Source organism: Nonomuraea sp. NPDC051941 (genome assembly GCF_044593615.1).
In genome coordinates, this window is sequence record NZ_JBIUCF010000018.1 from 115,343 (window position 1) to 170,869 (window position 55,527).

Here is a 55,527-nt window from a genome sequence, read left to right on the forward strand (position 1 = left end):
CCAGCCGTACCTCATCGCGGAGGTGCTGGCCTCCAACATCGGCGGCGCCGCGACCCTCATCGGCGACCCGCCCAACATCATCATCGGCAGCCGGGCGGGGTTGACGTTCAACGACTTCCTCGTCCACATGGCGCCGATCGTGGTGGTCGTCTTCGCCGTGTTCGTGCTGCTCACGCGGGTGCTTTTCCGCGGGTCGTTCCACTATGACGCCGGGCACGCCGCGGCGGTGATGGCGCTGGACGAGCGGCGGGCCATCACCGACCCGCGGCTGCTGGCCCGCTGCCTGGTGGTGCTGGGCCTGGTGATCGCCGGGTTCGCGCTGCACGCGGTGGCTCACGTCGACCCGTCGATCGTGGCCCTCGTGGGGGCCGGGGTGATGCTGATGGTCTCGCGCACGGACGTCCACGAGGTGCTGCGCGAGGTCGAGTGGTCCACGCTGGTCTTCTTCATGGGCCTGTTCGTCATGGTCGCGGGCCTGGTCCACACAGGTGTCATCGGGGCGATCGGCACGTGGGCCCTGGGCGCGCTGGGCGACGACTACTTCGTCGCCGCGACGGCGCTGCTGTTCGGCTCGGGCGTGCTGGGCGCGTTCTTCGACAACATCCCGTACGTCGCCACGACCGCCCCGATCGTGGAGGGCGTGGTCGCGCAGATCCCCGACCCGAGCACCGGGCAGGCGCTGTGGTGGGCGTTCGCGCTGGGCGCGGACTTCGGCGGCAACGGCACGGCGGTGGCGGCCAGCGCGAACGTGGTGGCCCTCGGCATCGCGGCGCGTTCCGGACACAAGATCACCTTCTGGCAGTTCACTCGGTACGGCATCGTCGTGACCGTCATCAGCACGCTGATGGCCTGGGCGTACGTCTGGCTGCGCTACTTCGCCTGACCGGGGAGATCAGGGGAAAGTCAGGGGCGATCACCGATGAGCGCCCCTGACCCGAGGAGGCATCGTGGGCCTCATGAACCGCCTCACCCAGATCTCCTTCACCGCGGCCCCCGCCGCGCTGCTCGCCGGCAGTCTCCTCACGCGCCTCCCCGGCGCCGATGCCGTCGGCGGGCCGTGGTGGGCGGCCGCGCACGCGGTCCTGCTGGCCGGGTTCCTGATGTTCGGCGTCATGCTCCTGGGGCTGCGCCGCATGGCCGGGCCCGTGACGGGCGGGTGGCGGGCGGCGGCGGACGCCGCCACGGCGGTGGCGCTGCTCAGCACGGCCGCCAACGTCGTCGGTCTCGCCGTCGACCTCTACAACAGGTTCGAGAGCCCGCGCGTCGCGGCGTGGGAGCCGTTCGTCTACGGGGCCGCCTTCGCCGCCCTGGTCGCGCTGGCGTCCGTGCTCGCGGCGCTGCGGCGGGTCACGGTGCTGAGCGCGGCCGTCACGGCCACGGGCGTGGCGGTGCTGATCGGGGCATTGCTCGAACCGGCCCTGACGCCGGTCGGCATGGCGCTCATCTGGCTCGGCACGCTGCTGCTGAGCAGGGGCCCGGCCGAACCGGCGGGGCAGATCGGCTACCGGCTCCACTGAGCGATCGCCCGGGCTTCAAGTGGGTACGTCCATGAAGGTCCCGACTCCCGGCTTTCATGAAGGAGTGGTTCCCCATGCTCTATGTCTTCGGCTTCGAACGGATCGGCGTCGCGGTGAGCGACATCTACTTCGTCGACCCCGACCCGATCAGGGGACAGGAGGGCGCCGAGCGCGGCGTACGCCTGGAGCTGCGGAAGCTGCATCCCGGCGAGCTGAACGGGTCGATCTACTCGGCCCGGCCCATCACCGTCGAACGCCCCCTGTGGCGGGTGGACCTGCTGGAGTCGGTCAACAGCACGCCCGGCAGCTTCGACCGCACCCACCATCACCCCGGCATCGACGGGTGGGAACCGGGGAGGCGGGTGTTCGACAAGGAGCTCTCCGGCGAACCGCTGAAGTGGCTGAGTGGACGGCTGGCCGACCTGGAGGGCGTGCTCGACGAGGTCGGGGTGGACCGCGGCGAGGTGAGCCCGGCGGACGTGGCCGGCCTGCGGGAGCGTGCCGAGGAGATCGTCGAGACCGTCGCCCGCCTGCTCGACGGCGTCCACTCCGGCGCCCTCGCGACCCCGCCGGACGACGCGTCGGCCACCGGTGTCCGCGCCAGCTGGTTGTGACTCCTAGGGGGCCAGGCCGGCCGCGATGCCGTCCAGGACGAGGCCGAGCTTGCGGTTGAACCACACGGAGGCCGGCTCCGACAGCGCCCGCCGCATGGCGGGCGCCACCTCCGGGCCGACCGCCTCGGCCCAGGCGTCGGCCGAGCTGTCGCGGACCTTGGCCGTGCCGGCGGAGCTGCCCGCGGGCGCGTCCAGTTGCTGGCCCCTGCCGAAGACGTCGATCGCCAGGTCGAAGACGGTGTCGACGGCGAGGAACGCGTCCTCCACCGCGAAGCCGTAGCCGATCAGGCGCTGGACGGCCGCGCCAAAGCGGTGCATCACCTCGTCGGGGAAGCGCTTGAGCTTGAGGAATTCCTTGATCAGGCCGGGATGCGCCTCCAGCAGCGCCCACAGCGCCCCGGCCTGCGCCTCCAGGTCCGAGCGCCACTCGCCGGTCGGCTCCGGCCAGTCCGCCTTGCCGATCGCACGGTTGATGGCCACGATGACCAGCTCCTCGCGGTCGGCCACGTGGCGGTAGAGGGCCGAGTGGGCAACCCGGAGGCGGTCGGCCACGGTGGCCAGGGTCAGGTTGTCGAACCCGACGGCCAGCGCGGCGTCGGCGATGTCGGGCCGGGTGATGCGCGGCGGGCGGCCCCGCGGGCGGCCCAGCACGCGCCACTCCCGCGCCGTCGTCTCCTCACCCATCGAGCCCCCTACTGCCGTCGATCACGTCGCGCCGGCCGTCCACCGGTCAGGCGCGTACGAGGCGCCAGCCGCGGGCCCGCGCGCGTTCTTCCCAGAACGCAGCGTACCGGCCACCCGCGTCCAGCAACTCCTGGTGGGTGCCGCGCTCGGCGATCACGCCGCCCTCCAGCATGACGATCTGGTCGGCGGCGGCGATCGTGGTCAGCCGGTGCGCGATCACCAGCAGCGTCCGGTCGCGGGCGAGCGTGGCCAGCGCGTCCATCAGAGCGGACTCGTTCTCCGGGTCCAGCGCGGCGGTGGCCTCGTCCAGCAGCACGATCGGCGCGTCCTTGAGGATCGCGCGGGCGATGGACACCCGCTGGCGCTCGCCGCCGGAGAGGGTCGCCCCGGCCTCGCCGACCCTCGCCTGCCAGCCGCCGGGCAGCCGCGCGGCGATCTCCTCGACGCGCGCCAGCCGGCCCGCCTCGCGGACCTCCTCGTCCGTGGCGTCCGGCCGCCCCAGCCGGATGTTGTCCTCCAGCGTGCCCTCGAACAGGTACACGTCCTGGAACACGATCGACAGCTGGGCCATCAGGTCCTCGGGCGGGTAGTCGCGCACGTCGTTCCCGCAGACCCGGACCGACCCGGCGGAGGCGTCCCAGAAGCGGGCGATGAGACGGGTGAGCGTGGTCTTGCCGGACCCGGAGGGCCCGACCAGCGCGGTCACCGTGCGGGGCGCGACGGTGAAGCTCACGTCCCGCAGCAGCGGCCGCTCGTCGTAGGCGAAGCTCACCCCGTCCAGCTCGATCGACGGCTCACCGGCCCGCGCCGTCCCGCCGGACGGCAGCGGCGGCGTGGTCAGGACGTCGCGGATGCGCCGCAGCGCGCCGCGTGCCATGCGCAGCTCGCCGCCCACGTCGGCGGCGGCGAGCAGCGGTTCGGTGAACCGCACGGCCAGGACCAGCACCCCGACCAGCTCCGGCACGTCCACCACGCCGCCGAGCGCCAGCGAGCAGCCCACCAGCAGGATCGCGGTGAAGGCGAGCTGCACGGTCAGCGCGACCGTTCCGAGGCCGGGCAGCGTGGTCCGCAGCAGGCCCCGCAGCGCCGACCGCTGCCGCACCAGCGCGTCGTCGAGCAGGTCGTAGCCGTCCGCCGTGCGCCCGAACGCCCGCAGGGACGCCTGCTGCCGGGCGAACTCCACCACGCGGTCGGCCCCCTCGGCCCCCGCGTCGTCCATCGCGGTGTCGCTGCGCTGCACCAGGGTCTGCGTCCAGCGGAACGCCAGCCACAGGAACGGCGCCGTGACCAGGGCCGCCAGCCCCAGCCGCCAGTCGAACACGAACATGCACACCAGCACGGTCGCCGGCGCGGTCACCGAGGTCACCACGACCTGGAGCAGGTGGGCGGGCACGCTCATCACGTCCATGACGCCCTTGCCCGCGAGCTGCCCGAGCCGGCCCACCCGGTCGGCGCTGAACCAGCCGACCGGCAGCCCGGCCACGTGGTCGCCCATCCGGTGGTAGAGCGTGCGCAGGGCGGCCAGGCCGACCGCGTAGCCGTACTGCGACTGCTGGTAGGAGGCGACGGCGGTGGCCGCGACCACGGCGGCGAAGGCCGCGAGCCACGGTCCGGCCGCCTCGCCGGACAGCAGCGCGCGCAGCACCGGCACGAGCATCGCGAACGACGCGCCCTGCAGCACGCCGTACACGATCATCGCGAGCAGGCTGCGGCGCAGGCGCGCCCCGTGCTCGGGGCCGAGTACGGCGCCCAGTTCTCCGATCATGCCCGGGTCCAATCCCGATCGTCGTCGCGTACGTGGGCCGCCCACAGCCGGGTGTAGAGCCCGCCGGCCGCGCGGAGCTCGTCATGGGTGCCGCGCTCGACGATCCGGCCGCCGTCGAGCACCGCGATCTGGTCGGCGCCGGTGATCGTGCCCAGCCGGTGGGCGATGACCAGCAGCGTGCGCCCGGCCACCAGCGTGGACAGCGCGTCCTGGATGGCCGACTCCGACTCCGGGTCGGCGAACGCGGTGGCCTCGTCCAGCACCAGGATCGGCGCGTCGGCCAGCAGGGCGCGGGCGATCGACACGCGCTGCGCCTCGCCGCCCGACAGGTGGGCGTCCTCCCCGATCACCGAGTCGTAGCCGCGCGGCAGCTCCGTTATCCGGTCGTGGATCTGGGCCGCGCGGGCCATCCGCTCGACCTCCTCGCGCCCCGCATCGGGGCGGCCGAGCGCGATGTTGTCCGCGACGGACGCGCGCAGGAGCTGCACGTCCTGGAGGACGAAGCCGACGTGGTGGTACAGCTCGGCGGAGCCGATGTCGCGCACGTCCACGCCGCCCACCGTCACCTGGCCCGAGCCGGGGTCGTAGAAGCGGGGCAGCAGCTTGGCCAGCGTGGACTTGCCCGAGCCCGACGGCCCGACCAGCGCGGTCACGGTGCCGGGCGCCAGCGTCAGGTCCACCCCGCGCAGCACCGGCGTGCTCCCGTCGTACGAGAACGACACGTCGTGGAACTCCACCCGGCGGCCCTGCGGGCGGGTCGGCTCGGCGGGCTCGGGCAGCGGCGGCGTCGCCAGCAGCGCGGCCACCCGCCCGGCCGACTCGGCCGCGCGCCGCAGCCGCATCGAGCCCATGTCCAGGGTGAGGAACGGCGCCGTCAGCGCCACCCCGACCAGCACGAACGGCAGCACGTCCACCGGCGCCAGCCAGCCGTTCGCGGCGAACACGACGCCTCCCGCGGTGGCCACGAGCAGCATGGTCGGGGGCGAGATGAGCGCGTTCGAGACGCCGCTGAGCCTGAGCATGGGCCGCACCCAGGCGCCGAAGAACTCGGCGAAGTCGTCGGCGGCCTCGGCGAAGCGCCGGTAGGAGCGTCTGGCCTGCCCGAACGTCTTGATCACCGCGATCCCCTGCACGAACTCGACCACGGCCGCGCTGATCCTGGTGTTCGCCTCGCTCCAGCGCCGCATCTGCTCGTCGTAGCCGCGCATCATGACCGCGAACGCGACGGCGAACAGCGGCACGGGGATGAGCACGACGAGCGTGAGCCGCCAGTCGACGTACAGCAGGTAGGCGAGCGCGGCCAGCGGGGTCACCACGGCGGCGAGCAGGTCGAGCAGGGCATGCGCGACGAGGTGGTGCATCTCGCGCACGTCGTCCTGCAGGACCTTCTTGACCTGGCCCGAGTTGCGCTCGCCGAACCAGCCCAGCGGCACCCGCGACAGGTGCGCGGCCATCCGGCGGCGCAGGTGGAGCTGCAGGTCGGCGTCCGCGAAGTGGGTGATCGCCCCGGCCAGGCCGAACGACGTGAACCTGACCAGCAGCCCGGCCACCGCGATCCCGGCGATCAGCCAGACCCGGCCGGCCTCGGGGTCCGGGCTCAGCAGCACCCGGGCCAGCTCGGCCACGCACACGAACGGCACGAGCGCCGAGACGGCGTACACCACCTGGAGCACGGCGGCGGCGACCAGCCTCGGGCGGATGGGGGCGAGCAGCGCCAGTAATGCGGCGCGGTCGGGAGCGGGCCCGCCGTCCTCGGGCGGGGACGCCACGGGGGCCGCCGGTTCGGCGGTGATCGTCATGTGTGAGCCTCCGCGCTTCGAGGGTTTCCGCCTGGAACCGATTTTGTTACAGGCATTCTCGAATAGGCAAGGCTCACATAACTAAGGCCTCGGCGGACTGGGGGGCGTAGGGGTGGCCGGGCGGCGGTGCAGCAGGCCGAAGCGCGTCCACATGGCCTCCGCCGCCTCGATCGAGGTGCCCGTACGGGCCGGGTCCACGGCGGCGAGCTGGGTGACCAGGGCCTGGGCGACCGCCATGCCCGCCGTCAGCGACGGGAAGAACGCCTCCCCCTCCGCGGGCACCATGACCACCTCCTCGGCCGCCTCGGCCAGCGCGGGACTGGCCGCGTCCGTGAGGGCGAACACCCGCACCCCGCGCGAGCGGGCCACGTTCGCGGCCAGGACCGTGCTCTCGTACAGGCGCCAGAAGCTGATCGCCACCAGCACGTCCCCCACGCCGAGCGCGGCCACCGCGTTGGCCAGCTCCGCGTCGCCGTTGGTCACGGCCGTGACGGGATAGCCCGCCAGGCGGGCGTTGTGGGCCAGGGCCAGCCCGACGGCTGCGTAGCTGCCGTCGGCGACGATCACGGTACGGCCCGCCGCGGCGACGGCCTCGGCGATCGTGAGCAGGACGCCCTCGTCGAGGCGGCGGTTCAGCAGCGCGAGGCTGTCCAGGTCGCGCCGGAGCGAGCGGGAGCTGGGCGAGCCGGTGCCACGGTGCTCGGCGGCCACCTGGCCGGCGCTCAGCGAGGACAGGTAGCGCGCCCGCAGCTCCTGCTGGAGCGCCGGCCACCCGGCGAACCCGAGCGCCTGCGCCGTACGCGTCACGGTCGCCACGTTCACCCCCGTGACCTGCGCCAGCTCGGCCGCGGACTCGAACGACGCCCGCCGCGGCTGGGAGAGCAGGATCTCCAGCACCGCGGCCGCCTTGCCGCGCAGCCCGCGCGGGGGCACCCGGGTCCGCAACCACTCCTCGAAGCTGTCCGCGGCCTGCTCTGTCACCGTGTCCCTCTCCACTGCCATTCTGCAAAGACCATTGCATTTCGGATATTTCGCACTATATGTTGCTGCGCAATCAACCTGAAGGGGCCATGACCTCGGGAAGGTGTTGTTCAATGACCCTGTTGGCCCGTCTGGACCGGCTCCCTCTGAGCCGCCCTCACTACCTGCTCCTCCTCATCGGCGGCCTCGGCTACACCTTCGACGGCATGGACTCGGCCGTCGTGGCATTCTTGCTCCCCAGCGCGCAGGACGCCTGGGGCCTGTCCAACGGCCAGCTCGGCCTCATCGGGTCCGCGACGCCGTTCGGGTTCCTGTTCGGCGCGACCGTCGCGGGCCTGCTCGGCGACCGTATCGGCCGCAAGAAGGTCATGATGTACGCGCTCGCCTTCTACGCCGCCTTCTCCGTGGTCGCCGCGTTCGCCCCGAATTATGAGGTCTTCCTGGGCTCCCGGGTGCTGGCCGGGGCCGGCGCGGGCGCGGAGAGCGCGATCATCGCACCGTTCCTGTCGGAGTTCGTGCCGGCGAAGCGGCGCGGATGGTTCATCGGCGCGCTGGCCGGGTTCTTCTCGTTCGGGTTCGTGATGGCGGCGCTGATCGGCCGCTTCGTGGTGCCGACGATGGACGACGGCTGGCGGATCGCGCAGGTGATCACCGCGCTGCCGATCGTCATGCTGCTGTGGTGGCGCCGCTCGCTGCCGGAATCACCGCGCTTCCTGCTGCAGAACGGCCGCGTGGACGAGGCCGAGGCGGTGGTCGCCGACCTCGAACGCCGCGTCGAGCGGGCCACCGGACAGCCGCTCCCTCCGGTGCCCGAGTCGGCCGCCCAGCCGGCCACCACCAACACGGCCACCAAGACGGCCGGGGTCAACCTGCTCAGCGCGCTCCGGTTCCTGTGGAGCCCGGTCATGGCCAGGCGGACGGCTGTGACGTGGCTGATCTGGTTCGTGATCACGTTCTCGTACTACGGGTTCTTCTCGTGGATCCCCACCCTGCTCGTGCAGCGCGGCATCACGGTGACCAAGAGCTTCGAGTTCTCGATCATCATCTACCTGGCGCAGGTCCCCGGCTACTTCTCCGCGGCCTGGCTGTCGGAGCGGCTCGACCGCAAGAACACCATCGCGATCTACCTGTCCGGCTCGGCGGTCAGCGCGTTCTGGCTGTCGCAGATGGACACGCCCGCCACGATCACGCTCGCGGGCGCGGTGCTGTCGTTCTTCCTGAACGGCACGTACGCGGGCGTCTACTCGTACACGCCCGAGGTCTTCCCCACCTGGATCCGCGCCACCGGAACGGGCCTGTCGAGCGCGTTCGGGCGGGTCGGCAGCATCCTGGCCCCGACGATCATCGGGCTGTCGGCGGCGAGCCTCGGCTTCGGCGGCGTGTTCGGCCTGACGACGGCGGTGCTGGTGGTCGGGGTGGTGTGCGTGGTCGTGTTCGGCCTGGCCACGGCCGGGAGATCACTTGAGGAGCTGACGGAACCCGCCAAGGAGGCGAGCAAATGACCGGATTGAGCGAGCTTGAAGAGACCGTGCGGCGGGAGGTGGGAGTGCGGCTGTTCACGGTCCTGGCCTGGGTGCCGGAACGGCGTGCGCTGCGCCGCGTCCACACCAGCCATCCCGAGCAGTATCCGGTGGGCGGGGAGAAGACCGTGGAGGTCGCCCAGGGCTGGCTGGCGCGGTGCATCGAGGGCCGGGAGCCGTACTTCGGCAAGGACCGGGCCGCGGTACGGGAGATCTTCGCCGACCACGAGCTGATCGAGAGCCTGGGCTGCGGGACGATCATCAACGTCCCGGTGGTCGACCAGGGGGAGGTGCTCGGTGTGCTGAACATCCTCGACGCCGAGGGAAGCTACGACGAGGAGTCGGTGGCCGTGGCGCGCTCGCTCGCGCCGCTCGCCGTCCCGGCGCTTCGGTCGTCGGCAGCGCGCGGAGGTGCCGCATGAGCCTGCTGCTGCGTAACGCTCTGATCCTGGACGTGACGAGCGGCGAGTACGCCGAGGGCGACCTGCGCTGCGCGGACGGCCGGGTCGCCGAGACGGGACCCCGGCTGAGCGCGCCGGACGGCACGCGGGTGATCGACCTCGCCGGTGCGCACGTGGTGCCGGGGCTGATCGACGCGCACGTGCACGTCACCGCCTCCACCGCGAACCTCGGCACGCTCGGCTCCATGTCCCCCTCCTACGTCGCCGCGCACAGCGCCCAGATCATGGGCGGGATGCTCGACCGGGGCTTCACCACGGTGCGCGACGCGTCCGGCGCCGACTTCGGGCTGGCCGACGCGCAGGCGGAGGGGCTGATCCGGGGACCACGGCTGCTGTTCTGCGGCAAGGGGCTGAGCCAGACCGGCGGCCACGCCGACTTCCGCGGCCGGGGCGAGCACCAGCAGGACGACCACCCCTGCTGCGCCGGCGTCGGCCGCGTGGCCGACGGGGTCGACGCCGTCCGCGTCGCCGCCCGCGACGAGCTGCGCAAGGGCGCGCACCACATCAAGGTCATGGCCTCCGGCGGCGTGGCCTCCCCGACCGACCGCATCGACTCGACCCAGTACTCCATGGACGAACTGCGCGCGGTCGTCGAGGAGGCCGAGGCGGCCAACCGGTACGTCGCCGCGCACGCCTACACCGCCCGGGCCGTCAACCGGGCGCTCGAGGCCGGGGTGCGCTCGATCGAGCACGGGAACCTGATCGACGACACGAGCGTGGAGCTGTTCCGGCGGCACGACGCGTTCCTGGTGCCGACGCTGGTGACGTACTGGGCGCTCAAGGAGGAAGGGCTCACGTTCGGGCTACCCGAGCGGAGCTGGCGCAAGGTGGACGAGGTGCTCGAGGCCGGGCTGGTCGCGCTGGAGCGGGCCGCGCGGGGCGGGGTGCGGCTGGCGTACGGGACCGACCTGCTCGGCGGCATGCACCGGCACCAGAACCACGAGTTCCGGCTGCGGCGGGAGGTGCAGCAGCCGATCGACGTGCTGCGGGCCGCGACGACCGGGGCTGCGGAGCTGGTCGGTATGGCGGGCGAGGTCGGCACGCTGGCCGTGGGGGCGCACGCGGACCTGCTCGTGCTCGACGGCGATCCGCTGGCCGACATCGGCGTCCTCGCGGACCCCGCCCACTTCAGGCACGTCGTCCAGGCGGGCCGCGTCGTCTCCGGCTGAGTCGGGGCCGCTTCGGGGCGGGCGGCGTTGCATAGTGGCAGGGTGACCACGCTGACGCGCGCCGCTCTCGTGGTGGTCGCGGTGCTGCTCCTGCTGCTCGCCCTGCTGTGGGTGTTCCAGCGGCGGCTGATCTACCTGCCCGACAGCGCGCCCGTGCCGCCCGCCGCCGAGGTCGTCCCGGGCGCGCGGGACGTCACGTTCACGACCGGCGACGGGCTCCGGCTCGCGGCCTGGTACGTCCCCGGCACCCGCGGCGTGACCGTCCTGATCGCGGGCGGGAACGGGGGCAACCGGCGCGACCGCGCCCCCTTGGCCCGCGCGCTGTCGGAGCACGGGTTCGCGGTGCTCCTCATGGACTACCGCGGCTACGGCGGCAACCCCGGCACCCCGACGGAGGAGGGGCTGCGCCAGGACGCCCTGGCCGCCCGCGACCACCTCGGCGACACCCGCGTCATCTACTTCGGCGAGAGCCTGGGCGCGGCCGTGGTCACCCGGCTCGCCCTGGAGCGCCCGCCCGACGGCATGGTGCTGCGTTCGCCGTTCACCGACCTGGCCGCCGCCGGGCGGGCCAACTACCCGTTCCTGCCGGTCAGGACGCTGCTGCGGGACCGCTTCCCGGTCGCGGAGAGCATCCGGCGGGTGCGGGCGCCGGTCGTCGTCGTGTACGGCACCCGCGACACGATCGTGCCCCCGCGGCTCAGCAGGGCGGTCGCCGAGGCGGCGGGAGAGCGGGCCACGACCGTCGAGGTCGCCGGGGCGGGCCACAACGACCTGGTCATGCTGGCCGGCGACGAGGTCGTGGGCACCGTGGTCGACCTGGCCGGGCGAATAAATCAGTAGTTCCACACCCCCTCATCGTGTACGTTCAGGAACGGAAAGATTACGTACGGTAACAATAGGGGGCCCAGTGAGACTCGTTCGCGCCGCAGCGGCGGCACTCTCCCTGGTCATGACCACCACTCCCGTCGCCGCCGAGTCGGCCCCGTCCGCGCTGGTGCGCACCGACAAGGGCATGGTCAAAGGCGAGGTGCGCAAGGACCACCGGGCCTTCCGCGGCATCCCGTATGCCCAGCCGCCCACGGGCCCGCTCCGATGGCGGCCGCCGCAGCCGGCCAAGCCGTGGACGGACGTCCGCGACGCGACGGCCTTCGGCAGCCAGTGCGCGCAGCTCGCCGAGCCCTACGGCGGCAAGACGTCGTACGGCGAGGACTGCCTCTACCTCAACGTCACCGCGCCGCGCAGGGGCCGCGACCGGCCGGTCATGGTGTGGCTGCACGGCGGCGGCAACGCCGGCGGCAACCCCGCCTTCTACGACCTGACCAGGATGGCGACCCGGGGCGGCGTCGTGGTCGTGAGCGTCAACTACCGGCTCGGCGCGCTCGGCTGGCTGGCGCACCCCGCGCTGGAGACGGGCGAGCGCTACCAGAGCGGCAATTACGGGCTGCTCGACCAGCAGGCGGCGCTGCGCTGGGTGCGGCGCAACATCGCGGCGTTCGGCGGCGACCCCCGCAACGTGACGGTGTTCGGGGAGTCCGCCGGAGCCGCCGACATCTGCGCCGGCCTGGCCTCGCCCACCGCCGCCGGGCTGTTCGACAAGGCGATCGTGCAGAGCTTCAGCTGCTCTTCCCCCACCCGCACCGAGGAGCAGGCCGAGGCCGAGGGGGCCAGGTTCGCCGCGGCCGTGGGCTGTGCCGCGGGGGCCGCCGCCTGCCTGCGGGCGCTGCCGGTCAAGACGCTGCTGGAGGCGTTCCGGGGCCACAACCCGTACCCGGTCGCGGGCGGCGACCATGTGCTGCCGCTGCAGCCCCGCGCGGCGATCGAGAGCGGCCGGATCAACCGCGTGCCCGTCATGCACGGCAACACGCTCGACGAGATGCGCCTGTACGCCGGCCTGACCTACCCGAAGCCGATCACGCAGGCGCAATACGAGCAGTTCGTGCGCGCCACGTACGGGGCCAACGCCGGCCAGGTCCTGGCCCGCTATCCCGCCACCGGCCCCGACCTGCGGATCGGGCTGGCCACCATGCTGACCCACGGCACCGGCCCGCTCGCCACCTGCACGCACCAGGACGCCTTCGGCCTGCTCTCCCGGGCCGGGGTCGAGGTCTACGCCTACCAGTTCGCCGACCGCGCCGCGCCGCCGCTGATGGACGTGCCCGGTTTCGAGGAGGGCGCCGAGCACGCGACGGAGCTGGTCTACCTGTTCCCCGGCCTGCTCGGCCGGCTCAACGCCGAGCAGGAGAAGCTGTCGAACGCCATGATCGGCTACTGGACGTCGTTCGCCCGCGACGGCCACCCGAACGCCCCCTGGGTCCCGCGCTGGCCGCGCTTCAGCGGCTCCGGCGACGTGCTCAGCCTGGCTCCGGGGCGCGGCGGCATCCACCTGACCGACACTGCCGGCGCCAGCAATTGCGCCTTCTGGGGCTCTTTGCAGTCATGAGGGCTCATAATGCGGGTTGTCCCTGAAGATCCGCGAGCCCCCGAGGTGAGCCATGAAACCGCTCCGCGTCGTCGTGGCCGCCGTGGGGGTGGGGGCGCTTCTGGCCGGCGGCTTCCTGTTACTGCGCGGCGGCGAGACCCCGCCGCCGCGTGATCGCCTGACGGTCGCGCCCGTGGTCGTGCGTCCCAACGTGCTGGTGGACGCCCAGGGCGCGGTCCTGGAGGAGCTCACCGGCGACTGCTCGGCCGGCCGCTACCCGTACGTCTGCACTCAGGCGAAGGAGGAGCTCGACGAGGACCTGCTCCGCCGCGGCGGCCTGACCATCGTGACGGCGATCGACCAGCGCGTGCAGCGCGCCGCCCAGCAGGGCATCGACCGGTACGTGCGCCGCGAGGACGCGCCGGTCGCCGCCCAGGCCATGATCGTGCCGGGCACCGGCGAGATCAGGGCCCTGGCCGCCAGCCGGGCGCTCGGGCCCGGCAGCAATCTGCCCGGCGGCCGGTTCGGCTTCCAGCAGGGCACCACGGCGATGGTGTACACGCTGACGGCCGCGCTGGGGAGCGGCATGCGTTACGACGACGGATTCCCTTACCTCAGCCAGTATCGGGCGGCGAACTACCACGCGTTCAAGAACTGCAAAGGTCAGAACGTCGCCGAGCCGTCATTCTCGATCCTCAACAGGCAGCGCGACCACGGCGCGTTCACGACCCTGCGCTCGGGCACCCGGACCGCCGAGCACACGTTCTTCATCAAGCTGACGGAGAAGGTCGGCCTGTGCGAAAGCGTGCAGGCGGCCAACCGCCTCGGGCTCAAGCGGGCCGACGGCCTGCCATTCCAGGAATTCGAGACGTTCCCGTTGGGGATCAACGAGGTGGACCCGGTCTCGCTCGCCGGCTCGTACGCCACCCTCGCGGCGCACGGCAGGCGGTGCGAGCCGCGGCTGGTCACGGAGGTGCGCGGCGACTCGGGCGTCGTACGTTCCTTCCCGGCGCGGTGCCAGGAGGCGCTGGAGCCCGCGGTCGCCGACGCGGTGACCGGCGTGCTGGCGGAGGCGCTGGCCAAGGGCCCGCTCAAGGGGCTCGGCCGGGACGCGGCGGGCATGGAGGGCACCACTGACGAGTTCTCCAGCGCCTCGTACGCCGGCTACACCCCCGACCTGGCCTCCGCCGTTTCGCTCGGCGACCCGCGCGGCGCGCTCAAGCACAAGCTGTCGGACATCACCATCGGCGGCCGTCGCTACCGGCACGTCGAGGGCACGTCGATCCCCGGCCCGATCTGGAAGTCCTCGATGACGGAGGCGCTGGCCGGCAGCGCGGGGACGGCGTTCGCGAAGCCGGACCTGGCGCGCTTCGGCGGCTGCCGCGACCACTGCGCACCGTAAGCGCTCCGGCTCCCCCGATCAGGCGGGGTGGTCGAGGAGTGACTCCAGCTCGGCGACCGCGTGGGCGCGATGGATGTCGAGGGTCGTCACCGCCTCGTCGGCGGCGAGGCGGCGCAGGGCGTCGAGGGTGGCGCGGTGCTCCTTGACGACCCGCTCCCGGTTGCCCGCGTCGCCGTAGTACATCGACCGGTAGGCGTCCGTGGTGTCCCACAGGGTCCTGATCAGGCGGACCAGCCGGGGCATGCCCGCGCAGTCGAACAGCGTCATGTGGAACAGCCGGTTGGCCGTCGCCATGGCCAGCACGTCGCCCGCCGCGGCGGCCCGCTCGACCTCCTCCTGGGCCGACTCCAGCCGGGAGAGGTCGTCGTCCGTGAGCCGCTCGACGGCCCGCCGGACGGCCTCCTCCTCCAGCAGCTCACGGATGCGGTAGACCTCGCGCAGGTCGTCGAGGGAGAGCATGGCGACGCAGTAGCCCTTGTGCGCCTTGTAGGTGACCAGGCCCTCGCCTTCGAGCGTCTTGAGCGCCTCGCGCAGGGGGACGCGGCTGACCTGCAGCTCCTCGGCCAGCGCGTCCTGCCGGATGGGGGCGCCGGGGCGCAGGCGCCCGGTGGTGATGGCAAGGCGGAGCTCGCCCAGCACGAACTGCTGGGCCGTCGGCGGCCTGCGTCGTGCCTCGTCCGAACTCATCGCCCCAATATCTCACGAACCCATTCCTCGTCCTCCCCCAGCCGGGGCGGCCGGTGGCGGTAGGAGGGCGGGGTGGCGCTGAGCCGCAGGGGGTTCGCGACCTGGCCGACGCCGTCGAGCCGTACGGAGGGCTCCAGGCCGAGGTCGTCGGCCAGGGCGAAGGCGGCGGCCAGGTCGTTGATCGGGCCGCAGGGCACCCCGGCGGCGGTGAGCGTCTCGAACCACTCGTCGGCCGTACGGGCCGCCAGCGCCGCGTTGAGCTCGGCGACGAGCCCGATGCGACCGGCGACCCGGTCCGCGTTGGTGGCGTAGCGGGGATCCCCGGCGAGGTCCGGGCGGTCCAGCGCCCCGCAGAGGGCCTGGAACTGGCGGTCGTTGCCGGCCGCGATCACGATCGGGCGGTCGGCGGCCTCGAATACCTCGTACGGGACGATGCTGGGATGCCGGTTGCCCATCGCCTGGGGCACCACTCCGGCGGCGGCGTAGGCGGAGGCGTGGTTGGTGAGCGCCGACAGGAGGGACGACAGCAGCGAGACCTCGACGTGCTGCCCCTCGCCGGTGCTGTCGCGGTGGCGGAGCGCGGCCAGGATGCCCAGCCCGGCGTGCAGGCCGGTGATCACGTCCACCAGCGCCACGCCGGCCTTCGTCCCGGGCCCGCCGGGCTCGCCCGTGACGCTCATCAGCCCGCCCACCGCCTGCGCGATCAGGTCGTAGCCGGGCAGCCCGGCCCCGGGTCCCGACCCGAACCCGGTGATCGAGCAGTACACCAGCCCGGGGTTGAGCTCGCGCAGCGAGGGGTAGCCGAGCCCGAGCCGGTCCATCGTGCCGGGCCGGAAGTTCTCGACCACCACGTCCGCCCGGGCGGCCAGCGCCCGGGCGACCTCGACGTCCGCGCGCAGGTCGAGGGCGATCGAGCGCTTGTTGCGGTTGACGCCGAGGAAGTACGTGGCCTCGCCGTCGGGCGCGTACGGCGGTCCCCAGGCGCGGGTGTCGTCCCCCGCGCCCGGCCGCTCCACCTTGACCACCTCGGCGCCCAGATCGGCCAGCAGCATCGTGGCGTACGGCCCCGCCAGCACCCGGCTGAAGTCCGCCACCAAGAGCCCCGACAGCGCACCACTCACGCCGGCGCCCCCAGGTAGACGGTCATCGTGTGGGTGAAGAACTCGCGGGCCGCCCGCCCCTGCTCCTTGGGCCCGAACCCGCTCTGCTTGACCCCGCCGAACGGCACGTACGGGAAGGTCCCGGCCGACTCGGAGTTGATGTGCAGCACGCCGACGTCCAGCCGATCGACCGCCTGCAGGGCCACCCCCAGGTCCCTGGTGAAGATGGCCGCCGACAGGCCGTGGTCGCTGAGGTTGGCCAGCCCCAGCGCCTCCTCGGTCCCCGACGCCCGCACCACGCCCACCACGGGCCCGAACAGCTCGGTACGCCAGAAGTCCACCCCGGTCCCCGGCAGGTCGAGCACGGTCGGCGGTACGAACCAGCCCTCGCCGTCGTACGGGGAGGAGCCCGCCAGCGGCTTGGCCCCCTCGTCCACGGCCCGCGCCACCCCGGACGTCACCCGGTCCCGGGCGGCCGAGCTGACCAGCGGGCCCATCTCGACGCCGGGCGACAGGGGGTCGCCGACCACGAGGCGCGCGGCCCGTTCGGCCACCCGCTCCAGCAGTTCGTCCGCGACCGGGGAGGCCACGATGAGCCGCGAGGTGGCCGTGCACTTCTGGCCCGTGGAGCGGAACGCGCCGAGGCAGACCTGCTCGGCCGCGTGGTCGAGGTCGGCGTCGGCGAGCACGACGGAGGCGTTCTTGCCGCCCATCTCCGTCTGCACCGGCTTGCCCAGCTCGCCGCAGCGCGCGATCACGGCCCGCCCGACCGCCGTGGAACCGGTGAACGAGATCGCGTCCACGCCGGGGTGGTCCACGATGGCCGAGCCGGCCTCGGCCTCGCCGTACACGAGGTTGAGCACGCCGTCCGGCAGCCCCGCCGAGGTCAGCGCCTGCGCCAGCCGGTAGGCCAGCAGCGGCACCAGCGACGACGGCTTCCACACGACGGTGTTGCCGTAGCTGAGCGCGGGGGCGATCTTCCAGGCGGGGATGACGATCGGGAAGTTGAACGGCGTGATCAGCCCGGCCACGCCGATCGGCTTGCGGACCACGAGGACGTTCTCGCCGGGCCGCGGGGAGGCGAAGATCTCGCCGCTCTCCCGGTCGGCCTCGCCCGCGTAGTAGCGCAGGATCCGGGCCGAGCCCCGTACCTCGGCGACCGCCTCGGGCAGCGTCTTGCCCTCCTCGCGGGCCAGCTCGGCGCCCCACTCCTCGGCGGCGGCGTCCACCAGGTCGGCGGCGGCCACGAGCACCGCCGCGCGGGCGTGGTGGGGCGTCGCCGCCCACTCCGGCGCGGCCGCACGGGCCGCGGCGACGGCCCGCTCCACCTCGGCGGCGGAGGCGAAACGCCCCCGCGCGACCACTTCGCTGGGCCGGGCCGGGTTGGTGTCGGCGAACTCCTCGCCGTCGCCCTCGACCCAGCGGCCGCCGATGAGATTCAGAAGGTCCATGGTCAACGAACCCTAACTGTGCAATATTGGATTTTCAATATTGGATCCAAAATACGGAGGCCATCCGATGATCACCCCGACCGCGCTCTTCGCCATCGACACGCTGCTCACCGAGGAGGAGCGCGAGATCAGGAACACGGTCAGGCGCGTCTGCGACCGGGAGATCCGCCCGAACGTCGCGGAGTGGTTCGAGACCGGCGAGCTGCCGGCCCGCGAGCTGGCCCGCACGCTCGGCTCGCTGGGCGTGCTCGGCATGCACCTGGAGGGGTACGGCTGCGCGGGCATGGGCGCGGTCTCGTACGGGCTGGCCTGCCTGGAGCTGGAGGCGGCCGACTCCGGGCTGCGCAGCCTGGTCTCGGTGCAGGGCTCCCTCGCGATGTACGCCATCTGGAAGTACGGCAGCGAGGAGCAGAAGCAGGAGTGGCTGCCCGCGATGGCGGCCGGCGAGCGCATCGGCTGCTTCGGCCTGACCGAGCCCGACTTCGGCTCCGACCCGGCGGGCATGCGGACCACGGCCAAGCGCGAGGGCGGCGACTGGGTGCTGAACGGCACCAAGATGTGGATCACCAACGGCTCGGTCTCGGACGTGGCGGTGGTGTGGGCGCGTACGGACGAGGGCGTCAGGGGCTTCCTGGTCCCGGCGGGCACCCCGGGCTTCACCGTGAACGACGTCAAGCACAAGATCTCGCTGCGCGCGAGCGTGACGAGCGAGCTGGTGCTCGACGGGGTGCGCCTGCCGGACGCGGCCATGCTGCCCGGCGCGCGGGGCCTGTCGGGGCCGCTCGGCTGTTTGAACGAGGCGCGGTTCGGGATCGTGTTCGGGGCGATGGGGGCGGCGCTCGACTGCCTGGAGACGGCCATCGCGTACGCAGGTGACCGCGAGGTGTTCGCCAGGCCGCTGGCCTCGTTCCAGCTCACCCAGGAGAAGCTCGCCGACATGGCGCTGGAGCTGGGCAAGGGCCTGCTGCTCGCCGTGCACCTGGGCCGGCTGAAGGAGGCCGGGACGATCACCCCCGAGCAGGTGAGCGCCGGCAAGCTGAACAACGTGCGCGAGGCCCTGGAGATCGCCAGGAAGTGCCGCACGCTGCTCGGAGCGAGCGGCATCACCCTCGAATACCCGGTGATCAGGCACTCCGTGAACCTCGAGTCGGTGCTGACCTACGAGGGCACGTCCGAGATCCACTCCCTGGTCCTGGGCAAGGCGCTCACCGGGATCGCCGCGTTCCACTGATCAGAATGTCTGCCAGGTCGCCTCGGTGACCTGGCACGGCCCGCCCTGGTGCACCCGCAGCCGCGCGGCGACAAGGTCCAGCGCGATCGTCGCGACGGTCTCCCACCGCTGGTTGATCGGCATCGTCTGGTCCGGGTGGGCGCAGACGGGCGCGTCCTCGGGGCCGTGGCTGAGCATGGCCAGCGCCCGCTTGGTGTGGTCGTCGCTGCTCAGACCCTCGGTGTTGGCCCGCAGGTGCTGGAACCTGGCGTACGTGCTGGGCCGGTCGGTGGAATGCCGCTCGTCCTTGGCCAGCGCGGGGTCGAGGAAGTGGTTGCAGTGCTGCAGCACGCCGTCGGGCTCCGGCGGTATGACCGCGACGCCGGCCGGGGAGATCTCGATCGAGGCCGCGTCGGACGAGGTCACGGCCGTGATGACGGTCGAGGCGGAGACGGTGGCCGAGCGCGCGATGTCGGCGGCCTCCTCCACCGTGGTGGCCTCGTCCAGGATTTTGCGGGCGATCAGGTGGACGGGCACGCCGAGGTCGGCCGTGTCGGAGTCGTGGCGCAGGATGTTGAAGTGGATGCCGAGCCCGCCCGTGTTCACCCCGATCTTGGCCAGCGCCCCGGCCTCGGTGAATGTTCGCACGACGTGCCCCGGACGCGGCTCCAGCTCCCAGAGCATGGGCGCGTCGCGCAGGTGGTCGTGCCAGTCCCACGTCTGCACCGTGCGCGGCGCCTCCCCCGCCCCGGGCAGCACGACGGAGGTGGAGCACTCCCCCTCGCCGGTCGCGTCGATGGCGGCCAGGATCTCCGTGCGCGCGTTGACGACGGCGACCTGCCAGGGCTCCAGGCCGGCGCCGCGCGCGATCCCCGCGATCTCCTCCGCCAGGTGCGGCGCCCAGTCGGCGGTGCGCTCCAGGCTCAGCTCGCCCCACGTACGGACCTGCGTCGCGGTGGCGCCCGCGACGGTGAACAGGTCGGTGTAGCCGGAGAGGTTGGCACGGATCGCCTTGCTCCGCTGCGTGCCGAGTTCTTTGCCACGGGCTCGGGGGTCAATCTGCGTCGACGTGAAGCTGGGGAAAGTCATGAACCATCCATCAGGTCGGCGAGCCTGGGGTTCTCGGCCGCGAACGAGGCGCGGACGCGCGCGTACCGCTCGGCGTCGATGTCCTGGCTCAGTTTGAACATGCTCTTCTCGGTATGCACATGCACCCGAAAAGCCACTACCCCGGGCAAGAGCGCCGCGAACCTCTCCCTGGACGCCGGGGTCGGCTCCCAGGAGGGCGAGCGGAGCGACTCCAGCGCCGTGACGGTGCGCTCCACCACGTCGAGCGCGTCGTCGAGCAGTTCCACCCGTCCCGTCACGTGCACGGCCGCGTAGTCCCAGGTCGGGACGGCCGGGTCGGTCGCGTACACGGTGGGCGAGACGTACCCGTGCGCGCTGGAGAAGACCACGAGCACCTCGGGCGAGGACTCGAAGGAACGCCAGTGGGGGTTGGCGCGGGCCATGTGGCCGAGCAGCGCGCCGCCTTCGAGGACGCCGTCCTCGAGGATGACGGGGACGTGCGTGGCGACCGGCACGCCGTCCACCGTGCTGACGACCAGGGCGAACGGGTTCCGCCTGACCAGCTCGACCGCCTGGGCCGGCTCCTTGGCGGCGTAACGGGGGAAGACGTGCATCGGGCTACCCCACCGCGCTCAGGATCGCGTCCCAGGCGAGCTCCGACGCGAGCGTCCCGAAGCCGGTGGGCTTGACGCTCACCAGGTCCACCTCGTCCGTGGTCATCGCGAACAGCACGTCGCCGTCGTTCATGGTGTGGAACGGCTGGATGCCGCGGTGCATGGAGCTGTGCACCTGGCGGCCCACCTGGAGCAGCTCGATGTCGGTCAGCTTCACGTTCGTCACCATGACGGTCAGCGTGGTGTTGCCCATGACGGCCGGGGCCGGGTCTCCGACCATCGCGGCGTAGTCGGCGCCGGGGTGGCGGCGGGCGCCGTCCTCGGCGTGGTAGTTGCCGCGCACGATCCCGCCCTGCCGGTCAACGACCGCGCCGACGGCGTTGACCACGGTCGCCACCAGCACCTTCGCCTCGCCGAACGTGCCGAACGCGGCACCCTGGCCGGCGAACTCCGCCCGGCCGAAGTCCACCTTCCCGGCGCTCGCCGTGCGGCCCGCGCCGCACCGGCCCACCGGGAACTCGCCTTCGACGGCGTTGCGGAGCGCGGCCCGGCCCAGCTCGCCGTCCGGGTAGACGGCGGTCTCCCTGGCCGAGAAGTCGTAGATCACCGCGCCGGACACGAGCTGGAGGTCGTCCCAGCGGGTCCGGTTGTCCCTGCGGGCCAGCAGCTCGTCGCTCACGCCCGCGGCGGCGGCCAGACCGTACACCGAGCCGCCGGCGAAGCAGATGGCGTGGTTGTAGTCGTACCCGCCGCTCATGCCGACCGCGCCGCCGCGCGCGTCCACGGCCGTGCGCGCACCCGCCGGCACGTGGATCACGGTGCACCCCGTGGGGCCCTCCGCGTACTCGGCCGTGCCGACGAGCACGCCGGGCAGGTCGAACGCGACCGACCCGCGGCCGGGGCTGGCCTGCGGGGCCAGCGGCAGGTCCGCGTTGCGCGGGACCCCGGGCGCGAACGCGGACGGAGTTGCAAGCCGGGGCTCATTCGTCACAGAGTCGTTCATAGGGCCTCCAAAAGCTGTTTCGAATACTCGTGAGCGGGCGCCGAGTAGAACGTGGCCGTGTCGGCGGTCTCGACGATCTCGCCCTTGCGCATGACCGCGATCCGGTCGGCGACGTAGCGGACCGCGCCGAGGTCGTGGGAGATGAACAGGGCGCTGAACCCGTACTCGGCCTGCAGGTCCTTGATGAGGTTGAGGATCTGCACCTGCACGGAGATGTCGAGCGCGCTGACGGCCTCGTCGAAGACGATGAACCTGGGCCGGGTGACCAGCGCGCGGGCGATGGAGACGCGCTGCCGCTGGCCGCCGGACAGCTCATGGGGGTAGCGCGAGGCGAACGACGCCTCCAGCCCCACGTGCTCCAGCATCTCGGTGACCGCGTCGCCGGCCGGGCGGCCGAGCACGTCCAGCGGCTCGGCGACGCTCTGGCCGACGCGCATGCGCGGGTTGAGCGACCAGTGGGGGTGCTGCAGCACGGCCTGCATCCGGCCCGCCAGCTCGCGCCGCCGCTTGGGGAAGGGGCGGCCGTCGAACCTGACCGTGCCGGACGTGGGCCGCTGCAGGCCGAGCGCGACCCGGCTGCTGGTCGTCTTGCCCGAGCCGGACTCGCCGACCAGGCCGAGCGTCTCCCCCTCCGCGACGGACAGGGACACGTGCCGCATGGCGTCCAGGTGGATGCGCCGCAGCGGCGGACCCGCGGCGAAGGTGACGGTGACGTCGTCGAGTTCGAGTATCACGCCGCCACCCCTGCTCATGGCCTCACTCCGTTCGGCGGCTCGGTCGCTGGAATCCGTCGCCTTCCCTCGTCGCTTCGGTCGCTCCGCTCCCTGCGCTCCTCAGTCCAGGCGACGGCGCTCCCTCGCAGGGCGCGGTGGCAGAGCACGTCCTGCTCGCGGACCCGGACCGGTTGGGGGCGCTCGTGCTCGCAGCGCTCCTCCGCGAACGGGCAGCGCGGCGCGAAGGCGCAGCCCGGCGACGGCCCGGTGAGCACGGGCGGGCGGCCGGGCACGGGCTCCAGGCGGACGCCGTGGGCCGCGGCGGCGGGCGCCGACCCGGCCAGCGCCGCCGTGTAGGGGTGGGCGGGATGGCCCAGCACCTCGCGGGCGGGCCCGGTCTCGACGACCCGGCCGCCGTACATGACCGCGACCCGGTCGCACCTGCGGGCGACGGCGGGCAGGTCGTGGCTGAGCCACAGGATGCTCGTCCCGGCCGCGGCGGCCAGGGAGAAGACCACGTTCAGCACCTCCTCGCGCACCTGGCTGTCCAGCGCGGCGGTCGGCTCGTCCGCGACGAGCAGCTCGGGCTCGGTGGCCATGGCCATCGCGATGGCCACCCGCTGCGCCATGCCGCCGGAGAGCTGGTGCGGGTACGAGCGCACGACGCGTGGGTCGTCGAGCTTGACCCGCCCCAGGTGGAAGCCCACGTCGGCGCCGCGCCCGAGCACCAGGCGGAGCTGGTCGCCGACGCGCATGGTCGGATTGAGCGAGGCGATCGGGTCCTGGAAGACGAACCCGAGACGTTTCCTGCGCAGGTGGCGCAGCCGGTCGGCGGGCAGGTCGAACACCGGCTCCCCGGCCACCACGACCTCCCCCTCGCTCCGCCGGGCCGCCCTGGGCAGCAGCCGGCCCACGGCGGAGCCGAGCGTGGACTTGCCGGACCCGCTCTCGCCGACCAGGCCGACGGTCTCCCCCTGCGCCACCTCCAGGTCGGCGCCGTCCAGCGCCCTGGTCTCGGCGTAGTCGATCACCAGGTTCCGCACCGTGAGCAGGCTCATGTCAAAGACCTCGTCTCCCGGGGTTCGAGCCGGTCGCGCAGCCCGTCGCCCACCACGTTGATCGCCAGGATCGCCGCCACGAGCACGACCCCCGGGCCGAGGATCAGCCAGGGCGCGGCGATCATGTAGGTGCCGCCCTGCTGGATCAGCACGCCGAGCGAGGCCTGCGGCGGCTGCACGCCGAACCCGAGGAAGCTCAGCCCGCCCTCGACCGCGATCCCGACCGACAGCGCGTACGTGCCCTGCACCGCGATCGTGCCCGCCACGTTGGGCAGCACGTGCCGGCCGAGCACGCGTGGCAGCCCGGCCCCGCTGATGACGGCCGAGGTGACGTAGTCGCGCTGCGACACGGCCACGGCGGCGGCCCGCACCAGCCGGGTCATCAGCGGGATCGTCACCAGCACGATGCTGGCCAGCGCCGCCGTCTGCCCGGGGCCGAGCACCGCGGCGACCAGGATCGCGAGCACGATGGCGGGGAAGGAGTAGAGCACCTCCACCAGGCGCATCACCAGCTCGTTCAGGTAGCCGCCGCGGTATCCGGCGATGATGCCGAACGTCGCGCTGAGCGCCGCCGTCACCAGCACGGCGACGGACGACAGCAGCAGCGTCGTGCCCACGCCCTCCATGACGCGCGGAAGCACCGAGCGGCCCAGGTTGTCGGTGCCCAGCCACCAGCCGGGCCCCGGCGGCTGCAGGCGCGGGCCGACGATCGCGTCCGGGTCTCCCCCGGCCCCGACCAGCGAGCCCAGCGCGAACACCACCAGGACCGCCAGGCAGACGAGCCCGCCGATGGACAGCCGGTCCAGCTTCCTCATGAACGCCTCCCCGCCAGCACGCCCAGCCTCGGGTCCAGGACCCCGACGAGCAGGTCGATCAGCACGTTCATCACGATGAACACCGCCGCCGCCAGCAGCACGCCCGCCTGCACGACCGCGTAGTCGCGGCGGCCGACGGCCTGCACGATGTAGGAGCCGACGCCCGGCAGGTTGAACACGTGCTCCACGATGAGCGCCCCGCCCAGCAGGTACGCGGTGATGGTGCCGAGCAGCGTCACCACCGGGGTGGCGGCGTTGCGCAGGATGTGGTGCCGGACGATGAACCACGGCGACTCGCCGCGCCCGACGGCGGCCGTGACGTACGGCTCGACCAGCACGCCGAGCACGGCGTCCCGGGTGGTCCTGGCGGTGACGGAGATGGCGAACACCGACAGGACGGCGGCTGGCAGCACCATCGTGGCCAGGTTCGCGGCCGGGTCCTGGGTGAACGGCACCCACGTGCCGACCTCCAGGCCGAGCGCGTACCGGGAGAAGACGAACACGACCAGGCTGCCCAGCACGAACTCCGGCACGCTGACGCCGAGCCCGCTGAGCAGCCGCCCCGCCGCGCCGCCGCCCGGCGAGCGGTCTGACTGGGAGCGCACGGCGGTGAGCACGCCCAGGGGCACCCCCGCCAGCGCGCTGGCGACCACGGCCAGCACGGTCAGCTCGCCGGTCACCGGCAGCCGGGCCAGGAGCTCCGTGCCGACCGGCTGGCGGCTGATCATCGAGATGCCGAAGTCGCCGCCCGCGACGGCGGCCAGCCAGTGCCCGTACTGCATGAACACCGGCTGGTCGAGCCCGTAGCGGGCGGCCAGCTCCGCCTTCTGCTCGGCCGTGGCGAACGGGCCCAGCACGGTCTCCGCGAAACCGCCGGGCATCAGGCGCACGGCCGTGAAGATCAGCACGGAGACGCCCAGGAGCGTGGCGGCCGAGCTGAGCGCCCGGCCGGACCACCACATCAGCAGGCGCATGGTTACTGGGTCTTCTTCACGCGGGCGTCGGCGATCAAGCGCAGCACGTTGCCGTACCCCTCGGTGGCGTACAGGCTGGGGCTGAGCGCGTCGGTCCGGAACGCGATCGTGGCCGGGCGGGTGACCAGCGGGATCATCTGCGCGTCGGTGTCGGCCTTGGCGCAGACTGCCGCCAGCGCCTCGTCGCGGGCGGCTCCCGCGGGCTCCTTGCCGGCCGCGTCGATGAGGGTGTTCAGCTCCTTGTCCGGCTTCATGAAGCCGACGTTGAAGCCGGCCGTCTCCGGGTTCCACCACTTGGTGACCATGCCGGGGTCGGCGTAACCGGCGAACCAGGACATCGCGGCGTCGAACTCGGCGGGCGCCTTGCCGTACACCTTGCCCGACCAGCTCGCCTCGTCCAGCTGCTCGATCTTCATGGTGATGCCGGCCTGCTGGAGGTTCTGCTGGATCACCTGGGCGACCGCCGGGGCGGGCTCGGTGGAGAAGATGCTGAGCGTGAACGTCAGGTTCTGGGCGCCCGCGTCGGCCAGCAGCTTCTTCGCCTCGTCCACGCTCTTGGACGCCGACGGCAGTGCGGCCGGGTCGCACGCGCCCGGCAGGCCGGCCGGGGTGATGGCCGTCGGCTTGCCCTTGCCGCCGAGCGCCACGTCGGCGATCTGCTTCGGGTCGAGCGCGATGGCGACGGCCTGGCGCACCCTCGGGTCGGCGAACTTGGAGCCGGCCGCCTGGGTGTTGAGCATGAGGTAGTAGAAGTCCGTGGTGGCCTGGGTGACGACCTGGACGTTCTTCGCCCCGGCCAGCATGGTCGCCGAGTCGACGTTGCCCAGCGTGGCCAGGGCGGCGCTGCCGTTCTGCAGGGCGGCGATGCGCGCGGCCTCCTCGGGGGCGATCGTCACGTTGACGGCGTCGGCGGCCGGCTTGCCCTTGGCCCAGTACTTGTCGTTGCGCTTGAAGGTCCACGACACGTCCTGGCGGTGGTTCTCCACCACGTACGGGCCGGTGCCGAGCAGCGTCTTGGCCGGGTCGACCGACTTGTCGTCGATCTCCTTCATGGGCAGGACGGCGGCGGGGATGTTGGCGAGGGCGGCCAGGAACGGCGTGTACGGCTCGCTCAGGGTGACCTTGACCGCGCGGTCGCCGTCCTTGGCGACCGACTTGACCGGGCCGAGCTGGCCGCGCCAGACCGACTTGGAGGCCAGCAGCCGCTTCAGGCTGCCCACCACGTCGTCGGCCGTCATCTCGCGGCCGTTGGAGAAGGTGACGCCGTCGCGCAGGTGGAAGACGTACGTCTTGGGGTCGGGGGTGTCCCACTTCTCGGCCAGCATGGGCTGCACGCTGAAGTCGGGGCCCACCGTGACCAGCGTCTCGTAGGACAGCGAGAGCAGCTGCCAGGTGGTGGCGACGTCGGCGAGCTGCGGGTCGTACCCGGTGGCGGCGCCGCTGTCGATGTGCACGGCCAGGTTGAGCGTGCCACCGGTGGGGAGCGACGGGTCGGCTGTGGCGAGGTAACCGGTCGGATTGGGCTGGTCGGGGGCTGTGGCGGGGGTGGTGGTCGTTCCGGTGGCGGCGCAGGCCGAGGCCAGCAGGGCTGCCATGACACCGCAGGCCAGGCGTATGGGACGCATGGGCCTCTTCTCCTCTAGTGGCAGGAACGTTCGGCGGCGCTCGGCGGGACGTCGAGCGTGGGGTTGCGGTCGAAGAACCCGACCGGCTTGAGTACGAAGCCGCACGTGTCGACCGGCATGATCGGCCAGTCCTCCGTGCGGGGGAAATGTGTCAGGCCGAACGTGTGCCACAGCACGATGTCCTGCCCGTCGATGTCGCGGTCGGCCCTGGTGTAGGTGGGCAGGCCCGCGCCGCCGGGATGCTGGTTGACCAGGTCACCGGCAGGATAGCGCTCTGCGGGATGGTACCGCGTCACCCACAGATGCCTGGTCGCGAACTCGGCCCGCCTGCTGATCGACGACTCCGGGTGCGCGAGCAGGGCCGGCTTGCCCTCGGGGTGCAGGGCGTAGCCGACCGGGCGGCCGAGGCGGTTGCGTACGTCGGGGTTGACGACATGCCAGGTGCGCTCCCTGGCGAGGTCGGCGTCGCGCCGCCCCTCCCCCTCGGTGCGCAGCCGCTTCACGGCGCGGCCGAAGGCGTTGCCGTACGGGCTCTCGACCGCGACCGCCTCCACCTCGTCGACCGCGTTCGCCACGCCGTCCACCGTCATGTCCAGCCGGGCGCTGAACAGGTGCTGGTGGTACGGCGCCGCCAGCCCCGGCGCGACCTCCGAGCTGTAGGGCGCGGCGCGGTCGTCGTAGGCGCCGGTGAAGACGATGCCGGTGGCCTTGACCTCCAGCTCGATGGTCCCGTCGAGGTAGAGGTACCAGTAGAAGCCGTAGTCGTAGTTGCCCACCGTGACGAAGAACGAGATCACCAGGCGCCGCTGCCTGCGGGTCTCCCTGGAGCCGTTGGCCGGATCGGTGTGCTTCCACAGCACGCCGTAGTCCTCTTCGTGCATGCAGATCGCGTTCGCGATCACCTTGGGCACGCCGGCGCCGTCCGTCACGACGGCGTCGAAGTAGGTGATCTCGCCGAGGCAGTCGCACCCGAGCTCCAGGGAGTTGGCCAGCTTGCCGAGCTGGTACTCGCCGGTGTCGAAGTAGTTCTGCCAGAACCGGATCGGGCTCGGGTCGCCGTACGGGACCAGCATCTCCGCCACCGACGCCCGGTAGACGATCGGCCTGACGCGGCCGTCGTCCTCGAAGCCGATCTGGTGCAGGGTGAGCCCTTCGCGCATGTCGTAGCCGAGGCGCAGGCTCCACTTCTCCCAGGTGATCAGGGGGCCGTCGACCGTGAAGCTGGGGCCGTCCGGCTGGGTGATGTGGATGGGCTTCTGCGTGGTCCGGTGCGGGCCCAGGTGGTAGTCGCCGGGCTCGGCGGGGATCGGCTGGGGGCCGGTGTCCACGATCTCCATGACCTCGCCCTTGACCAGGTCCACGTACGCGACCAGGCCGTCCACCGGGTGGGCCCACGGGAGGCTCTCGGGCGTGGGCATCAGGTGCGCCAGCACCCTCGCCACCCGCCGGCCCTTCTCATTGGGGAGACCGAAGTTGCCCGCGCTCAGCGCGGCCAGGTAGACGCCCGCCGGGTCCTCGATCCCCCGGCGCCGCAGCGCCTCGGCCCAGGCCGGGTCCTCCCGCAGCACCCGCCTGACCAGGGCGTGCTCCTCGTCCAGCATGGGCACCTGGCCGTCGGTGACCGGGTCGATGGGCCTGCGCTCCTCGACCGTGGCCGCGCCGATCGACACGATCACGTCCTCGGCCGTCTCGGTGGCCAGGTCCAGGAGGAACACGCGGGCCCGGCGTCCGGCGGGGGCGCCCGGCTCGTACGCCAGGACCTCGCCCTTCGGCGGCTCCTCGAGGCCGAGGTAGGACACCCGCACCGTGTCGGTCAGCAGGCCCTCCTGCATCAGGATCCGCCTGACCTCGTCGATCTCCTGCGCGGCGAGGGGGTCGAGAGGATGGGGGTGCTTCCCGGAGGTCAGGTGCAACGTTCCGCCCCTTTCTGATGCCGGAACGTTCCGGCAAGGTTTGGGCTAACTTAGTTGCGACCCCCGGACGGAGACAAGACCCAACCGCCACCCGAAACAGACCGTTTACCGAAGCCCCCACCACCCACGCGGACCTCCGCCCGCCCCTGGGTCGCGCCACCCGACGAGGGAGAACACCGGACGGCCCGGCACCTCGTGAGACGCGCAGACTGCCGGAAGCCCCGCCACACTGGAAACGCCGAACCACCGGAAGGCCCCCCTGCGCGCGAGACGCGGAGACCGTCGGTCGGTCCGGTGGGGGCGCGGCGGCTCGCTCGGCGGAAGTGGGCGATCAGGGCCGCTAGCATCGGGGCGTGCGAGCAGACGAGGGGCGCGAGCGGGCAGGCGTGCGCACGGAGGAGCCGGTCACGATCCTCACCGTCGCCAGGGAGGCGGGGGTGTCGAAGACGACGGCCTCCGACGCGCTGCGCGGCTCCGGGCGCGTCTCCGAGCGCACCCGGGAGGCGGTCGCGCAGGTCGCCGAGCGGCTCGGCTACGTGCCCAACGGCTCGGCCAGGCACCTGCGCAAGGCCAGCACCGGCACCATCGGCCTGCACGTTCCCGAGGTCCTGACCCGCTCCTCCTACTACATGTCGTTCGTGTTCGGCGTGGTGGAGCAGGCGGCGCGGCACGACTACGACGTCACGCTGATCACGTCCGGCCAGCGCCGCTCACGGCCGCCGCGCGTGGACGGCCTCGTGCTCGGGGACCCGCTGGGAGGCGACCCCGTGGTGGAGAGCCTGATGGCGACGGGCCTGCCGACGGTCTCGTGCGAACGCTTCCCCGGCTCCCGGCAGGCGGACGGCGTGGTGTGGTCGGAACACGCCTCGATGCTGGGCCGCCTCCTCGACCACCTGCGCGAGTCGGGCGCGTCACGGCCGGCGCTCATCGTGGCCGGGGACGAGAGCGACTGGGCGGCCAGCGTGCACCGGGGCTACCTGGAGTGGTGCGCGGCGCACGGGGTGGTGCCGCTGGTGCGACGGGTGTCCTTCGACGCCTCGGGCGACGAGGTCCGCGCCGCCGCCCGCGCCCTCCTCGACACCGCCGGGGTCTCCGGCCGGGACGCCGGTCACGAGCCGGATGAGGCGGGGGCAGTCTTGGGGCGGGGCGGGGATGGGCCTTTGGATGCCCTGGTGTGTGCGCCGGCCGGGGCGGCGACCGAGGTGGCGCCGCTGCTGCGGGAGGCAGGCGTGAACGTGCTGCTCGCCTCGTGCGTCGACAGCGCCGCCACCCGCCAGTCCGATCCGCCGATCACCGCGATCGACCTGCGCCCGAAGGAGGCGGGGGCGAGCTGCGCGGAGTTGCTGTTCGAGCTGCTGTCCGGGGCCGCGCCCCTGGGCACGGAGCGCGTACACCCGATAGAGCTCTCCATCCGCGCCTCGACCCGCCCCCGCCCGTAGCAGCGGCTCAGCCGAAGTTGACGTCGCTGCAGAAGTAGAACGACTGGTCCATGTGCGAGGCCTGCCAGATCGTGTAGATCACGTGACGGCCGGTACGCGATCCCTTGCTGATGTTGTTGATCATGTACACGTCACCGGGCGCGTACTTGGGGGTCGTACGGACCAGCTCCAGGTGGTTCCAGCCCAGGGGCGTGGTGAGGGCGTTGTAGCCCTGGCGGGTGATGTAGACCCTGATGTAGTCCGCACCGTGCCTGGCCTGGTCGTTCAGGCGGATGTTGAAGGTGCTGCCGGTGAGGTTAGCCATCGTCCAGGCCCCTGGCTTGTCCATGGAGCGGTAGCGGCCGCCTTCGGTCAGGCCGGCGCTGCACAGCTGGCCGTTGGGGATGACCGCCTCATGGTTGCCGGCGACCCCGTTGCGGTAGAGGCCGTTCCAGTTCCACATGGCGTTGGTGTTGTCCTGCCACGCCTGCCAGCACATGGGGTCCTGCTGCTGCATGGCGGGGTTCTGGAAGTCGTTGCCCCAGCGCAGCCAGCAGCCGTAGTTGCGGGAGGCGGGGTCGACGACCGAGCCGTGTGCCGAGGCGGACTCGGCCAGGGGGACGGCGAAGATCATCGCCGTTGTCAGCAGCACCGCGAGGGCGCGCCGCGCCCAGCGGTGGGGTCCGGCTTGGGGCATAGTGCGATCTCCGTGTTCCGGTCGGGGGGTTCCGGGAAGGGGGAGCGCTCCGCGGGGCGACCGTATCTGACTCCGCAAGTCCACACAAATGACGGGCTATGTCAGCTCATGGCCATCACGCCGCACACCCAGGTCGGCGTGCCGGATGAGCAGCGGAAAGGGCTTTCCCACCAACCCGGCAGATTGACTGAAACTTTCAGTTATGTCCGACCCGGAGAGGTTGTATCAATATGTGACTGACCCAGAACTTAAAGTGATGAGAATTGGGGAAGTAGCATGTGAGCGAGAGTAAGGTTCCCGATACTTGGTGGGTGACCACAATGGCGACGATCGAACCGACCGGCACGGGGCGCGCAGTTATTCCGGGCCGGGCGCCGTTCACTGTCGACGACCTACTCGAACTCCCGGACGACGGGAACCGCTACGAGCTCTTCAACGGGAGCCTACTGGTGAGCCCTGCCCCCACAGTCCTGCACCAGATCGCCATAACTTATGGGCTGCTCCTCCTCAAGCATGCGGCGCCACCGCAGATGGAGGTGTTGACGACCGTCAATCTAAAAGCCACCAATCAGGACGTCTACATCCCTGACCTTGTCGTCGTGCCCAAAAAGAGGTCGCGAACTACCGGGCTCATGTTCTCGCCTCAGGACGTCCTGCTCGCGGTGGAGGTGGGCAGCCCGAGCACCAAGATGCGGGACAAGGTTCTCAAAGCCGAAGCGTATGGAGACGCGGGCATCCCCGTTTACTGGCGGATCGAGCCGGAGGAAGGGCCGACACTCTGGGTCTACGAGCTCAAAGACGAGTGCTATGACACGCCGGTCCGCTACAAGGCCGGCACCCTCGCGAGCTTTACCTGGCCGTTCCCTGTCAGCTTCGACCCTGCCGAACTGCTCGGCGACTAGCGGCGCTCATCTGGAGCGGTGCTGAGCCAGAGGCGGAGTAAGTGGCGGCGGCGGAACGGCTCGGGGTGGTCCTCGTAGGAGGTGCGGCTGTGCAAGGTCACGTGGTTGTTGAGGAACTGCAGGTCGCCGGGCCGGAAATCCATGGTGAGCGTGAAGCGGGGATCGTTGGTCAGGTCGTCGAGGAGGGACATGGCCTCCTCCTGCGCCGGGGTGAAGGGCGGCACGGTGGCGCCGCGCTGGGCGGAGCGTAGGTAGTCGGGGCCGTACGCGATGGACACCCCACCCTCAGGGCGAGCCGCGCAGATCGGCTTGGTGTAGAAGCTGTCGGGGCCGTCGCCCGTGCGGCGGTCGTGCCACCACGGCTCGTAGAGGACCTCGGCCAGGTCAGGCCGGGTGCGCACGACCTCGTTGTGCACCGCCACGGAGCTGACGACGGCGCTGAGGCCGCCGGATTTCGCCGGACGGACGCAGAGCAGGGCCACAACGTCGGTCGGGTCGCTGTGGTAGCCGAGCCGGCCGCTGTGCTGGTAGCTCTTGGTCCGCGCATGGGACGGGTCGGCGCCGGTGTCGCGTACGTGCATCAGCGGCGCCCCCTCCGGGGGCTGCGGGACGATGCCGCCCACGTGGGACGCGAGGCCGAGGGCGGCCGTCTCGCACTGGCGCTCGCTCAGCCCCTCGACGGGCACCCCCTGGATCAGCGCGAAACCACGGCCGTGCGTGAGCTCGTCGCGCACCCGGCGCAGGACGGGGCCGAGCGTCGGCAGCCGGAAGCTCTCTCGCGACACCTCACTCCCCGCCGCAAGCACTTCCCGCCGGTGCGCCTCCGTAACCTCACTCCCCGCCGCGTGCACTTCCCGCCGGTGCGCCTCCGTGACCTCACTCCCCGCCGCGTGCACGGCGGCGAGCACCTCCTGCCGGTGCGCCTCCGTGAGCCGGATCCGCCAGCTGTCGTCGCCTCTCAGCTCCGACCCCAGCCACTCCCCCGGGCCCAGCACCTCCGCCACCGCCATGGCGTGACACCACCTCTCGATCGGCAGACCGTTCGAGAATCACCTTGCCCTTCCGGATCGCCCCGGGCAGCCCCGCATCGCCCACGGCATAACGTCTTCACCCAGGGCGGAACTCGTCGGACGGTGTCGTCCGGGCTGCCAGTGAGGTGTAGACGGTCACCTCGTCCGGCTGGACCAGCCCGTCCTGGATCGCGCAGATGAGGAGTTTCTCCTTGGTCGGCGCGGGGCGGCCGGCGGCGGCGTACTTGACCCTGGCGCGGTCGATGTACTGGCGCACGGTGCGCTCCTTGATGCCCATCCTGGCCGCCACCGACGCCTTCGACATCGACTGGAACCAGAAAAGCAGCGCCGCCCGCTCCTTGTCGGACAGCTGCGGCCGGTGCGGGCCCTCGTCCGTGGCGATCGCCTGGGCCATGGGCGGCGTGACGGACGGCCGGTCGGCCGCCACCTCCAGGATGGTCTCCAGGCAGGATTCCCGGGTGGCCCGGCCCTTGCCGATGAACGCCGACGCCCCCGCGTCCAGCACCGCGCGCACCGTCTCCGGCTCCTCGTGCTCGGAGAAGACGATGACCCGCTGGCCGCCCGCGCACAGCTCGGCTACCCGGTCCACGACCATGGTGCCGTTGAGGTTGAGATCCAGCAGGAGCACGTCGGCCTGCACGCCCCGTACGGATTCGATGGTCGGCCCCTGCGCGACCAGCTCCACCGGGCTCGGCGGCCCGAACCACGACCTCACGCCGTCCACCACCACCTGATGGTCCTCCACCAGGGCGACCGTCACGCGTCCCGCCGCTCCGCCGGCGGGCCCTCCCAGATGCTGTTGACCCATACCTCCCCTCCCTGCCGCTGATAGGTGACGACGACCCCGCTCGGCTCCCGTACCGGGGTGGCGCTGACGGGCAGGTCGTCGTTGTCGGCCACGACGGCCACGCTCACCATTGTGGACATCGCGGACACCGTGACCCTGGCCCGCGACCTCGCCCCGTCCAGCGCCCGTACGGGTGCTCTGAGCAGATCCTCCCGTACGCCGTCCGGCAGCGCGGGCATGCGCTCCCCGAACGGCGGCGCCGTCACCAGGACCTGGCGCCGCTCGGCCGCGTCGATGCGCTCGCGCAGCACCGAAATCAGCTCGTCCGGTACGTCCTCCCGCTCCGTGATGAGCCGCCGCAGCCGCATGGCCCCGGCCGTGCAGTCCTCGCGTACGCGGGGATCCCCCGGGTCGGCCCCGTCGGCGAGCTGGTCGAGCAGCGACTCCGCCACGTCACGGATCGCGGCGTAGCGGCGGATCCGGTCGGCGTGGATGCGCTGGGCGGACTCCCGCCAGGCGTCGTCGGCGGCCAGCCGGCGGGCCAGCAGCGCGGCGTCCTCGGCGCGGACGCGCAGCGTGTGGCAGCCCGCCGCGTAGCCGAGCTGGAGCGTGATGCTCCCCACCATGACCATGAGGTATTTGGCGATGGAGACCCGGTCGTCGGTCCCCGTCACGATCATCGCCGTCAGCATGATCCCGGCGTTGAGCGCGAGGAACGCGATCAGCTCGCGCCGCCAGGCCGGCCGGTTCCACAGGAGCAGGACGCCGACCCAGCCCACCGAACCCCATCCCCAGTCGCTGGGGCCGAGCAGGTCCTCAGGGCGGCAGGACACGATCACCGCGATGTCCGCGGCCAGCACGACGGCGGCCAGCACGCGGGCCCTGGCCGGCCCTTCGAACGCCGTGACCAGCGATCGCGCCGCGATCACGACGACCGCCGTGTAGGCGATCCAGGCCACGGCCACCAGCCACGGCCAGCGGAAGGCCGGCCAGCCCGAGACGGTGACGGTGAGGTCGTAGCCGGTGTGCCAGACCGCGGTGATCACGACCGCGCCGATCGCGGTGTAGCGGGCGTACCGCTGCGCCACCTCTTCGATGTCATCGGTCATGACCGCCCCCAACGCCGCGAGCCGCCCCCCGGGCCGCAGATGCCGCCGGTCATGGCCGCCACCACAGGCTCACCCGGGTGCCCTGGTCGCCGGACCGGATGTCGGCGCCCGCGTTCGGGAGCGAGCGCATCGTGTCGAGGATCGACCCGCGCACGCCGAACCGGTCGGACGGCACCCGTTCCATGTCGAAGCCGCCTCCCGCGTCCGCGACCTCCACCCTGATCTCGCCGTCGGACCGGCTGGAGACCAGCTCGGCCTCGCGCACCCCGGCGTGCAGCGCCACGTTGGCCAGCGCCTCGGTGACCGCGCGGGCGAACCGCTCCGCGACCTCCCCCGGCACCGTCTCCGGCGTCAGCCGCCTGCGGACGTCCAGCCCCGTCACCCGCCCGGCCACCTCGTCGAGCAGGGCGTCCAGGGCGATGGGCGCGGACTCGGTGCTCGGCCGGTCGCGCAGCTTCTCCAGCGCCGCCAGGTCGGCCACCGCCTGCCGGCGCAGGGTGGGCGAGGGCTTGTCGTACGTCCCCAGCCCGACCATCGTCAGCGTGTGCAGCGACGTCTCGTGGACGCTGCCGACCTGGCGCAGCTCGTCCTCGCGGCGCAGCCGCTCGACGATGAGCGCGATCTCGGCGCGCGCGCTCTCCCGCAGGAACGCGTCCGCCGAGGCGGCGGAGCGGCGCAGCAGCGTCATCAGCAGCACGATGCAGAGGATCTGCACGAGGTGGATCCCCAGCGTCCCGGCCACCTCCTGGTACGGGGCCGCCAGCCGCATCCCGGCCAGGTACGCCCCCGCCACGACGAGCCCGACGGACACGGCCACCCACGGCCGCCACGTGACCCCCGATACGACGATGGTCATCGTCACCAGCCCCGCGATCCAGCTCGACCCGCCCTCGAGCGCGGCCCCGCCGACGAGATGGCCCTGCGCGAGGCAGAGGGCGACGGTGATGACCGCGTCACCGGCCACCAGCCAGGCCGGAAGCCGCCGGCCGCGCCAGGCCACCCACAGGAACAGCCCTGTCCACACCAGGTCGACCGCGAGCGCGGGCGCCAGCCAGGCGACGGACACCGGTGGAACGGCGCCGAGGGTCGCGGCGACGATCGCCACGAACCCCACCACACCCCGTGCCCCCGCACCGGTGCGCGCGATGGTCCGCTCCATGTGCCTGGTCGCGGAGTCGTATCTCGTGGAACCGGGGAGAGACATGAGCCGCCCGCTCGCGATGACAGCACAAGACGGGCTTCACAATAACGTAAGAGCGTCCGTGTGGCGCCGGGTGGAGACATGGATCGCATCGTCATTTCCCTCGTGCCGGCTCTGCTCGCGGTGTTGACCGCCTCCCCGCACCCTCGCTCCCCGCGCGTCCCGCGGCACGACGGCTGATCGGCCGTCATTCGCTACGACGGCCGATCAGCCGTCAGTCGCGTCTGCTCGGCAGCGCGTGTACTGGGCTGCGGGTCGCGACGATGCGACGAGAGGGGACCTCATGACCTTGCTGGTGATCTCGATCCTGGTCGGCTGCCTGTCGGTGATGACGGCCCGCGGCCGCCGGGGGAACTGGCCGCCCGGCATGCCGGTGGCCCGGCCGCGCCTGGTGGCGGTGGGGGGCACGTACGAGGGCTCGCGCGGGCGGCCGTCGGACGCGTACGTCATCCAGGAGCGGCTGGTCGCGGCGGCCCGCGGCGCGGCCGGCGGCGGGGCGGCCCACACGGCCGCGGCCCTGGCCCTGGGCGCCGTGGTCAGCGCCAGGCCGAAGTACCAGGAGAACCTGGACGAGTGCGCGCAGGCGGCGCATCGCGCCGTGCGGACCGCGTCCCTGCGCGGCGGCGCGGGGTCCGCCCTGGTCACCAGCCTGGACGTGATCGTCCTCGAACCGGGCGAGAGCCCGCGCCTGCGCTTCGCGCACGTCGGCGACGGCGCGATCTGGCACTGCCCGAAGGGCGGGCGACCGCAGCAGCTCACCACGTCGCACTCCTTCGGCGACGGCCCGCCGTTACGCGGGATCGGCTTACCGTCGGAGCTCAACCCCGAGGTCGGCGCCGTTCCGCTCCGTCCTGGCGACCGCGTCGTGGTCGTCACGAGCGGCGCGATCAGGGCGCTGGGGGCGGCGCGCATGAAGGAGCTGGTCACCGGGGGGATGTCGCCGAGCGCGTGCCTGGACCGGCTGTACGACGAGATGGCCGCGGCCGACCCCAAGGACGACGCCACGGTGATCATCGCCGACTACGCCACCGCCTGAGACGTCTGCCCGGGCCGGGATCCGGCTAGGCAGAGGTCCAGGAGGCTTCTACGCTCCGGTTGTGGCGGACATCAGCTACTTCGACGCGTGGCAGCTGTGGCTCCAGGGCAGGCCCACCATCGGCTCCGACCTGTTCGGCGTCCCGATGCTGTGGTGGGGACGCACAGGAAAGATCCTCTCGTTCGTCGCCGGCACCGTGGTCATCATCGACCTCGTCGGGGTGGAGAAGCTCGCCCGGTACGGTGAACGCCTGGTGGGGTTCATGGCCGCCCGGATCACCGTGCGCCCGTTCATCGTCGGCCTTTTCGCAGGGATGGTCGCGGCGGCGTTCACGGTCGTCGTCACCGGGCCGATGGGCAATGACTCCCAGCTGCGGTACGGGCTCGTGCTGGCGGTCGGCAGCCTGAGCGGCGGGCTGGCGGGCGTCATCGGCTACGCGCTTCAGCATCCCAAGTTCGCTCCGGCGGCGCGGTGGGCGTCCCTGGGGCTGTTCTTGATCGGCTTCCACTTCGACCTGCTGGCCTCATAGCCGCGCTCATGGGCCGATGATCCTGGTCGGAAGCGCCGGTCTCGCGTCCGTCCAGCCGGAGGCGGTCAGGGCGGTCCACGAGGTCAGTGCACGTGCGTCCCGTTCCTCCGCGGCCAGCAGCCGGGGAGTCGTCGGAAGTTGCGAGAGCAGGCTGGTGGCCTGCGTGTACAGGGACTCGTCGTCGGCCCGCCGGCCACTTCTCCGGGTCCACTCCTGGAGCACCTGCCGGAGCCTCGCCACGTCGGTCGGCAGGTTCATGACCTCCTTCGTGGTGACGTGGGTGGATCCCACCTGGGGATAGGAGACTTCAGGAGCGAGCTCGTCGTCGAGCCGTACGGCGAACGGCGGCGACGGCACCACGCGCCGCTCTTCGCCGACCCGGCGACCTGGATGTACGCCGGGGTGGGCCACAAGCGCTGACCTCCGCCGACGCCGAACCCTGAGAGCGAGCTGTGGACCCGGCGCGAGCCGCCGCAAGGCGGTTTAAGGTTCAAGCAGTGGAAGGACGCGCGGACAGGACGGCGGAGTGTGAGCACAACGGTGGAGACCGGGCGGGCCAAGGAGGGCGGCTCTCCTGCTCCCGGGAAGCGGCGCAGGCGGTGGCTCGCGTGGACGGTCGTCGCGCTGCTGGCCCTGTGGGCCGTCATCAGGGTCGCCGGTATGGAGGGCGGCTCGTTCGTGACCCAGCTCATGACCGTGACCCCCATCGGGGCCGGGATGGCGGCGCTGACCGCGGTCCTGTCCCTGCTCAGGCGCAACCGCCCGGCCGCGCTCGCCGCGGCGCTCGTCTGCGCGGTGCTGGTGTCGGTCGTGACGCCGCGGGCCTTCAGTGCCGAGCAGCCGCCCGCCAAGGGCGCGCCGCTGCGGGTGCTGTCGGTCAACCTGTTCGGCCGCGGTGACGCGCAGACCGTCGTCGACCTGGTACGCAGGTTCGACGTCGAGGTGTTCAGCGCCCTGGAGCTCACCCCGGCCGAGGTCGAGCGCCTGGACGCGGCCGGGCTGAAGCAGCTCCTGCCTTACCGGGTGCTGCAGGCCGACTTCGGCGCCACCGGCAGCGGCATCTTCTCCAAGCATCCGGTGACGGAGCTGACCGGCCTGTTCACCCCGATCGGCCACAACATGCCCGCCGCCACCGTGGCGCTGCCCGGCGGCGGCAAGGTCGAGTTCGTGGCCATCCACCCCAATCCGCCGCTCGGGCGCATGGAGGCGGAGTGGAAGGCCTCCCTGCGCGCGCTGCCTCCGGCCTCGCCGTCGGCGATCCGGGTGCTGGCCGGCGACTTCAACGCCAGCCTCGACCACCGCGCCTTCCGCGACCTGCTCGACCGCGGTTACGTGGACGCGGCCGACCAGGTGGGCAAGGGCCTGATCCCGACCTGGCCGAACGGCCGGGCCGTGCCGCCCGTCATCTCCATCGACCACGTCCTGGCCGACCGGCGGGTGGCCGTGAACCGGGTCGAGATCGTGGACGTGCCCAGGACCGACCACCGCGGCGTCTTCGCCGAGCTGCGCCTGCCCTAGCCGGCTCGGCGGGCCGGCGTCTCGTGGGTGGTGAGCCGCCGCTTCGAGCCGAGCACGACGGTCTCGCCGGTGAGCCGGACGGCGGCCCGCAGCGGCAGGTCCTCGGCGGAGGGCCCGGCGGACAGCACGATCGTCCCCGGCTCGACGATGCGCCGCAGGTCGGGACCGGTGTACGAGAACGCGTCCGCGGGCACGCCGAACGCCACCGCCCGCTCCTCCCCCGGCTCCAGCGCCACCCTGGCGAACCCGATGAGCTGCACGACGGGCCTGGCGACCTGCGCGACCGGGTCGGAGGCGTAGAGCTGCACGACCTCCTCCGCCGGCCTGGCACCGGTGTTGCGCACCTTCACCAGGGCCTCGACCGAGCCGTCGGTGGGGCACTCGGCCGCGTCCGTGGTCATGGCCAAGTACTCGACGGCCGAGTATGACAGGCCGTGCCCGAAGGCGTACGCCGGCGTGGGGTCCAGCACCGTGATGCCTTCCGCCCTCCTCCCCAGGGGCGGCTGGAGGTAGGTGGACGGGCTGATCGGCGGCGTGCCGGGGATCTGCACCGGCAGCCGCCCCGACGGGTTGACCCGCCCGCTCAGCACGCCCGCCACCGCGGCCGCGCCCTCCACGCCGGGGAAGAACGCCTGGACCAGCGCGGCCACCCGATCCTTGTAGGCGCCGAGCGCGTACGGCCGGCCCGAGACCACGACGAGCACGGTCGGCGTGCCGGTCGCGAGGACCGCTTCGACCAGGTCGGGCTGGAGTCCGGGAAGCCGCAGGTCGGCCACGTCGCAGCCCTCGCCCGACGTGCCGCCGCCGAACAGCCCGGCCCGGTCGCCGACGAACACGAGCGCGAGATCCGCCTCGGCCGCGACCTCGGCGGCCCTGGAGATCCCCGACGCGTCGTCGCCCGACACCTCGGCGCCGAGGCAGTGGCGCACCTCGGCGTAGGGGAACTCCAGCACGAGGCTCTCCCTGATGGACGGGATGGGCAGGCCCATCCCGTGCTCCGGGTAGCGGTCGAGCACGTGGTTGGGGAAGGCGTAGCAGCCCATGAGGGTACGCGGGTCGTCGGCGCACGGCCCGATGACGGCGAGCCGGGCGGTCGTGCCGGGGCCGATCGGCAGCAGGCCGTCGGGGTTGCTCAGGAGCACGATGGAACGTTCCGCGATCTCGGCGGCTATCCCGCGGTTGCGCGGGCTGTCCAGATCGACGTCGTCCGCGCCGTCCGGGACGAGCGGGCCGCCGTCCAGCAGGCCGAGCTCGATCTTCTGGCGCAGGACCCGGCGTACGGACTCGTCGACCAGCGCCTCCTCGACGTGACCCGCGCGGACCTTCGCGACCAGGTACGCGCCGTACGACACCGTCTCGGGCAGCTCCACGTCGACGCCCGCCCGCAGCGCCACCTCCCCGGCCGCGGCGTCGTCCTCGGCCACCCGGTGCGTGGAGGCGAGGAACGGAACGGACCAGTAGTCGGACACCACGGTCCCGTCGAACCCCAGCTCATCCCGCAGCAGCCGCCGCAGCAGGTCGGCACTCGCCCCGACCGGCACGCCGTCGAGGTCGGTGTAGGAGCACATCACCGAACGCGCGCCGCCCTCGTGCAGCGCGACCTCGAACGGCGGGAGGATCACGTCGGCGAGCTCGCGCGGGCCGATGCTGACGGGGGCGTGGTTGCGGGCCGCCCGCGAGGCCCCGTACCCGGCGAAGTGCTTCAGGGTGGCGATGATCCCGGCGCCTTCGAGGCCGCGCACGTAGGCCGTGCCGATCCGGCCCACCAGGTACGGGTCCTCGCCCAGAGACTCCTCCACCCGCCCCCAGCGGTAGTCGCGTACGACGTCGAGCACCGGCGACAGGCCCTGGTGCACGCCCGCGGCCCGCAGGTCGCCGCCGATGGCCGCGGCCATGCGCTCGACGAGCTCCGGGTCGAACGTGGCCGCCCAGGCCAGCGGCGTCGGGTACGCGGTCGCCCCGAACGTCGCGAACCCGGTCAGGCACTCCTCGTGGGCGATGGCCGGGATGCCGAGCCGGTTCGACGTGACCACGAGCTCCTGGAGCTTGCGCAGCCGGGCCGCGCCCTCGGCGGCGGACAGCGGGGCGGTGCCGTACACGCGGGTGAGGTGCCCGAGCCCGTGGGCCAGCTGCTCGTCCAGCCCTTCGGCCTTGTCGAAGCGGTCCTGCATGGGCGCCACGTTGCCGTGCTCGGGCCCGTTCTGGAGCCAGACGGAGCCGAGCTGCGCGACCTTCTCCTCCAGCGTCATCTCCGCGAGGAGGGACTCGACCCGTTCGCCGACCGTCCGCGCGCTGTCCCGCCAGGGTGCCAGACCCGGCGCGTTCACTGATGTCATGGCCTTCCTTCTGAAACCTTCGAAAGCTCATTCCGATCATTGAATTCGGACTCTAGGTGCCCACCGCAAAAGCCGTCAAGAATATTTCGATGGATCGCCGAAACTTTCGGACTGCGGCGTTATCAAGGAAAATTGCGAGAAATCCGGCCACGCTCCCGCGCAGGCACACTGGCCAGGTCAGCACCCCCGGACGCGCTCGGAAAAGATCGCGTGGGGGTCACCGCAACGGCAGGCGACTGTCACCGGAAGGCTAGCCCGAAAATGTGTTCGAGCGTGGAATCGTCGTCATGCCCCGGGACACCCCCCGGGGCCGCCGACAGCGAGGGGAATGCCTTGCCCGTTCTGAGATCCTTACGCGTGGCCGCGCTCGCGCTGGTGAGCGCCGCCGCGCTCGTCCTGCCCGCCTTACCCGCCCAGGCCACGGGTCCCGACGTGGTCGTCCGGTGGAACCAGACGCTGCTCACCGCGGTGCGCACCGGCACGCTGGGGCCGCCGCTCGTGGCCAGGGCGCTGGCGATCGTGCACACCTGCGCCTACGACGCGTGGGCCGCCTACGACGCGGTCGCCGTCGGCACCCGGCTGGGCGGCTCGCTGCGGCGGCCCGCGGCGGAGCGCACCGATGCGAACAAGGCCAAGGCCGTCAGCTTCGCCGCCCACCTGGCGGCGGTCGACCTCTATCCGGCGCAGCGGGCCACGTTCGACGCGCTGATGACCGACCTGGGCTACGACCCGGCCGACACGTCGAGCGTCCCGGCGCAGACCGGCGTCACCGCGTGCCAGGCGGTGCTCGACTACCGCCACACCGACGGCTCCAACCAGCTCGGCGGCTACGCCGACACCACCGGCTACGCGCCCGTCAACGCCCCCGTGGTGGTGGCCGACCCGCTGACCTCGCTCAACGATCCCGGCCGGTGGGCGCCGCTGACGTTCGTCAACCGGGCCGGGGCGACGGTCACGCCGCCGTTCCTCGCGCCGCACTGGGGCCAGGTGGCCTCCTTCAGCGGCACCGCCCGCGGCCTCGCCGACGCCGTGCCCCCGCCGTACGCCTACGGCTCGTCGGGCTTCCGCACGCAGGCCGCCGAGATCGTGTCCATCACGGCCGCGCTGACCGACCGGCAGAAGTCGATCGCCGAATACTGGGCCGACGGCCCCAACAGCGAGACGCCGCCCGGCCACTGGAGCCTGTTCGCGCAGCAGATCTCGGCGCGCGACCACTACGGTCTCGACCAGGACGTGAAGCTGTTCTTCGCGCTGGCCAACTCGGTCATGGACGCCGGGATCGCCTCGTGGGAGGTCAAGCGCGACCACGACTCGGGCCGCCCGATCACCGCGATCCGGTTCCTGTACAAGGGGCAGCAGATCCCGACGTGGGGCGGCCGGACGATCGACGGGGCCACGTGGGTGCCGTTCCAGGTGCCGACGTTCCCGACGCCGCCGTTCGCCGAGTACGTCTCGGGGCACAGCACGTTCAGCGGGGCGGCGGCCGAGGTGCTCAAGCGCTTCACCGGCGGCGACGCGTTCGGCGGGCAGGCCGTGGTGGCGAAGGGCTCGTCGCTGGTGGAGCCCGGGGTTACGCCGGCGCAGGACGTGACGTTGCGCTGGCCCACGTTCACCGACGCGGCCGACGAGGCCGGGATGTCGCGCCGGTACGGCGGCATCCACTTCCGCCTGGGTGACCTGCAGGGCCGCGCCCTCGGCCGCGCGGTCGGCACGGCGGCCTGGGACCGCGCCAAGGCGTACTGGACCGGCCGCGGCTGATGTCCGCCCCATGACAGGACGCAGCACCACGGAGGCGCCCGCTCCACTGCGCTGAGAGCGGGCGCCTCTTCGTGCGGCGGGGCGTCAGGCCACGTTCTCCTGGGCCAACCGGTTGAGCGTCTCGAGGTCGAACGAGCCCGCCTTGACCGCCGTGGTGAACGACTCCCAGTCGCGGCGCGGTACTTCCAACACCGCGTCCGGGTTGTCGACGTGAATGAGCTCCACGTGGTCGTTGATCCGCTTGGCCTCGACGCGGCCGGCGACTTGACTCATACGCACTCCTTCCAGTGCCCTGCGGGGATTCCACCCCGGCCACCCGTTCGCAGGAGGACCGGGGCGGATGCGGGAAGCCTTGCACCCCGAGGGGTGACCCGGCCACTGGGCCGTGGACGAGGGAGGTTGGAAAAACCCACTCACAGGAGGCGATCTCTTGACCCGGGACGCAAGATTGCCGACCCTCTGGGCGCACCAGTGGCCAGTGATGGACAAGTGTCTGTTAGAGCCTTTTAAGTGAGAAGTTAGTGGAGGGGCGTAAGTTCTCGATAAATCACAGCACAGCACCACAAAGAGGACACATCATGAACGTGACCCCAGAGCGGCGGACGCGCGTCCCGGAAAGCCGGAGCGTTCGCATCACGTAGAAGTTGATCATCCCGCTAACGGACGTTTCGAGCATTCTCGAAGCATTCCTCCGGAGATGTCTTCCCTGTCTACAGTCCTACCTGTGGGGGCCCAAGTAACACGCACCAAGGTGTGGAGCGAGCTGCGCGTGAGCTCCACTCCTCAGCTCTATATCTCCGTCTCGCCCAACCTGACCGTCCTCGCCATGATCGCCGATGCCCTCGCCGGCCGCCGCCGCGGCCTGCCCGAGCTCTGGCGGCGGGCGATCAGCTCGCGCGTCGGCCCGCTGGGCCACGAGGCCGTACGCCCGCTGGCCGCACCCGGCCACTCCGTCGCGCCGGACATCCTGGTGCCGCACACGCCCATCGGCCAGGACGTCTCCATGCAGGCCCAGATCAGCGCCCTGCACGACACGCCCCCTGACCACCTGATCAGGGACCTCGAGCAGGCGTTCGGCCCGGGACCGCTGCCCGCGCACTGGCGGGCGGCGGCCGAGCGGCCGGCCCGCTGGCTGCTCGGCTACGCCGGCGCCTTGGCCGATGTCTGGAACACCACCGAGCCCCTGTGGAAGCGCGGCCGCCCGCTGCTGGACAGGGAGATCGAACGGGTCGGCGTCGCCACCGTGCGCGGCGGCCCCGAGTTGCTGCTCGGCGCGCTCAGCGACCGCCTCGTGTACGGCGAGCACGGCCTGCTCGTCCCGGACCTCGAACCCGGCACGTTCGAGCTGGGCGACCGCAAGATCGTCCTGGTGCCGATGCTGGCCGGCAAGGATGCCCTGATCCTCAGCATGGACAGCCCGGAGGCGGTGTGGATCGCCTACCCCGTGCGCGGGGCGGACTCGTTGTGGCGCAAGCCCCTCGCGCCGGCGGTGGACGAGCTGTCGGCGCTCGTGGGGCCGGTCCGCGCGGACCTGCTGTGCGCGCTCGACCAGCCCATGACCATGTCGATGCTGGCCACGGACATGAAGATCGCGCCCAGCGGCCTCACGTACCACTGCGACCGGCTGCGGGCCGGGCGGCTGATCACGCGCGAGCGCCGCGGGCGCGAGGTGTGGATCGCCCGCACCCATCGGGCGGACGAACTGCTGGAGCTGTTCCGGCGTTGACGGGAAGGAGCGGAATGCTCAAGTTCCAGCGCGACGCGCTGGCCACGTGCGCAGAGGCGGCCGGTGCGGCGTCCGGCGCGTTCTCGGGGATCAAGGGCCAGGCGCCGGGCGCGGCGGCGTTCGGGAACGTGTCCGGATCCGCGGCCATGGCCACGGCGGCGGCCGACCTGGCACGGGTCTCCGAGCTGGCGGCGAGGACCCTGGGCGGCCGACTGGAGGCGGTCGAGCGCACGCTCGACGCCGTCCGGAGCACGGTCATCGAGGCCGATGGCGGCGCGGTTCGAGCATGAGCCCGCTCGACGAGGTCAGAGCCGCGCCGGGTGGCGCGGAGCTGGCCGAGCTGGCCGCCAAGGTGATCGGCGACCCGGGCGGGATCGCCGCGGCGGCGAACGCCTGGCGCACCGCCGCCGGCACCGGTCAGCGGCACACCGAGGCGATCCGCACCGCGACCGCCGGCGTGGGCGGCGCGTGGCAGGGCGGCAGCGCGGAGGCGTTCACCGGCTACATGGGCCAGGTGGTGCGCTGCGGCGACGGGCTGCGGCAGGCGCTGCAGGAGTGCGCGGGCCACCTCGACGCCGCCGCGAGCACCCTGCGCTCGGCAGAGTCGCGGGCGCTGGAGACCTGCCACGCCTACGCCGCCGCCGCGCAGGAGGTGCGGGGCCGCGAGCCGCGGCCCACCGAGGAGCAGGTCACCCAGAGCCTGAAACCCGCGCTCGACCAGGCCCGCGGCACGCTGCAGCAGCTCGTCGCCGACACCGGCACGGTCCTGTCCGACACGGCGGGAAAGATCCAGAAGGCGCTCGGCACGATCCCGGACGTCGCCGCCGAGCTGGGCGAGCCGGACGCGCAACCCTTCGCCCCCCGCGCGGGCAAGCCGCTCGGCTGGTCGCCCGCGCAGCAGGGCCCGGGCACGACCGCGCTGGCCGCGACCGCGGGCTCGTCGGGCGCCGGGTTCGGCGGGTACGGCACCAGCGGCCCGCCCCCGCCCGGCGGCGGACCCGCCCCTCCAGCGGAGATCGCCGGCTGGATCAGCCAGGCCATCGAGATCCTCAAGGCCAACGGCTACCCGGTCGAGAAGATGAACGTCAACGACATCTACACGATCATCCGGCACGAGTCCGGCGGCAATCCGAACAGCATCAACACCTGGGACTCCAACGCGGTCAGAGGCACGCCGTCCAAGGGGCTGATGCAGACGATCGACCCCACCTTCCAGCGGTGGAAGCTGCCGGGACACGACAACGTCTGGAACCCGGTGGACAACATCATCGCGGGCGTCCGGTACGCCATCGCGACCTACGGCTCGGTCTCGAGCGTGCCCGGCGTGGTCGGGATGAAGACCGGCGGCGGCTACCGCGGCTACTGACCCGCGGCCTGCTGCCCCCTCCCTTCGAGCACGGGCTTGGCGGCCCTGGCCGGGTCGAGCACCGGCCCTTCGGGGATGAGCTGGAGCACGTTGGCGGGCACCGGGGTGGCCTGGCCGGGCGCGTAGCCGAGCTTGGCCAGCACGTCGGTGCCGGGCACGGCGTAGCGGCGGCCCTCGGCGGTGACCAGGTAGTAGGACTGGACCGCGTTCAGCTGCCCGTCGCCGGGCAGGACGCCGGCCAGCACCGCCCTGCCCGGCGGCAGGCGTACCAGGTCGGTGGCGTCGCCGCGCGGCTCGGGCAGCTTGGCGCCGGTGGTGAGCCGGACGCGGGTGGATCCGGTGCCCGTGTCGGCGTAGACGACGCAGATGACACCGGCCTGGTCGTACGCGGTCATGCGCGGCATGACCGCGGGCAGGCCGTCGGCGGGGACGGCGGTCCGCGAGTGGGGGGCGGCGTTGGCGGAGGCCGCGTCGACGGCGATCTCCCTGACCGCGCCGCCGCCGTAGGCCGCCCTGCTGTCGGGGTCGCTCAGCAGCAGCGTGGCCTGGGTCTGCGTGATGGGGGCCAGTCCGTCGTCCAGCAGCACGTACCAGCGGTCCTCGCCGCCGGCCACGCCGCCCGCGCGGAAGACCTGCCCCACGGCCGCCGTCCTGCCCCCGGGCCCCGCCACCGGCCGGCCGCGCCCGCGGACGTCCGGCGCGGCCAGGTCGGGCCCTTCGGGCAGCGCGTTCAGCCAGGCCACGGGCACGGCGGCGGGGACGGCCGAGCTGAGCCCGCGGGCGATGCCGGTGGGGACGCGCATGCGGGCGCCCCGCCAGATCGCCCACCGCTGGCCGCCCACGTCGACCAGCAGCGCGTTCCCCTCCGCGAGCGGCGTGCCGCCGAGGTCGCGCCCGGCGACCAGCGTCACGTACGGCTTGCGCCCGGTCGGTTCGGCGCGCTCCTGGACGCAGGCCGCCCAGGGGCCGCGGGCCAGGTTCGCGGGGCCGGGCAGCGAGTCGGGGGCCTCGGGGATGCCGATGAGGGCGCCGCGCTCGTACTTGGCCAGCGCCTCCCGCGCGACGACGCGCTCCTTGACGTCCTGGGAGGCGAGCACGAGGCGGGCGGAGGCGTAGTTGGCGACGGGGATGAGCCGGCGCTGCTCCTGGCTGTAGACGAACCTGGCGCCGGTCTCGCGCTCGATGATCAGCGTGCCGGGCTCCTCCAGTGCCTTCGTGCCGCCCGGGCGCAGCAGACCGAAGACCGCGAAGCCGACGCAGAGCAGGACCGCGACCATGATGCCGGCGAGGAAGCCGATGTTCTGCCGGCGGAGCGGCCATTCGGGCTGGTTCGGCTGGGCCCGCAGGAGCGCCAGGCCGATGCGCTGAACGGTGAGGCGGTACGCCTGATAAAGGTCGCGCTGGCTGTGCAACTCCCGCCCCTTGGATCACATGACTCCCCTACTTAACCCAATTTATCGGGATAAATAGGGAGAAGCTGTATGGTTTCGTAATTGAGAATGATCAATGACCAGTGAATGACGTACCTGTCCCGCGCGCCCGGCACGTTACAGGCTGGTGATCGTGAATCCGGATACGCGTTATATCACCCCCGATGCGATCGGCGAGGTCCGGCGGGGCATCAGGGACGACCTCCTGCCGGTTTTCGACGAGGTGCGCCAGATCTTCGAGCAGAACCGGGCGGTCGGCTTCCCCGGCTGGGGGCCGCTGGGCGAGTGGACGGTCGGGGCACTGTACCGGTCGCTGATCGACTCGTTCGTCCGCGACACCGAGACAGCGCTCGCGGTGATGCGGAAGTGGGAGGGCGAGGACCTGGCCTTCGCCGAGCGCAACTGGCGCACCGCCGAGGACCTGATCGTCCAGCGGGTGAAGAAGCCGTGAGGCCCAGGGTGGCCGGGCGCGCCCGGGACGGCTCTCCCCTGCGCCTGTCGAAGAACCCGCCCGACCCCGAGGCCGTGCAGGGCATCCTGCGCAAGGCGGCCAGGATGGAGCCGTCGGTCGTGGTCGGCATGCTGGCCACCGTTCCCGCGGTCGCGAACGTGCCCGGCATCTGGGAGGCGGCCGCCAACCTCCAGGCGGGCGCGGGCGGCCGGCTCGACAAGGGCGCGAACAACTCGATGACCATGGTGATCAACAACTCGGGGCAGAACTGGGTCGCCGGGGACCAGAAGGAGTTCGCGAGCGCGGCCAACCGGCTGCGGGCCGAGCTCGACGCCTTCCGCACCAACGTGCAGTGGGTGGCCGGGCACGTGGACAGCATCGGTGACGGGTTCATGGTCTATTGGGGGGCGGCGGCCAAGATCGCGCAGGAGACGTACCTGCGGCTGGCCGCGCTGCAGGTCCTCGCGCTGGCGCCGCAGACCAGGCTGGCCGCCAGGATCGCCATGCGCAGGACGGGGGTCCAGGCGAGCGCGTCGCTGGCCGCCTCGACCGGCGCGCTGAAGCGCTTCCTCGGCTCGCTCGGGCTCAAGGACGTGCTGGGCGGCGTCGCGGCGGGCGTCGGCGGGACGGCGGCCGTGCAGCTCGCCTTCATGCGCCCGACCGGCGCCGCGGCGATCGGCTTCGGCACGGGGGCCGTCGACCCCGCGAAGGCGGGGACGTTCGCCGCCCCTCCGCAGGGGCAGCCGCTCCCGCCCGGCACGGGGTCCTTCCAGTGGACGGTCAAGGCACCGGGCGGCGACATGAGCCTCGAGGACGTGGTCAAGAGCCGTAGCTAGCTCACCAGCCCGCGGATGGTCTCGTACAGGTCCATCACGGCCAGCGCCAGCGGAATCAGGGCGATCATCAGCAGGATGTCGAAGATGTCGCCCACCCGGCCCCAGAAGGGGGACGGCCGCGCGGACGTCAGCCACAGCGCCGTCCCCGCCACGGCCAGGGCCAGCACGACCAGCCCGGGGACGATCCCGTAGAGCACCACCCCGTCGGCCGCCGTGACCACCGCCGTGACCACCGCGGCCGCGGCGGGCAGGGCCACCCCCAGCAGGGCCGCGGTCAGCAGCCAGGCCCGCTGGCCGCGGCCCTCGAACACGCGGGCCCGCATGAGCAGCGACAGCGACAGCACGGCGCTCATCGCGAACGCGGCCCAGGTGCCCGCCACCGTCAGCAGCACCTGGGCGGCGAGCACGATCACCGCCACGCCGGCGACCAGCCCCGTGCAGAAGCGGTCGGCCACCACGGTCTTGTCGATCACCAGCTCCCCGTCCAGGTCGCCGCTCTCGCGGCGCAGCTCCTCCGCCGTCGTCGGCAGCGCGGGCAGCGGCATGCCCGCCAGCCGGAACGACAGCGAGGGGATCGCCGTGGTCAGCCCCACCGCGAGGGCCGCGAGCACCGCCACCACCCCGGCCGCGGGCAGGTCGAAGGCCATGACCAGCCCGGACGCCAGCAGCCCGGACAGCGCGGCGGCGGCCACGCCGAGGAACGTGGGCAGCCCCTGGGCGACCGCGAACCCGGTCGCCGTGGCCAGCATCAGCACCACGCCGCAGGCCGACAGCAGGGTGTCCGGCTGGACGACGGCCGCCGAGGCCGGTCCGGTCAGGCCCGCGACGAACCCGTACGGCAGGGCCGCGTACCCGATCACCGCGCCCGCCCGCGCGTCGCCGAGGGCCCGCGACAGCGCCACGGCCACCAGCAGCAGGACCAGCGCGACGGCCCCCGCGACGAGGGCCGTGGGCAGCCAGGGCGGGCCGGTCGCCGGCAGCGCGGCGGCGCCCGCGCCGAGCAGGGTGGCGGCGGCGCGCAACCCGTAGGCCCTGGTCGTGGCGGGCTGCCAGCGGCCGGTGCGCTCCAGCACGCCGGTTGCCACCGCGTCGGCGACGTCGTCGAAGACGACCTCAGGCAGCTCATGGCCGCGCGGCCGCAGGTGCAGCATCTCGCCATCGTGCACGGCCAGCTCCGACAGCGTCGCGTTCACGTCGAACGGCGGGCCGCCCAGGCGCTGGAGCACCCAGCCGCCGTGGGCCAGGCCCGCCTCCGCGAGCCCTTCGCCGGCGACGCGCAGCAGGGTAGGCAGCAGGTTGCCGAGCGGGATGTCCGGCGGCAGGCCCAGGTCCAGGAATCCACGCGGGGTCACGACGGTGACCCGGCACAGGTCGGTTCCGGTGGCGCTCACCCGGACGAGTGTATGGATCGGACACCGAACGCGACGGGCTTAATACGTACAGGAAATTTGAAATATCGCCTGTTTCGCTACGTCAGCGACTTGTATGGCGTCGTGAGCGGCAGCCTGATCGTGGTCCGCAGGCCCGAGCGGCGCCGGCCACCCGAACCTCCCGGCGGCGAGGTCCTGCTGGAGTCCCCGCCCGAGATCCCCGAGACGGTGACGGGCGGCGGGCTGACCCAGCTCCTGACGTACCTGCCGATGCTGGCGGGCGCGGGCGCGATGGCGCTGATGTTCACCGGCGGGTCCACGAACAACCCGATCATGCTGGTCTCCAGCGGCCTGTTCGCGGTCTCGATGATCGGCATGACCGTGGGCCAGATGATGCGCGGCGCGGGCGAGCGCAAGAGCCAGCTCAACGGCCAGCGCCGCGACTACTACCGCTACCTGGAGCAGGTCAGGAAGCGGGTCCGGGCCGCCGCCGCGCAGCAGCACAAGGTCATGACCTGGAGCCATCCGGACCCGGCCGCCCTGTGGTCGCTGGTGATGACCACCCGGCTGTGGGAGCGGCGGCCCCGCGACGACGACTTCGCCCAGATCAGGATCGCCACCTCGGCGCAGCGGCTGGCGCTGCCGCTGATCCCGCCGGAGACCAAGCCGATCGAGGACCTCGACCCGGTGACGGCGGGAGCGCTGCGGCGGTTCGTGCGCACGCACGCCACCGTGCCCGGGCTGCCGGTGGCGCTGGCGCTGCACTCGTTCGCCAGGATCGTGATCACGGGCGACCCGGCGGCGGCGCGCGGGCTCGTACGGGCCCTGCTGGCCCAGGCGGCGGCGCTGCACTCGCCGGAGGACCTGCGGATCTCGGTCTGCGCGGGCGCCGAAAGGGCCCGCGAGTGGGAGCCGGTCAAGTGGCTGCCGCACGCCCTGCACCCCACCGAGGAGGACGGGGCCGGCCCCGTGCGGCTGGTCTCGGGGGATCTGGGCGAGCTGGACGACCTGCTGGGGTTCGAGCTGAAGGACCGGCCGCGCTTCAGCAAGGGGCTCTCGCCGGACGCGCTGCCGTACCACGTGGTCGTCATGGACGGCGGCACCGTGCCCGCGGGCAGCCAGCTCGGCCTGGACGTCATCGAAGGCGTGACCGTGATCGACGTCGGCGGCAGCACCGCGCAGGTGCCCGCGCAGCTCACGCTGCGGCTGGAGGTCGGCGCGGACGAGGTGGTCCGGGTCGCCGAGGACGAGCTCGGCAAGGAGGTCAGGTCGGGTCTGGGGCGGCCGGACCGGCTCGACCCGCCCGCGTTCGCCGCCCTGGTCAGGCAGCTCGCGCCGATGCGGACCGGCTCGGGGGCGGGCGCGGAGGAGGTGCGGGACGTCTTCGCCACGAACACGACGCTCACCGAGCTGCTGCGGATCGGCGACGCGCGGCGGCTCGCGCCCGCCCAGACGTGGCAGCCCCGCCCGGTCAGGAACCGGCTGCGCGTCCCGATCGGCCTGGGCGCCGACGGGCGGCCCGTCGAGCTGGACATCAAGGAGGCCGCCCAGGGCGGCATGGGACCGCACGGGCTCGTGGTCGGCGCGACCGGCTCCGGGAAGTCGGAGCTGCTGCGCACGCTCGTGCTCTCGCTGGCGATCACGCACTCCTCCGAGACCCTGAACTTCGTGCTCGTCGACTTCAAGGGCGGCGCCACCTTCCTCGGACTGGACACGCTGCCGCACGTCTCGGCGGTCATCACGAACCTGGAGGACGAGCTGCCGCTGGTGGACCGCATGCACGACGCGCTCCACGGCGAGCTGGTACGCCGCCAGGAGCTGCTGCGGGCGGCCGGCAACCACGCCTCGCTGCGGGACTACGAGCAGGCCCGCGAGCAGGGTGCGAACCTGCGGCCGCTGCCGACGCTGTTCATCGTGCTGGACGAGTTCAGCGAGCTGCTGTCGGCCAAGCCGGAGTTCATCGAGCTGTTCGTGATGATCGGGCGGCTCGGCCGGTCGCTGGGCGTGCACCTGCTGCTGGCCTCGCAGCGGCTGGAGTCGGGGCGGCTGCGCGGGCTCGACACGCACCTGTCGTACCGGATCGGCCTGCGGACGTTCTCGGCGGCCGAGAGCCGGGCCGTGCTGGGGGTGGCGGACGCGTACTCGCTGCCGCCCGAGCCGGGCAACGCCTACCTGATGTTCGAGACCACGGGCATGACGCGGTTCAAGGCGGCGTACGTGTCGGGCCCGTACCAGCTCGCCTCGGCGCAGGGACCGGCGGTGACGGCGCGCGCCGGGCACCGCGGGAAGATCGTCTGGTACGGGCCTGAGCGGGTGCCGATGCCGCCCGTCGAGCAGGCCCCGCCGGTGGTGGCGGAGCCCGGAAAGCAGGGCAGGAAGGACAGCCTGCTGGAGATCGTGGTGGGCCGGCTGGCCGGGCAGGGGCCCGCGGCGCACCGGATCTGGCTGCCGCCGCTCAAGGAGGCCGCCTCGCTCGACCAGCTGCTGCCGCCCGTCGAGGTCTCGCCGGAGCACGGGCTGACGGCCGCGGGCACCGCCCAGGACCGGCCGGGGCGGCTGCACGCCGTGGCGGGGATCGTGGACAGCCCGTTCGACCAGCGGCGGGACCCGTACTGGCTGGACCTGTCCGGGGCGGCGGGCAACGTCGCGATCGTCGGCGCGCCGCAGACCGGCAAGAGCACGCTGCTGCGCACGCTGATCGCCTCGCTCGCGCTCACGCACACGCCCAAGGAGGTGCAGTTCTACTGCCTGGACTTCGGCGGGGGCACGCTGTCCTCGCTGACCGGGCTGCCGCACGTCGGCGGGGTGGCCAACCGGCTGGACGCCGACGCGGTACGCAGGACGGTCGCCGAGGTCAAGACGCTGCTCGACCGGCGTGAACGGCTGTTCGTCGAGCGCGGGATCGACTCCATGGCCACCTACCGGAGGATGGTCGCCTCGGGCGCCTTCGAGGGTGACGGCTGGGGCGACGTGTTCATCGTGGTGGACGGCTGGGCGATCCTGCGCCAGGAGTACGAGCTGCTCGAACCCGACCTCGGCGACCTGGTGACCCGGGGCCTGGGGTTCGGCATCCACGTGATCGGCACCGCGAACCGGTGGATGGAGTTCAGGGCCGGGGTGCGCGACCTGCTCGGCACCCGGCTGGAGCTGCGGCTCGGCGACTCCTTCGACTCCGAGATCGACCGCAAGGCGGCCTCGAACGTGCCCGAGCGGGCCCCCGGGCGCGGGCTCACCCGCGAGGCCCTGCACTTCCTGGCCGCGCTGCCGCGCATCGACGGCCGCTCCACCGTGGACGACCTCGCCGACGGGGTCGCCGCCCTGGTCGAGGCCGCGGCGGCGGCCTGGCGCGGGCATCCGGCGCCGCCCGTACGGCTGCTGCCCGCCCTGCTGCCCGCGCACACCCTGCCCGCTCCCCCGCAGGGCGGCACGCGCGTCCCGATCGGGATCGACGAGGCCGCGCTGGCGCCCGTCCTGCTGGACTTCGACGCCGACCCGCACTTCGTGGTGTTCGGCGACACGGAGAGCGGCAAGACCAACCTGCTGCGGGTGCTCGCCCGGGGCATCGCGGCCGGGAAGACGCCGCTGGAGGCGCGGTTCATCGTCATCGACTACCGGCGCTCGCTGCTGGACGCGACCGACACCGAGCACCGGATCGGGTACGCGGCCTCCAGCGCCGCCGCCGCGGAGCTGCTCAAGGGCGTCCAGGAGGTGATGCAGACGCGGCTGCCGCCGCCGGACCTCACCTCGGAGCAGCTGCGGACGCGGAGCTGGTGGACCGGCCAGGACCTGTACGTCATCGTGGACGACTACGACCTCGTGGCGACCTCGGCCAACCCGCTGTCCGTGCTCGGCGACCTGCTGCCGCAGGCCAGGGACATCGGGCTGCACCTGGTCCTGGCGCGCGCCATGGGCGGGGCCGGGCGGAGCATGCTGGACCCGATCGTGCGGCGGCTGAAGGAGATGAACTCGCCCGCCGTGATGCTGTCGGGCCCCCGGGACGAGGGCCAGCTGTTCGGGAACGTGCGCCCGCGCCAGCTCCCGCCGGGACGCGGGCTCTACGTGGACCGGCGGTCGGGCGAGAAGCTCGTGCAGACCGCCTACCTCGACCCCGGCCTTTAACGGTCCAGGTCGCGCTCGATGCGGCCCAGCTCGGCCACCGCCTGGTCCATGGCCTGCTCGTACGCCTCCCGTGCCTCCCGCATGCGCAGGTCGGCCGGGTTGTTCTCGGCGGCCAGGTCCAGCGGGCCCTCCCCCAGGACGTCCCCGAGGAGCTCGGTCGATTTGGCCTGCATGTCGGCGAGGGCGTCGGCGATCAGCACCAGGATCGTCTCGGCGAGGCGCTGCGAGCCCCAGCGCATGGCCCTCGGGTCGATGTCCAGCCCGGTGACGCCCTGCGCCGAGCACTCGACCTGTACCAGCTTGTCCGGGTCCTGCGCGGACCCCTTGACGGCGAGAACCTGATCGTAGAGGTCGTCCAGCCCGCCCGCGGGCCGCTGGGCCTCGGCGATCAGCCGGTCCATGGCACTCTCGTCGAACGCCGTCATGCCTTCACCCCCGGAGTCGGAGCCTCGAGTTTCGTACCGCTGAACTGGTCGGCGACCGCCGACTGTCCGATCATCCCGGCCGTGACGGCCGCGGCGCCGCCCACGAGCGCCTGCTTGGCGGGCGACATCTGCACCAGCTTCTGCGCCACCTTGCCCAGCACGCCCTTGCCGCCCTCCGCGAAGGCCCGCGCTCTGGCGGCGATCGCGCCGGCCTGGTGGTCCGCCCGGCGGCCGAAGCCGGTGGCGGCCACCTCCGAGGCGACCCTCGTGAACGCGTTCATCTGGGCGACCTTGTGCATCACCCCGGCGGTGAGGATGCTCGCGCCGGTGAGGAAGACGGCCTTGCCGAGGACGTCGTACACGCCGGCCGTGAGGCGCAGGGTGTCGGCCGAGGCCTTGGGCGAGGCGGACTTGTCGGCGGCGTCGTCGGAGTACTGCTGCACGGTGCCCTTGTAGAGCTCGGCGCTGGGGGCGGTCCACTCGACGTTCCTGACGGAGCCGTCCACGAGGTTCGGGTGCGCCCGCAGGGCTCCGGCCAGCTCCTCCCACACCTCGGCCGCCGCCCGCTGCTGGGCGGTGTCGCCGTACATGAGGGGCAGGACCAGGGTGGCGTAACGGGCGCGGTTCCAGCCGAGGAGCAGGGAGCCGGTCACGGCCATCGCCGAGCCCTCGATGACGGACCACGGTTGTTCGATCATGTTCACGTCCTGGTGATGTCGGCGGCCGTCCGGCCGGCGTTTCCGTCGCCGTCCACGTAGGTGTTGGCCGTGCCGTATGCCTTGTCGTGGATGCCGGCCACCTCGGCCCGCTTGGCCGTCAGATACGTCAGCGCGGCCCGCTTGACGTCGTCGAACGCCTGCCCCAGCGAGCCGCCGAGCAGGCCGAACGCGCCGTAGGCGCCGGAGGAGAGATCGACGTGC

52 protein-coding genes (2 of these 52 only partly in view) are annotated in these 55,527 nt (G+C 72.5%); 23 read left to right on the forward strand and 29 right to left on the reverse strand.

What is annotated here, in order from left to right; genetic code table 11:
* From ACIHFD_RS28980 to ACIHFD_RS28990, 3 genes are all read left to right on the forward strand, one after another.
* A protein-coding gene (locus ACIHFD_RS28980; protein WP_397369545.1) for an SLC13 family permease crosses the window boundary here: on the forward strand, positions 1 to 883 show its 3' portion. 404 nt of this gene lie to the left of the window's left edge; only the last 883 of its 1,287 coding nucleotides appear in the window; its start codon lies beyond the left edge, outside the window; it ends in the stop codon at positions 881 to 883.
* A gap of 73 nt (positions 884 to 956) precedes the next feature.
* A complete protein-coding gene (locus ACIHFD_RS28985; protein WP_355201123.1) occupies positions 957 to 1,517 on the forward strand; it encodes a hypothetical protein in 561 nt (186 codons plus the stop codon).
* Positions 1,518 to 1,591: 74 nt separating this feature from the next.
* Positions 1,592 to 2,131: a hypothetical protein gene (locus ACIHFD_RS28990; protein ID WP_397369547.1), complete on the forward strand. Its 540-nt coding sequence runs from the start codon at positions 1,592 to 1,594 to the stop codon at positions 2,129 to 2,131.
* A 3-nt stretch (positions 2,132 to 2,134) separates the two neighbouring features.
* On the opposite strand, the gene ACIHFD_RS28995 is transcribed toward ACIHFD_RS28990, so the two are convergent.
* The 4 genes from ACIHFD_RS28995 to ACIHFD_RS29010 all read right to left on the reverse strand — a co-directional run bounded on the left by ACIHFD_RS28995 (position 2,135) and on the right by ACIHFD_RS29010 (position 7,360).
* On the reverse strand, positions 2,135 to 2,815 hold the full coding sequence (locus tag ACIHFD_RS28995) for a TetR/AcrR family transcriptional regulator (RefSeq protein ID WP_397369548.1): 681 nt from the start codon (positions 2,813 to 2,815) through the stop codon (positions 2,135 to 2,137).
* Between the two features lie 46 nt (positions 2,816 to 2,861).
* The gene (locus ACIHFD_RS29000) at positions 2,862 to 4,580 is read right to left on the reverse strand and encodes an ABC transporter ATP-binding protein (RefSeq protein ID WP_397369549.1); all 1,719 of its coding nucleotides are present in this window, start codon (positions 4,578 to 4,580) and stop codon (positions 2,862 to 2,864) included.
* The gene (locus ACIHFD_RS29005; RefSeq protein ID WP_397369550.1) at positions 4,577 to 6,379 is read right to left on the reverse strand and encodes an ABC transporter ATP-binding protein; all 1,803 of its coding nucleotides are present in this window, start codon (positions 6,377 to 6,379) and stop codon (positions 4,577 to 4,579) included. The genes ACIHFD_RS29000 and ACIHFD_RS29005 overlap by 4 nt, the downstream gene beginning before the upstream one ends.
* A gap of 81 nt (positions 6,380 to 6,460) precedes the next feature.
* Positions 6,461 to 7,360: a MurR/RpiR family transcriptional regulator gene (locus ACIHFD_RS29010; protein WP_397369551.1), complete on the reverse strand. Its 900-nt coding sequence runs from the start codon at positions 7,358 to 7,360 to the stop codon at positions 6,461 to 6,463.
* A 113-nt stretch (positions 7,361 to 7,473) separates the two neighbouring features.
* Between ACIHFD_RS29010 and ACIHFD_RS29015 the strand changes: the two genes are divergently transcribed.
* The 6 genes from ACIHFD_RS29015 (at position 7,474) to ACIHFD_RS29040 (ending at position 14,331) form a co-directional block, all read left to right on the forward strand.
* A complete protein-coding gene (locus ACIHFD_RS29015) occupies positions 7,474 to 8,862 on the forward strand; it encodes an MFS transporter (protein WP_397369552.1) in 1,389 nt (462 codons plus the stop codon).
* Positions 8,859 to 9,302, forward strand: a complete 444-nt coding sequence (locus tag ACIHFD_RS29020) for a GAF domain-containing protein (protein WP_350733885.1) — start codon at positions 8,859 to 8,861, stop codon at positions 9,300 to 9,302. The genes ACIHFD_RS29015 and ACIHFD_RS29020 overlap by 4 nt, the downstream gene beginning before the upstream one ends.
* Positions 9,299 to 10,510, forward strand: a complete 1,212-nt coding sequence (locus ACIHFD_RS29025) for an amidohydrolase family protein (protein ID WP_397369553.1) — start codon at positions 9,299 to 9,301, stop codon at positions 10,508 to 10,510. Before ACIHFD_RS29020 ends, ACIHFD_RS29025 begins: the two co-directional genes overlap by 4 nt.
* Positions 10,511 to 10,552: 42 nt before the next feature.
* The gene (locus tag ACIHFD_RS29030) at positions 10,553 to 11,350 is read left to right on the forward strand and encodes an alpha/beta hydrolase (protein WP_397369555.1); all 798 of its coding nucleotides are present in this window, start codon (positions 10,553 to 10,555) and stop codon (positions 11,348 to 11,350) included.
* A 109-nt stretch (positions 11,351 to 11,459) separates the two neighbouring features.
* Positions 11,460 to 12,950, forward strand: coding sequence for a carboxylesterase family protein (locus ACIHFD_RS29035; RefSeq protein WP_355201139.1), 1,491 nt, complete (start codon positions 11,460 to 11,462; stop codon positions 12,948 to 12,950).
* Positions 12,951 to 13,002: 52 nt separating this feature from the next.
* Positions 13,003 to 14,331 (forward strand): hypothetical protein, encoded by a 1,329-nt coding sequence (locus ACIHFD_RS29040; RefSeq protein WP_397369556.1) that lies wholly within the window; start codon positions 13,003 to 13,005, stop codon positions 14,329 to 14,331.
* Positions 14,332 to 14,349: 18 nt separating this feature from the next.
* Here ACIHFD_RS29040 and ACIHFD_RS29045 read toward each other — a convergent pair whose 3' ends face one another.
* From ACIHFD_RS29045 to ACIHFD_RS29055, 3 genes are read right to left on the reverse strand one after another with little or no spacing between them, the layout of a single operon-like run.
* Positions 14,350 to 15,018: a GntR family transcriptional regulator gene (locus ACIHFD_RS29045; RefSeq protein WP_397369557.1), complete on the reverse strand. Its 669-nt coding sequence runs from the start codon at positions 15,016 to 15,018 to the stop codon at positions 14,350 to 14,352.
* Positions 15,015 to 16,139: a CaiB/BaiF CoA transferase family protein gene (locus ACIHFD_RS29050; RefSeq protein ID WP_397369558.1), complete on the reverse strand. Its 1,125-nt coding sequence runs from the start codon at positions 16,137 to 16,139 to the stop codon at positions 15,015 to 15,017. Before ACIHFD_RS29050 ends, ACIHFD_RS29045 begins: the two co-directional genes overlap by 4 nt.
* Positions 16,136 to 17,569, reverse strand: a complete 1,434-nt coding sequence (locus ACIHFD_RS29055; RefSeq protein ID WP_397369559.1) for an aldehyde dehydrogenase family protein — start codon at positions 17,567 to 17,569, stop codon at positions 16,136 to 16,138. The genes ACIHFD_RS29050 and ACIHFD_RS29055 overlap by 4 nt, the downstream gene beginning before the upstream one ends.
* Before the next feature lie 67 nt (positions 17,570 to 17,636).
* On the opposite strand from ACIHFD_RS29055, the gene ACIHFD_RS29060 reads away from it, so the two are divergent.
* A complete protein-coding gene (locus tag ACIHFD_RS29060; RefSeq protein ID WP_355201148.1) occupies positions 17,637 to 18,800 on the forward strand; it encodes an acyl-CoA dehydrogenase family protein in 1,164 nt (387 codons plus the stop codon).
* On the opposite strand, the gene ACIHFD_RS29065 is transcribed toward ACIHFD_RS29060, so the two are convergent.
* Genes ACIHFD_RS29065 through ACIHFD_RS29105 form a run of 9 tightly spaced genes read right to left on the reverse strand, consistent with a single transcriptional unit; the run spans position 18,801 to position 28,562 of the window.
* Positions 18,801 to 19,868, reverse strand: a complete 1,068-nt coding sequence (locus ACIHFD_RS29065) for a C45 family autoproteolytic acyltransferase/hydolase (protein ID WP_397369561.1) — start codon at positions 19,866 to 19,868, stop codon at positions 18,801 to 18,803.
* The gene (locus ACIHFD_RS29070) at positions 19,865 to 20,461 is read right to left on the reverse strand and encodes an FMN-binding negative transcriptional regulator (RefSeq protein ID WP_397369563.1); all 597 of its coding nucleotides are present in this window, start codon (positions 20,459 to 20,461) and stop codon (positions 19,865 to 19,867) included. The genes ACIHFD_RS29065 and ACIHFD_RS29070 overlap by 4 nt, the downstream gene beginning before the upstream one ends.
* Before the next feature lie 4 nt (positions 20,462 to 20,465).
* Positions 20,466 to 21,464 (reverse strand): P1 family peptidase, encoded by a 999-nt coding sequence (locus ACIHFD_RS29075; protein WP_397369564.1) that lies wholly within the window; start codon positions 21,462 to 21,464, stop codon positions 20,466 to 20,468.
* Positions 21,461 to 22,216, reverse strand: coding sequence for an ABC transporter ATP-binding protein (locus ACIHFD_RS29080; protein WP_397369565.1), 756 nt, complete (start codon positions 22,214 to 22,216; stop codon positions 21,461 to 21,463). The genes ACIHFD_RS29075 and ACIHFD_RS29080 overlap by 4 nt, the downstream gene beginning before the upstream one ends.
* Positions 22,213 to 23,235 carry an ABC transporter ATP-binding protein gene (locus ACIHFD_RS29085; RefSeq protein WP_397369566.1) on the reverse strand — a complete coding sequence of 341 codons (1,023 nt, stop codon included), beginning with the start codon at positions 23,233 to 23,235 and terminating at the stop codon, positions 22,213 to 22,215. The genes ACIHFD_RS29080 and ACIHFD_RS29085 overlap by 4 nt, the downstream gene beginning before the upstream one ends.
* A complete protein-coding gene (locus ACIHFD_RS29090; protein WP_185072287.1) occupies positions 23,232 to 24,050 on the reverse strand; it encodes an ABC transporter permease in 819 nt (272 codons plus the stop codon). Before ACIHFD_RS29090 ends, ACIHFD_RS29085 begins: the two co-directional genes overlap by 4 nt.
* Positions 24,047 to 25,024, reverse strand: coding sequence for an ABC transporter permease (locus tag ACIHFD_RS29095; RefSeq protein ID WP_397369568.1), 978 nt, complete (start codon positions 25,022 to 25,024; stop codon positions 24,047 to 24,049). Before ACIHFD_RS29095 ends, ACIHFD_RS29090 begins: the two co-directional genes overlap by 4 nt.
* A 2-nt stretch (positions 25,025 to 25,026) precedes the next feature.
* Positions 25,027 to 26,649 (reverse strand): ABC transporter substrate-binding protein, encoded by a 1,623-nt coding sequence (locus tag ACIHFD_RS29100; RefSeq protein WP_397369569.1) that lies wholly within the window; start codon positions 26,647 to 26,649, stop codon positions 25,027 to 25,029.
* A 14-nt stretch (positions 26,650 to 26,663) separates the two neighbouring features.
* Complete coding sequence (locus ACIHFD_RS29105; RefSeq protein WP_397369570.1) at positions 26,664 to 28,562, reverse strand: primary-amine oxidase; 1,899 nt, start codon at positions 28,560 to 28,562, stop codon at positions 26,664 to 26,666.
* Positions 28,563 to 28,915: 353 nt separating this feature from the next.
* Between ACIHFD_RS29105 and ACIHFD_RS29110 the strand changes: the two genes are divergently transcribed.
* On the forward strand, positions 28,916 to 30,001 hold the full coding sequence (locus ACIHFD_RS29110) for a LacI family DNA-binding transcriptional regulator (RefSeq protein WP_397369572.1): 1,086 nt from the start codon (positions 28,916 to 28,918) through the stop codon (positions 29,999 to 30,001).
* A 7-nt stretch (positions 30,002 to 30,008) separates the two neighbouring features.
* Here the strand turns inward: ACIHFD_RS29110 and ACIHFD_RS29115 are convergent, their stop codons facing one another.
* Positions 30,009 to 30,677, reverse strand: coding sequence for a lytic polysaccharide monooxygenase (locus ACIHFD_RS29115; protein WP_355201164.1), 669 nt, complete (start codon positions 30,675 to 30,677; stop codon positions 30,009 to 30,011).
* A 320-nt stretch (positions 30,678 to 30,997) separates the two neighbouring features.
* On the opposite strand from ACIHFD_RS29115, the gene ACIHFD_RS29120 reads away from it, so the two are divergent.
* The gene (locus ACIHFD_RS29120) at positions 30,998 to 31,579 is read left to right on the forward strand and encodes a Uma2 family endonuclease (protein WP_397369574.1); all 582 of its coding nucleotides are present in this window, start codon (positions 30,998 to 31,000) and stop codon (positions 31,577 to 31,579) included.
* Here the strand turns inward: ACIHFD_RS29120 and ACIHFD_RS29125 are convergent.
* From ACIHFD_RS29125 to ACIHFD_RS29140, 4 genes are all read right to left on the reverse strand, one after another.
* Entirely contained in the window at positions 31,576 to 32,589 is a 1,014-nt protein-coding gene (locus ACIHFD_RS29125; protein ID WP_397369576.1) for a TauD/TfdA family dioxygenase, read from the reverse strand. The genes ACIHFD_RS29120 and ACIHFD_RS29125 overlap by 4 nt on opposite strands.
* Positions 32,590 to 32,686: 97 nt before the next feature.
* Positions 32,687 to 33,370, reverse strand: coding sequence for a response regulator (locus ACIHFD_RS29130; RefSeq protein ID WP_397369578.1), 684 nt, complete (start codon positions 33,368 to 33,370; stop codon positions 32,687 to 32,689).
* Positions 33,367 to 34,506, reverse strand: coding sequence for a hypothetical protein (locus ACIHFD_RS29135; protein WP_397369579.1), 1,140 nt, complete (start codon positions 34,504 to 34,506; stop codon positions 33,367 to 33,369). Before ACIHFD_RS29135 ends, ACIHFD_RS29130 begins: the two co-directional genes overlap by 4 nt.
* Before the next feature lie 49 nt (positions 34,507 to 34,555).
* Positions 34,556 to 35,710: a sensor histidine kinase gene (locus tag ACIHFD_RS29140; protein WP_397369580.1), complete on the reverse strand. Its 1,155-nt coding sequence runs from the start codon at positions 35,708 to 35,710 to the stop codon at positions 34,556 to 34,558.
* 280 nt (positions 35,711 to 35,990) lie between these two features.
* Here ACIHFD_RS29140 and ACIHFD_RS29145 point away from each other — a divergent pair, with 280 nt between their 5' ends.
* Positions 35,991 to 36,743, forward strand: coding sequence for a PP2C family protein-serine/threonine phosphatase (locus tag ACIHFD_RS29145; protein ID WP_397369581.1), 753 nt, complete (start codon positions 35,991 to 35,993; stop codon positions 36,741 to 36,743).
* Positions 36,744 to 36,804: 61 nt separating this feature from the next.
* On the forward strand, positions 36,805 to 37,272 hold the full coding sequence (locus tag ACIHFD_RS29150) for a hypothetical protein (RefSeq protein WP_397369583.1): 468 nt from the start codon (positions 36,805 to 36,807) through the stop codon (positions 37,270 to 37,272).
* 6 nt (positions 37,273 to 37,278) lie between these two features.
* On the opposite strand, the gene ACIHFD_RS29155 is transcribed toward ACIHFD_RS29150, so the two are convergent.
* The gene (locus ACIHFD_RS29155; RefSeq protein ID WP_397369584.1) at positions 37,279 to 37,530 is read right to left on the reverse strand and encodes a hypothetical protein; all 252 of its coding nucleotides are present in this window, start codon (positions 37,528 to 37,530) and stop codon (positions 37,279 to 37,281) included.
* A gap of 18 nt (positions 37,531 to 37,548) precedes the next feature.
* Between ACIHFD_RS29155 and ACIHFD_RS29160 the strand changes: the two genes are divergently transcribed.
* Both ACIHFD_RS29160 and ACIHFD_RS29165 read left to right on the forward strand, forming a co-directional pair.
* A complete protein-coding gene (locus ACIHFD_RS29160; protein WP_397369585.1) occupies positions 37,549 to 37,692 on the forward strand; it encodes a hypothetical protein in 144 nt (47 codons plus the stop codon).
* 108 nt (positions 37,693 to 37,800) lie between these two features.
* Complete coding sequence (locus tag ACIHFD_RS29165) at positions 37,801 to 38,790, forward strand: endonuclease/exonuclease/phosphatase family protein (protein ID WP_397369587.1); 990 nt, start codon at positions 37,801 to 37,803, stop codon at positions 38,788 to 38,790.
* On the opposite strand, the gene ACIHFD_RS29170 is transcribed toward ACIHFD_RS29165, so the two are convergent.
* Complete coding sequence (locus ACIHFD_RS29170) at positions 38,787 to 41,126, reverse strand: glycoside hydrolase family 3 N-terminal domain-containing protein (RefSeq protein WP_397369589.1); 2,340 nt, start codon at positions 41,124 to 41,126, stop codon at positions 38,787 to 38,789. The genes ACIHFD_RS29165 and ACIHFD_RS29170 overlap by 4 nt on opposite strands.
* 333 nt (positions 41,127 to 41,459) lie before the next feature.
* On the opposite strand from ACIHFD_RS29170, the gene ACIHFD_RS29175 reads away from it, so the two are divergent.
* Positions 41,460 to 42,884 carry a vanadium-dependent haloperoxidase gene (locus ACIHFD_RS29175; RefSeq protein ID WP_397369590.1) on the forward strand — a complete coding sequence of 475 codons (1,425 nt, stop codon included), beginning with the start codon at positions 41,460 to 41,462 and terminating at the stop codon, positions 42,882 to 42,884.
* Positions 42,885 to 42,968: 84 nt separating this feature from the next.
* On the opposite strand, the gene ACIHFD_RS29180 is transcribed toward ACIHFD_RS29175, so the two are convergent.
* Positions 42,969 to 43,157, reverse strand: coding sequence for a hypothetical protein (locus ACIHFD_RS29180; protein WP_350733938.1), 189 nt, complete (start codon positions 43,155 to 43,157; stop codon positions 42,969 to 42,971).
* Between the two features lie 451 nt (positions 43,158 to 43,608).
* On the opposite strand from ACIHFD_RS29180, the gene ACIHFD_RS29185 reads away from it, so the two are divergent.
* Genes ACIHFD_RS29185 through ACIHFD_RS29195 form a run of 3 tightly spaced genes read left to right on the forward strand, consistent with a single transcriptional unit; the run spans position 43,609 to position 45,976 of the window.
* On the forward strand, positions 43,609 to 44,610 hold the full coding sequence (locus ACIHFD_RS29185; protein ID WP_350733940.1) for a winged helix-turn-helix domain-containing protein: 1,002 nt from the start codon (positions 43,609 to 43,611) through the stop codon (positions 44,608 to 44,610).
* Positions 44,611 to 44,624: 14 nt separating this feature from the next.
* On the forward strand, positions 44,625 to 44,900 hold the full coding sequence (locus tag ACIHFD_RS29190) for a hypothetical protein (RefSeq protein ID WP_363966856.1): 276 nt from the start codon (positions 44,625 to 44,627) through the stop codon (positions 44,898 to 44,900).
* Positions 44,897 to 45,976, forward strand: coding sequence for a transglycosylase SLT domain-containing protein (locus ACIHFD_RS29195; protein WP_397369591.1), 1,080 nt, complete (start codon positions 44,897 to 44,899; stop codon positions 45,974 to 45,976). Before ACIHFD_RS29190 ends, ACIHFD_RS29195 begins: the two co-directional genes overlap by 4 nt.
* On the opposite strand, the gene eccB is transcribed toward ACIHFD_RS29195, so the two are convergent.
* Entirely contained in the window at positions 45,970 to 47,388 is a 1,419-nt protein-coding gene (gene eccB / locus ACIHFD_RS29200) for a type VII secretion protein EccB (RefSeq protein WP_397369592.1), read from the reverse strand. The genes ACIHFD_RS29195 and eccB overlap by 7 nt on opposite strands.
* A gap of 151 nt (positions 47,389 to 47,539) precedes the next feature.
* Between eccB and ACIHFD_RS29205 the strand changes: the two genes are divergently transcribed.
* Together ACIHFD_RS29205 and ACIHFD_RS29210 are read left to right on the forward strand one after the other, a co-directional pair.
* A complete protein-coding gene (locus ACIHFD_RS29205) occupies positions 47,540 to 47,857 on the forward strand; it encodes a hypothetical protein (protein WP_350733947.1) in 318 nt (105 codons plus the stop codon).
* On the forward strand, positions 47,854 to 48,693 hold the full coding sequence (locus ACIHFD_RS29210) for a hypothetical protein (RefSeq protein ID WP_397369593.1): 840 nt from the start codon (positions 47,854 to 47,856) through the stop codon (positions 48,691 to 48,693). The genes ACIHFD_RS29205 and ACIHFD_RS29210 overlap by 4 nt, the downstream gene beginning before the upstream one ends.
* On the opposite strand, the gene eccD is transcribed toward ACIHFD_RS29210, so the two are convergent.
* Positions 48,690 to 50,084: a type VII secretion integral membrane protein EccD gene (gene eccD / locus ACIHFD_RS29215; RefSeq protein ID WP_397369594.1), complete on the reverse strand. Its 1,395-nt coding sequence runs from the start codon at positions 50,082 to 50,084 to the stop codon at positions 48,690 to 48,692. The genes ACIHFD_RS29210 and eccD overlap by 4 nt on opposite strands.
* Positions 50,085 to 50,186: 102 nt before the next feature.
* On the opposite strand from eccD, the gene eccCa reads away from it, so the two are divergent.
* Positions 50,187 to 54,182, forward strand: coding sequence for a type VII secretion protein EccCa (eccCa, locus tag ACIHFD_RS29220; protein ID WP_397369595.1), 3,996 nt, complete (start codon positions 50,187 to 50,189; stop codon positions 54,180 to 54,182).
* Here eccCa and ACIHFD_RS29225 read toward each other — a convergent pair.
* The 3 genes in view from ACIHFD_RS29225 to ACIHFD_RS29235 are tightly spaced (at most 2 nt apart) and all read right to left on the reverse strand, a layout consistent with a single transcriptional unit that may run on beyond the window.
* Positions 54,179 to 54,607, reverse strand: coding sequence for a YbaB/EbfC family nucleoid-associated protein (locus tag ACIHFD_RS29225; RefSeq protein WP_397369596.1), 429 nt, complete (start codon positions 54,605 to 54,607; stop codon positions 54,179 to 54,181). The genes eccCa and ACIHFD_RS29225 overlap by 4 nt on opposite strands.
* Entirely contained in the window at positions 54,604 to 55,305 is a 702-nt protein-coding gene (locus ACIHFD_RS29230) for a hypothetical protein (RefSeq protein WP_350733956.1), read from the reverse strand. Before ACIHFD_RS29230 ends, ACIHFD_RS29225 begins: the two co-directional genes overlap by 4 nt.
* A 2-nt stretch (positions 55,306 to 55,307) precedes the next feature.
* Positions 55,308 to 55,527 carry the 3' portion of a hypothetical protein gene (locus ACIHFD_RS29235; RefSeq protein ID WP_397369597.1) on the reverse strand. The gene runs 107 nt beyond the window's last position, so 220 of the gene's 327 nt are visible here — the last part of the coding sequence; its start codon lies beyond the right edge, outside the window — the gene reads right to left on this strand; the stop codon is at positions 55,308 to 55,310.

Excerpts from the sequence above, each read along its gene's own strand:
- ACIHFD_RS28985 (WP_355201123.1), top strand. The coding sequence starts at position 957 with ATGAACCGCCTCACCCAGATCTCCTTCACCGCGGCCCCCGCCGCGCTG.
- ACIHFD_RS28990 (WP_397369547.1), top strand. The coding sequence starts at position 1,592 with ATGCTCTATGTCTTCGGCTTCGAACGGATCGGCGTCGCGGTGAGCGAC.
- ACIHFD_RS28995 (WP_397369548.1), bottom strand. The coding sequence starts at position 2,815 with ATGGGTGAGGAGACGACGGCGCGGGAGTGGCGCGTGCTGGGCCGCCCG.
- ACIHFD_RS29000 (WP_397369549.1), bottom strand. The coding sequence starts at position 4,580 with ATGATCGGAGAACTGGGCGCCGTACTCGGCCCCGAGCACGGGGCGCGC.
- ACIHFD_RS29005 (WP_397369550.1), bottom strand. The coding sequence starts at position 6,379 with ATGACGATCACCGCCGAACCGGCGGCCCCCGTGGCGTCCCCGCCCGAG.
- ACIHFD_RS29015 (WP_397369552.1), top strand. The coding sequence starts at position 7,474 with ATGACCCTGTTGGCCCGTCTGGACCGGCTCCCTCTGAGCCGCCCTCAC.
- ACIHFD_RS29020 (WP_350733885.1), top strand. The coding sequence starts at position 8,859 with ATGACCGGATTGAGCGAGCTTGAAGAGACCGTGCGGCGGGAGGTGGGA.
- ACIHFD_RS29025 (WP_397369553.1), top strand. The coding sequence starts at position 9,299 with ATGAGCCTGCTGCTGCGTAACGCTCTGATCCTGGACGTGACGAGCGGC.
- ACIHFD_RS29035 (WP_355201139.1), top strand. The coding sequence starts at position 11,460 with ATGACCACCACTCCCGTCGCCGCCGAGTCGGCCCCGTCCGCGCTGGTG.
- ACIHFD_RS29040 (WP_397369556.1), top strand. The coding sequence starts at position 13,003 with ATGAAACCGCTCCGCGTCGTCGTGGCCGCCGTGGGGGTGGGGGCGCTT.
- ACIHFD_RS29045 (WP_397369557.1), bottom strand. The coding sequence starts at position 15,018 with ATGAGTTCGGACGAGGCACGACGCAGGCCGCCGACGGCCCAGCAGTTC.
- ACIHFD_RS29055 (WP_397369559.1), bottom strand. The coding sequence starts at position 17,569 with ATGGACCTTCTGAATCTCATCGGCGGCCGCTGGGTCGAGGGCGACGGC.
- ACIHFD_RS29060 (WP_355201148.1), top strand. The coding sequence starts at position 17,637 with ATGATCACCCCGACCGCGCTCTTCGCCATCGACACGCTGCTCACCGAG.
- ACIHFD_RS29065 (WP_397369561.1), bottom strand. The coding sequence starts at position 19,868 with ATGACTTTCCCCAGCTTCACGTCGACGCAGATTGACCCCCGAGCCCGT.
- ACIHFD_RS29070 (WP_397369563.1), bottom strand. The coding sequence starts at position 20,461 with ATGCACGTCTTCCCCCGTTACGCCGCCAAGGAGCCGGCCCAGGCGGTC.
- ACIHFD_RS29075 (WP_397369564.1), bottom strand. The coding sequence starts at position 21,464 with ATGAACGACTCTGTGACGAATGAGCCCCGGCTTGCAACTCCGTCCGCG.
- ACIHFD_RS29080 (WP_397369565.1), bottom strand. The coding sequence starts at position 22,216 with ATGAGCAGGGGTGGCGGCGTGATACTCGAACTCGACGACGTCACCGTC.
- ACIHFD_RS29085 (WP_397369566.1), bottom strand. The coding sequence starts at position 23,235 with ATGAGCCTGCTCACGGTGCGGAACCTGGTGATCGACTACGCCGAGACC.
- ACIHFD_RS29090 (WP_185072287.1), bottom strand. The coding sequence starts at position 24,050 with ATGAGGAAGCTGGACCGGCTGTCCATCGGCGGGCTCGTCTGCCTGGCG.
- ACIHFD_RS29095 (WP_397369568.1), bottom strand. The coding sequence starts at position 25,024 with ATGCGCCTGCTGATGTGGTGGTCCGGCCGGGCGCTCAGCTCGGCCGCC.
- ACIHFD_RS29100 (WP_397369569.1), bottom strand. The coding sequence starts at position 26,649 with ATGCGTCCCATACGCCTGGCCTGCGGTGTCATGGCAGCCCTGCTGGCC.
- ACIHFD_RS29115 (WP_355201164.1), bottom strand. The coding sequence starts at position 30,677 with ATGCCCCAAGCCGGACCCCACCGCTGGGCGCGGCGCGCCCTCGCGGTG.
- ACIHFD_RS29120 (WP_397369574.1), top strand. The coding sequence starts at position 30,998 with ATGGCGACGATCGAACCGACCGGCACGGGGCGCGCAGTTATTCCGGGC.
- ACIHFD_RS29125 (WP_397369576.1), bottom strand. The coding sequence starts at position 32,589 with ATGGCGGTGGCGGAGGTGCTGGGCCCGGGGGAGTGGCTGGGGTCGGAG.
- ACIHFD_RS29135 (WP_397369579.1), bottom strand. The coding sequence starts at position 34,506 with ATGACCGATGACATCGAAGAGGTGGCGCAGCGGTACGCCCGCTACACC.
- ACIHFD_RS29140 (WP_397369580.1), bottom strand. The coding sequence starts at position 35,710 with ATGTCTCTCCCCGGTTCCACGAGATACGACTCCGCGACCAGGCACATG.
- ACIHFD_RS29145 (WP_397369581.1), top strand. The coding sequence starts at position 35,991 with ATGACCTTGCTGGTGATCTCGATCCTGGTCGGCTGCCTGTCGGTGATG.
- ACIHFD_RS29155 (WP_397369584.1), bottom strand. The coding sequence starts at position 37,530 with ATGAACCTGCCGACCGACGTGGCGAGGCTCCGGCAGGTGCTCCAGGAG.
- ACIHFD_RS29170 (WP_397369589.1), bottom strand. The coding sequence starts at position 41,126 with ATGACATCAGTGAACGCGCCGGGTCTGGCACCCTGGCGGGACAGCGCG.
- ACIHFD_RS29180 (WP_350733938.1), bottom strand. The coding sequence starts at position 43,157 with ATGAGTCAAGTCGCCGGCCGCGTCGAGGCCAAGCGGATCAACGACCAC.
- ACIHFD_RS29190 (WP_363966856.1), top strand. The coding sequence starts at position 44,625 with ATGCTCAAGTTCCAGCGCGACGCGCTGGCCACGTGCGCAGAGGCGGCC.
- ACIHFD_RS29195 (WP_397369591.1), top strand. The coding sequence starts at position 44,897 with ATGAGCCCGCTCGACGAGGTCAGAGCCGCGCCGGGTGGCGCGGAGCTG.
- ACIHFD_RS29225 (WP_397369596.1), bottom strand. The coding sequence starts at position 54,607 with ATGACGGCGTTCGACGAGAGTGCCATGGACCGGCTGATCGCCGAGGCC.
- ACIHFD_RS29230 (WP_350733956.1), bottom strand. The coding sequence starts at position 55,305 with ATGATCGAACAACCGTGGTCCGTCATCGAGGGCTCGGCGATGGCCGTG.